This is a genomic window from uncultured Dietzia sp., from assembly GCF_937873725.1.
GTDB lineage: Bacteria > Actinomycetota > Actinomycetes > Mycobacteriales > Mycobacteriaceae > Dietzia.
Genome location: NZ_CALMYY010000105.1, coordinates 1 through 43,429 on the forward strand (window position 1 = coordinate 1; position 43,429 = coordinate 43,429).

Below are 43,429 nucleotides of genomic sequence, written 5' to 3' on the forward strand. Positions count from 1 at the left end.
CGGCCGGCATCATCATCGACGCCGTCCGCGCCGCCAAGATCGCCAAGGACCGCGGCATCGGCGGACCGATCCTGCCGGCGTCCGCTTACCTCATGAAGTCGCCGCCGGTCCAGATGGCCGACGACAAGGCCCGCGCCGAGCTCGAGGCCTTCATCATCGGGGCCTGAGCACCCGCGACAGGAGCAGGAACGCATGAACCACACCGCGACGCACCACCCGTCCTCCACCACGGGGCGTCGCCGTGTCCCGGCCGTCATCGCGATCGCGGTGGCGGCCGGGATGGCGCTCGCCGGATGTTCGGCGGACGGGGGGACCGACGCCACCCCGACGCCGACGACCGCGGTGACCACCTCGTCGTCGTCGACCCCCACCTCCCTCCCCGAGGTCACGGAGAGCACCACCCCCGTCCCGGTCGCCACCACCCCGAGCAGCACCGTCTCCGCGGCGCCGTCGACCCAGCTGCCGGCCAACGTGGTGGCGACGGGCGCGCCCTGCCACATGATCGGCGAACTGGCCCAGGGCCAGGACGGCTCCCCGCTGTTCTGCCTCGAGGACCCGGGAGGGGCCGGCCCCCTGTGGCTGCCCCAGCCCGCCGGGACGGGCCCCGACGGGACCGGCCCGGCGCTGCTCGGCCAGCCCTGCATGCAGGAGGACGCCGCCGTCACCGCCGCCGACGGCACCCTGCTCACTTGCCGGCTCACCGGCGGCGGCGACGTGCCGGGCGGGCTCTTCTGGCAGTTGTAGCGGCCGAGCGGTTGCAGGGGTCGGGGCCCGGGGCTTGACTGGGCGGCATCCGTGACGCCCCCCACCCGGAGGACCCATGACCCAGACCCGGTTCGGCCACATCGAGGTCGACGACGGCGTGTACGCGCCGCAGGACGACTCGTGGCTGCTCTGCGAGGCGCTCGACGGCGTCCCGGTGGCGGGCAGGCGGGTCCTCGACATCTGTACAGGGAGCGGGATCCTCGCGATCGAGGCCGCCCTCATGGGAGCGGCCGAGGTGATCGCCTACGACATCTCACCCCTCGCGGTGGCGTGCGCGAGCCGCAACGCCCGGCGCGCCGGGGTCCGGGTGGACGCCCGCGTGGGCACCCTCGACGACGCCCGCCGCGCCGGCCCCTTCGACGTGGTGGTGTCCAACCCGCCCTACGTCCCGTCCGACGCTCCGCTGCGGGGGACCGGTCCGAACCGGGCGTGGGACGCCGGGGCCGACGGACGGGTGGTGCTCGACCAGCTGTGCGACCTGGCGCCCGATCTCGTGGCCCCGGGCGGCTCCATGCTCATCGTGCACTCGGAGTTCTCCGACCCGCCGCAGACCATCCGCCGGCTCGAGCAGGCCGGGTTCGAGTCCCGGCAGGTGGCGGCCCGGGTGGTGGGGTTCGGCCCCGTCATGCACGCGTACGCCGACCGGCTCGAGGCCGCCGGCCTGCTCGAGCCCGGCCGGCGCACCGAGGAACTCGTGGTGATCCGTGTCGACCGCAGGTGAGCGCGAGGCCCGCGTGGTGCGGATCGTGCCCGGCGGGCCAATGCTGATCGAGGGCCCGGTGGACGTGGTGACCGCCGACGGTGCCCGGGTCTGCTCCGACCGCTTCATGGTGGCGGTGTGCATGTGCCGGCGCAGCCGGAACTACCCGCTGTGTGACACCAGCCACCGGCGCAAGGTGCGGCGCGGAGACTGACGCGCCCGGGGGGGGTCAGCCGAGCAGGGAGGACTCACCGCGGCGCCAGGCCGCGAGCATCCCGTCCGCCGCCAGCCCGTCGAGGTGGTCGAGCGCGCGCATCCCGAACACGACGTCGGCCGCCAGGTCCGGCTCCCGGCCCAGCAGGTCGCCCACCACGTCGTGGCGCATGACCTGCTCGTGGACCGCGTCGGCCTCCACGTGCTCGGCGTAGAAGTGCACGCACTCCTCCGGGGCCCCCAGCCTGCGCAGGCCCGCGACCAGGCGGGCGGACCCCGGGGACGAGGTGATCTCGATGGCGGCGAAGTGCCCGATCGCCGCGCCGCGCAGCGAGCGGTGCAGCCCGAACAGCGACATGAGGTTGACCGTGGACAGCGTCTCGGCGCTCACCGCGTCGATGTACCCCAGGTAGGACGCGTCCAGTCCGGCGGCGCCCATGAGGTCTTCCCACAGCCGCTGGTGCACGCGCTCGCCGCGGCCCCCGCCGAACTCGTCGAACTCCACGGCCACGAACGACGCCTTGGCCTGGCCCTGCAGGCGCGGGATGGTGAACGCGTGCGGATCGCCCTCCTTGAGGTGGTACAGCGACCGGTGCGCGAAGTACTCGCGCAGCTGATCCCAGGTGCCCTCCCCGGCGAAGTACCAGGACGGGCCGGTGCCGGACGTCGCCTCCACGGACAGCGCGTCCATCTCCGCGACGGGGTCGTCACCCGGCTCCACCGCGCGCCGCAGGTACCCGAGGAACACCCCCTCCAGGCCCCGCCGCAGCCGCAGGATGTCGGGGTCCCACTCCAGCTCGGCGTCGACGCCGGCGAAGCCGCGGTAGTGCAGCTCGTAGAGGGTGTACAGCGCCAGCTGCAGGTCGCGGCCCAGCGGGTCGGTGTCCGGCGGCACCCCGGGCAGCCCGTCGGTGCGCCCCGACGCCAGCGCCGCGACCACCGCATCCGACAGCGGCCCGCACGCGACGGGCAGCGGCGGGGCGGTCGGGGCCGGGGTGGTCGGGGGAAGAGTGGCAGTCATGCCCTCGTTCTACCCGCGTCGGCGCGGGACCTCCACCGGGCGCGACGACGACGACGCCCGCATCCCCGGGCCGACCCCACTCACCCGGTGGGCCGATCGGTCCGGGCGAACGCGTCGAGGATGTGGGCGCCGTGGGGCAGCGCCCGCTCGTCCAGCACGAAGCCGGGGTGGTGCAGGTCCGTCTCGCCGGACTCGCCGTCCCACACCCCCAGCCGCAGGTAGACGCCCGGGATCTCCTCGGTGTACCAGGCGAAGTCCTCGCCGCCGCTCGACTGCACGGCGGGGCCCACCCCGCCCGGTCCGAGCACGGAGGCCACGGCACGGGCGGCCAGCTCGGCGCACTCGTCGTCGTTCACCACCGGCGGCACCCCCTGTACGTACTCCACCTCGGTGCGGACCCCGTACAGGGCGCCCACCCGCTCGGCCGCCTCGCGGACGAGCGGCTCCACGGTGGCCCACACGTCCCGGTCGGCGCTGCGCAGGGTGCCCCACAGCTGCCCCGAGTCGGGGATGACGTTGGGCGCGGTGCCACCGGCCCTCACCGACGCCCAGGTCAGGACGGTGCCCGAGCGGGGATCGATCCTCCGGTCCACCGCGGCGGTCACCCCGGTGATGATCTGGGCGAGCGCGAACACCGTGTCCTGGGTCTCGTGGGGACGGGCGGTGTGCCCCCCGTCCGACCGGACGGTGATGCCGATCTTGGCGTTGGACGAGGTGATCGGCCCGGCGGTCACGCCGACCTCGCCGACCACGCGGTGGGGGTCGCAGTGCAGCGCGAGGATGCGGTCCACCCCCTCCACCACGCCCTCGGCGACGCACTCCTTCGCCCCGCCGGGCATGGTCTCCTCCGCCGGCTGGAAGATCAGCCTGACCGGGCGGGGCGGCGGGTCGGCCACCAGCAGTTCGGCGGCGCCCAGCAGCATCGCGGTGTGCCCGTCGTGGCCGCAGGAATGGCTGACCCCCTCGACGCGGGAGGCGAAGGGCTCGCCCGAGTCCTCGCTCATGGCCAGGGCGTCGATGTCCGCGCGCAGGGCCACCACGTCCGTGGCGGCCGCGCCGGCGGCCGCCGGGACGTCGCACCACAGGCCCGTGCCGAGCCGGAAGCGGGTCGGCTCGAGCCCCATGGCCCAGAGTTCGCCCTCGACGTAGTCGGTGGTCTCCCGCTCCTCGTAGGACAACTCCGGGTGGGCGTGGAGGTGACGCCTCCACGCCTTGAGCCGGTCCTCGAACCCCGCCGGGTCGCGGGGGGTCCTCTCATCCGATCCGACCATCGAACACCTCCTGACAGAACCGGACCACCCGATCGCCGAGCAGTCGCCGGTTGGCCAATTTCACGAAGTCGTGACCCTCGTCCTCGAACAACAGCACGTCCACCGGCACCCCGCGCTCCCGGAGCGCGTCGACCGCCTGCCCGGTCTCGGTGAGCGGCACGTTGGTGTCGTGGGCGCCGTGGATGTAGAGGACGGGGACGTCGATCCGGTCGAAATTCAGCAGCGGCGAGACCTCCATGAGCAGCTCGCGCTCCTGCAGGGGGTTGCCGTACTTGGGGTACGCGGCCGCGGCGATCCAGGGCTCCGTGGTGCGGTAGAAGGTCCGCAGGTCGCTCATCCCGCACGCCGCGATCCCCCCGCACCACCGGCCCGCGTGGCGGACCAGGGTGGCGTTGACCAGATAGCCGCCGTAGGAGCGGCCGGAGACCACGGCCCGGGCGGGGTCGGTGATGCCCGCGTCCACGAGGTGCAGCAGGGCGTCCTCGACGTCGTCGATCCCGGCGAAGCGCCCGTAGCGGTCGTCGGCATGGATGAAGAATCGCCCGAACCCGCTCGAGCCGCGCACGTTGGGCAGGAAATAGGTCACGCCGACGTCCAGGCAACGGCGGGCGAGGTCGTCGAACCCGGGCCTGGACTGGCCCTCCGGGCCGCCGTGGAGGTGGATGACCGTGGGACCCGGCTCGTCGGGGCCGTCGGGGTCGCCGGGCCGGTACAGCCACCCGCTCAGTTCCAGGCCGTCGCGCGCGGTGAACCGCACCAGCCGCGGGGCCGGCACGGGCTGTTCCGGCGGCCGTCCCGTCCACCGGCGGTTCTCCACGTCGTACATCACCACGCGGGGTGGCTGGTCGAGGCTCTGGACGGTGAGCGCGAGCAGCCTGCCGTCGGCGGTGAGCGTGGGTGCCGACGCCACGACCTCCGGCAACGGCGGTATGTGGACCAGCCGGGGACGGCCCGGGGTGAGGTCGAGGATCTCGATCTCGGACAGCCCGCCGCGCACGTTCCACAGCAGCACCGCGGTCGAGCCGTCCAGGCTCACCTCGACCCAGTCGAGGTCGGCGTCGTCGCGGAACGCCACGGGCCACGACTCGGTGCTGTCCTCGTCCGACTCCACCGCGAGCAGACCCATCCGGTCCGCCGAATGGTCGCTCCGGACGATCATCCGCATGGGCCGGCCGGCGCCCCCGGCGTCGAGGATCACCCCGGCCTCGGTCGTCGACCCGGTGTCGACGGGCAGCAGGGGCCACCACCTGCCGTCGGGCACGATGCGCAGCAGTTCACGATGCCCGCGGGCACCCACCCGGAACAGGGCGGCACCGTCCCGGGCGTGGACCAGCGCCCCGCCCATCCGGCGGTCCACCACCGTGGACTCCCCCGTCTCCGGGTCCACGAGCCGCCCCTCGGCCAGGCCCTCGGAGTCGAAGGCGGTCACCGCCAGCAGGTCGCCGTCCCAGCAGACAAACTGCACGGTGGCGTCGCTGAAGGTGTCCACCGGGTAGACCTCGTGGTCCTCCGGGTCGGTGGTCACCAGCCAGATCCGCTCCCGCTCACCGCCGTCCGGGGCGACCTCGCAGGCGAGCCACCTGCCGTTGGGCGAGTACGCCACGCGGCGGACGGGCCCGTTGACCGGGAGCACCACGTCGCGTTCCGGCCCGGCCCCGTCCAGGCCCCCCGGCCCCAGCGGCCGCTGGACGGCGCGCGGGTAGCCCGTGCGCTCGGTGACCACGCACGCCAGCATCGACCCGTCCGGGGAGAGGTCGGGCGAGGTGGTGTGGCGGATTCCGTCGGGGCCCCCGGCGGCGCTGTCAGGCACGGTGGATCCAGGTGTCCTTTCCACCGCCTCCACTCGAGGCGTTGACCACCATCGTGCCCGCCGGCGCCACCCGCGTCAGCGCGACGGGCGGGGCCGAGGCGAGAATCTCCCCCGCGCCACCGGTCCGCAGCAGGACGAACGCCCGCATGTCGACGTGCCGCCGCCGGAGATCGCCGCCGTCGAAGGTCGGCAGCGTGGACAGCGGTTGGACCTCCTGGGCGATGAACCGCTCGCCGTGGCGCCGCAGTTCCTCGCGGCGCTCGTCCAGCTCACGCGGCGAGCACTCCGGTCCCACGGTGATCTCCGAGCCGCCGTAGCCGTCGATCGGCTTGACCACCAGCTCCCCGATCCTGTCCATCACCTGCTGGAGTTGCGCGGGGTCGGAGCACAGCAGCGTGTCCACCTGACCGATGAGCGGCTTCTCGCCCAGGTAGAACTCGATGATCCCCGGCACGAGGGCGTAGATCGCCTTGTCGTCGGCCGCCCCGTTCCCGGGCGCGTTGACCACGGCGACACCGCCCTGCGCCATGGCGTCCAGCAGCCCGCTGCGCAGGACCGTGCCGTCCGCACCGGCGGAGGACAGGAGCGCCTCCTCGTCCATCCGGACGAACAGCACGTCCACGGGCTCGCCGCCGGAGCCGTCGGCCCGCCACAGCCGACCCCCGTCGCACCGCAGGTCGGCGGCCGTGACCAGCGTCCCGCCGAGGGCGGAGGTCACCTGGTTGAGGTCGAAGGACTCGCGCTCGTCCTCGGCGATCACCACCGCGATCGCGGGGTCGGCAACCCCCTCCGGCGCGGCCGCGCGCAGGGTGTCGGCCAGCATGTCCAGCGCGTCGCGGGGGTCGTACACCCCGGTCCGCGCGCCGAACTCGGGGTAGCCCTCGGCGATCCGGTCACGCAGACCGACCGCCAGCGCCATCCCCCCCGGCATCCGCAGGTTGTCCTCCAGCACGATCCACTCCCCCGGCGAGGTCGAGACCAGGTCCACCCCGCACACCGGGGCGTGCAGCGCGCCCTCCGGCACCGATCGCCCGGTGGGGCGGAATCCCGGCGCCCGCCGGAGGGCCTCCTCAGGCACCACCCCCGCCCGGAGGATCTCACCGGCCCCGTAGATGTCCCGCAGGAACATCTCCAACGCCCGGGCCCGCTGTTCGATGCCGGCGGTGATCCGCCCCCACTGGTCGGCCGGCACGATGCGCGGGACGGCGTCCAGCGGGAACACCTGCGGGCTGTCCCTGCCGTACACGTTCAGGGTCACGCCCAGGGACCGCAGGCTGTCGTCCACCCGGTTCTTGCGCTCCCCGAGGGCCTCGGGACCCAGGTCCGACACCGCCTTCAGCACGTGCGCGTACTCCGGGCGGGGCTCGCCGTCCTCGGTGATCGCCTCGTCGTGCACCGCGCCGTTCACCTCGTCGGTCATCTCCCCACGCTAGGCCAACCCCGGCCCGGCCGCACCCGCGCCGGAGACAGTGGCCGGCCTCGGGTTCAGCCCAGGATCCACGTGTCCTTTCCTCCGCCCCCGCGCGACGAGTTGACGATCATCGACCCGGCCGGGGCGACCCGGGTCAGCCCGGCCGGGACGGCGTGCGCTGTCGTCCTGCCGCCCTCACGCCGGACGTGGGCGAACGCGCGCAGGTCCACGTGTCGCCGCTGCATCCGCGTGCCGTCGAAGGTGGGCAGCGTGGACAGGGGGACCACCTCCTGGGCGATGAACCCCTCCGGCCGGGTGAGCAGGTCCTCGCGCCGGGCGGCGAGCTCGGCCTCGGAACACTCCGGCCCGATGGTGATCCCCAGGCCGCCGTACCCGTCGATGGGCTTGACCACCAGTTCGGCGAGACGGTCCAGCACCAGGTCCCGCTGGGTGCGGTCGGCGCACAGGTAGGTGGGCACCTGGTCGAGGATCGGCGTCTCACCGAGATAGAAGTCGATCATGGTGGGCACGCAGGCGTAGATCGCCTTGTCGTCCGCCACCCCGTTGCCGAACGCGTTGGCCACGGTCAGGCGTCCGGCGCCGATCGCCTCGAGCAGTCCGTCCCGGAGCGGGATGCCGTCGACCCCGGGGGAGCTCAGGAGCATGTCCTCGTCGATCCGGGCGTACACCACGTCCACCCGGTGCAGGTCCCGGCCGGCGCGGTGGTGCAGGACCCCGTCGCGGAAGGTGAGGAGATCGGGGGTGATCAGTGGCGCGCCGATGCGCTGGGCGATCAGCCGGTGTTCGAACCATGCCGAGTCCGTCGGCCCGGAGGACACCACCGCGATGCGCGGGTCGTCCCCGGACGCCGGAGGTGCGGCCGCCTCGAGCGTCCGCCGGATCATGGGGAACGCCTCCTCCGGCGAGCGCAGGTCGAACCCGCCGGTCAGGTCCCCGAACAGGGAGGTGGTCATCTGGCGCAGAGCGTGCGAGAAGGCGATCCCCGAGGGCACGCGGACGTTGTCCTCCAGGACGAACCACCGCCCGTCGTCCCCGCACACGAGGTCGATCCCGCAGATGTGCGCACGGGTCCGCCCCGGGGGCTGCACGCGGCCCGTGCTGCGGTGGCCCGGAGCGCGGTCCAACGCCTCCGGCGTGAGGTGGCCCGCGCGCACGAAGTCCCGCTCCCCGTAGATGTCGTCGAGGAAGGCGTCCAACGCGCGGGCGCGCTGTTCGATGCCCGCCGCAAGCGACCGCCACACCTCGGGCGTGAGGATGCGGGGCACGAAATCCATCGGGAACGCCTGCGGCCGCGTCTGCCCGGTGACCCGGAACGCCACCCCGGCCACCGAGGCCTCCTGTTCCGCCATCACCTGACGCGACCGCAACCGCACGGTGCCGATCCTGTCCAGGGCCGCGGTGACCGGCGCGTACACCCCGCGGGGCGCACCGCCCTCCTCGACCGCCTCGTCCCAGCTCGGGTCGGCGTCGAGCCCGGCCATCGGCTCGTAGACACCGAACAGCCGCGTGTACGCCTCGGGGACGGGTGACCTGGGCCCGCTCACACCGGCGGTCTCCGCCACCAGCAGGCCCACCACGTCGTGCGAGTGCCCGCGGCGGCGCAGCGTGCGGCGCTGGCGGAAGGCGCTGCTCCCGTTGTAGAGGGCGTTGTCGAGCAGGGTGCGCACCAGATCCAGGTCGCCGGAGCGGGTCAGCTCGTGGGCCAGGGACTCCGTCAGCTCGGAGACGACCTCGGCGGCGGGCCGGGGCAGGAAGGTGCCGGGGTCGACGAGGTCGCCCTCCAGGCCCGACCGGGCGGCGCGCCACAGGGCCGCCCGGAGCCTGGTCTCCGTCGTCGTCGGCTCCTCCGCGCCGCCGGCGACCGCGGCGGCCTCCCTGGCGACGAGCGCGCGGAGCAACGCGGCCGCCAGGACGGTGGCGTCGGCCGAGGGGCAGGCGTCGCACACCAGCAGCTCGACGGAGCGCCCCCCGGGTCCGGGTTGGATCCCGAAGCCCACCATCGACGCGTCCACGACTACTCCGCTGGCCACGAGGTCGTCCACCAACTCCGCGAACTCCGCCTCCGAGCCCACCCCGGCCACCGGGGCGGTCGTCGGCCACTGCGAGGCCGCCACGGACCGGCAACTCGCGTGCCCCGAATCCGATCCGTCCCGCAGGTACGGGGAGCTGGCCAGGAGCGCCAGGAAGACGGGGAGGTGCGGCGCGACGCGGCCCGCCACCCGGACCGCCTCGTCGCCGTCACGCGTCTCCACGCGGATGCGCACCCCGCAGTAGATCTGATCCCGGGCCAGGTATTCGTAGTCGGCGAGGAGCCGCCGGGTCCGCGGACTCTCGTCGACCAGGGCCGAGCCCGGTGGCACGAGCGGGACCGCGCCGGCGGCCACCACGGCCAGGCCGAGGTCGGCACCGGCCCGGTTGAGTCCGGCGCGATGACCCCGCACCGCCGACCGCAGCTCGGCGGCCGAGCGGACCGGGACGGTCGCCGCCCGGATCACGCAGTGGCGGATCTCCTCCACCGCCGCGTCGCCGTCCAGGCGTGAGACCAGGTCCGCCGCGCGCGGCGCCAGCTCGCGGCTCGCCGTGTCGACCACGTGGAGGTCTTCCTCGATGACCATCGCCCTGCCCGCTGCTTCCATGAAGGAAATGTAGGGCCGGGCGGCCGCGGCCACATCGGGTCGGGGGTGTGGGTTTGGTCTCAGCGTGCCTTCCACACCGGCGCGCGCTTCTCCGCGAACGCCGTCGGCCCCTCCATCGCGTCCTCGGAGGTCATCACGGTGATCATCTCGGTGTCGCTGACACGCCACCTCTCGACCTCCGACGGTCGCTCCCCGTCGCTGATGCCGAGCGCGACCCGCTTGCTGCCCTGCACGGCCAGCGGTGCGTTCGCGGCGATCACCGAGGCCAACTCGACGGCGGCGTCCATCAGCCCCGCGGCCGGCACGACCCGGTTCACCAGGTGCAGGTCCAGCGCGCGCGCCGCCGAGATCGGCTCACCGGTGAGGATCATCTCCATCGCGACCCGGTGCGGGACCTGCGCCGGCAGGCGGAACGCACCCCCGGCGGCGGCGATGAGTCCGCGCCGGACCTCCGGCAGCCCGAAGATCGCGTGCTCGGCGGCCACCACGAGGTCGCAGGCCAGGGCGATCTCGCAGCCCCCGCCCAGGGCCGTGCCGTTGACGGCGGCGATCACCGGGACCGACACGTGATGCTGCATCATCCCCGCGAAGCCCCACTCACGGTTCTCCGCCGGGAAGATGTCCTCACCGCGGGAGATGGCCTTGAGGTCGGCGCCCGCGCAGAACGCCTTCTCGCCGGCGCCGGTGAGCACCACCACGCGGATCTCGGGATCGGTGTCGGCCTCGTGCAGCGCTCGCCCCAGCAGGGTGCTCATCTCGCCGTTGACGGCGTTGCGGGCCTCGGGGCGGTCGAGGGTCACGAGCAGGACGTGCCCGCGGCGCTCGGTGCGGACGGCGGGGCGGTTCGGGGTGTCGGTCATGCGTCCCAGTCTCGCCGCACACCGCCCGCCGCGCAGTGGCTCTCGCGGATCCGGTCAATCCGCCAGCGCGACCCTGCGCGGTCACCCTGCCCGCTCAGAGCCCCTCCGACATGTGCTGGCCGAATGCACGCGATTTGCGGGCTCGCGCTGGCTGGATGGACCGTTCCTGCAGCGCAAGTCAGGGAGGCAGCGCAAGCCGGAGTCGCTGCGGGTCAGGGAGGCAGCGCAAGCCGGAGGCGCTGCGGGTCAGGGGGGCGGCCCTTCCCGCCGACCGGCCCGCCCCCCGACCTCAGCTCTGCAGCGGCGTGATCGGCGGGACGAACTCGCAGCCCACGGGCCGCGGGTTCCGGGGATCGAGCGCGTTGAGCGTCAGGTCGCGGGCCACCGGGTCGGTGACGATCGAGACGTGGTCGGAGAAGTCCTGCGCGCAGAAGTCCTGCACCACGTGGTTCTGCGCGTTCGGCCCCTCGACGTACCCGCTGTCGAACGGGGTCACGATCTCGTCGTACCGCGTGAGGATGTTCGTGTACCGCACGTCCGGGTGGTACGGGGTGCCGTCGCGCCACAGGTGACGGAAGAAGTCGCTGCCGGCGATCACCTGGTTGCACGCCCCACACCCGACGGTCCGGATGAAGCCCTGCACGTCGTCGCGGATGCCCACCCGACCGAACGCGTCGAAGAGGGTCGAGAGGAAGAACGCGGTGCTCCCCCGCCACACCGAGCCCAGGCCCACGTAGTTCCGGACGTACCGGTGCCCGCCCAGCTCGTTGACGTAGACCGCGGGCATGATCGTGCCCTGCGAGTGCCCCACCAGGTCGACCGTGTCCGCGCCCGTCGCCTCGCGCACGCGGTCCACGAACAGCGCCAACTCCCCCGCACCCTCCTCCATCGTCCGCATGCCCCCGAGCGCGCTGAGCGGCCACGGCGCATCCGGGTGTGCGGCGTAGGTCAGCGCGTACACGCAGTACCCCTCGTTGGCGAGCGACGGGGCGAGATACGCCCAGTTGTCCTGCCTGTTGAGGAACGTGCCGTGCACGAGGATCACCGGCCGCGGGTGTGCCTCGGTGAGCTCGCAGTCCCAGTCGTTGGTGGCCGGGTGTTCCCCGAGCGGGTTCTGGACCTCCGCGCGGAGTCCGTCGACGAACGACGCCGGGACGGGGTGCGGTCCGCCGGCCGTGGGCGGGGGTTGCGCGCCGGCGTGGGCGGGGACGACGACGAGGGCGGCCATCGCCAGGGCGAGGGCGGTCGCTGCGGTCTTCACGGGGACTCCTTATTGCGGCGCCGCCCACCCCCTGGCAGACGGAGGCGGCCCGAGCGGATATATTTGATTTCGATTATCGGTCGACGGCACCCTCCGCGGGTGCTCCTTCTTGGGAAACGAGGTGGCGGACGTGGCCCCCACACGACTCGCGCAGCGTCCGCAGCTCTCCGAGGAGGTGGCCGACCACGTCCGGACCCGGATCATGAGCGGCGAGGTGCGTCCCGGCGACTTCATCCGCCTGGACGAGACCGCGGCCGCCCTGGGGGTCAGCGTCACGCCCGTCCGCGAGGCGCTGCTCACGCTGCGCGGCGAGGGCCTGGTGGACCTGGTGCCCCGGCGCGGGTACCTGGTCTCGCCGATGAGCCGGCAGGACGTCGAGGACATCTTCTGGCTGCAGGCGGAGCTGTCCAAGAGGATCGTCGACCGCGCCATCACCCTCTTCGACGCCGACGCCCTGGACAACCACGCCCGGCTGGTCGGGGAGTTCGAGTCGGCCGCCGCGATGGGCGACGCGGACGGGGTGGTGAGCGCCCAGTACGCCATCCACCGGTCCATCAATCGCGCGTCCCGGTCCGACAAGCTGTCCCGGTTCCTGTCCAACGCGGCGCGCTACATGCCGTACCGGCTCTACGCGGAGGACCACGACTGGCGTTCCGCCGCGCTCCAGGACAACCGGCGGATGCTCGACGCGCTGCGCACCGGGGACGTCGAGACCGCCCACGCGGTGATCGACGCGGAGTTCTCCAACGGGGCCAGGCTGCTCGTGGAGCATCTCGAGCGCGCCGGGGTGTGGGACGAGTCCCGCGGGCCGGAGGACCCCGCCGGCGACTGAGCACGTGGCCCCCTCCCGGCGGCCGGGCACGCGCGTACCGTCGTGGTCATGACCGAGCACCAGCCGTACGAGGTGGTCCGCCGCTACCCGGGGTTCGAGCTGCGGCGCTATCCCTCCCACGCGGTGGCGGAGGTGTCCGTTGACGGGTCCTTCGAGAGCGCCGGCAACCAGGCGTTCCGGGCGCTCTTTCCGGTACATCACCGGCCACAACGAGTCGGCCGGGACCGTCGCGATGACGGCACCGGTCGTCCAGGAGCCGCGCGGCGGCGGGACGATCGCCATGACCGCGCCCGTGGTCCAGACCCGCGCGGCCGACGACCAGCACGTCGGCGCCTTCGTCCGGCCCGCCCCGCTCACCGCCTCGACCGCGCCGGTGCCCTCCGACCCGCGCGTGCGCCTCAGGCAGGTGCCCGGTCGTGTCGCGGCCGCGGTGCGGTACTCGGGACGGTGGAGCGAGTCGGGCTACCGGCGCCACCTGGCCGACCTCGAGGCCGGGATCGCCGGTGCCGGGTTGGTCGCCACGGGCCCTCCGAGGTTCGCCCGGTTCGACCCGCCCATCACCCCCTGGTTCCTCCGGCGCAACGAGGTCGTGCAGGACGTGGTGTGGGACGACGGCGACTGAGCGGGCCGCACCGCGCTCACATCAGCGGACGGCCGCTGCGCAGTCGCCACCTGAGGTCGAGCAGCAGCACCCGGTACGTGATCGTGCGCAAGGCGGTCGGCAGCAGCCGGTTGAGCCCGGCGGTGGCGGTGAGGAAGGTCTCGAACCGCCGCTGGTCCCTCGGGGTCCACGGCAGCCCGAGCTCGTCGCGGAACTCGCGGTGCAGGAACCCCGTGGTGATCCACTTGTTGACGCGGCCGAACACCGCCGTGGCCGGCTGCGGCAGCATGCGGAGCTCGGTCAGGCCCACGAGGTGCCGGCGGACCGGTTCGTCGAAGCGGATCCGGGCCACCCCCTCGCGCCAGTAGTCGTCGAACTCCGCGCGGGTCGCCGGCCACTGCTCAGGTCGCACCTGGAGCGTGGTGCCCAGGGACGGCGCGGACCGGTAGAACGCCTCGCGGTCGGGGTCGGTCATCGGCCCGTGCAACCACTCGTAGACGTCCTCGAACCCCACGTACAGGCACGCCGCCACCCACATCTGCAGCTTCGGGTCGAGCGCGCTGTACCTCACACGACTCTCCGGGGTCGAGTGCACCAGGCGGTGGATGCGGGTGACCTCCTCCCGGTAGACGCGCTTGTCGTCGTCGCTCCCCAGGGTCGCCACGGCGAGGTACTGGAAGGTCGTCCGCGCCCGCTTGAGCGGGCGCCGGTACACGTTGCCGGTCTCGACGCGGCTCTCCCGGACGCCCCATCCCACCTCGGGCCACGAGAGCTGCATGATGACGTTGGCCACGCCGCTCGCGGCGCCGAGGGAGTCGACGGCGTCGGTGATCGCCGGCGGGACCGGGCGGGCGACGGCGGGTGCGGGGTTGCGGTGCAGTTCGGTGATCACTGGTCGTTCTCCTCGTGCGTCGGGGGGTGCGATGGTCGGGGGTCAGGCGAGCTCGGCGGCGTCCAGGAGCCACCCGTCGCCGCCGCGGACGAGGGTCACCACCATCCGGCTGGAGTCCATCCGGCCGTCCGGGACGGTGACGTTGGTGACCTCCTGGTCCAGGAACACCAGGACCACCGCGCGGTCGTCGTCGACGCTCTGCGCGGCGGCGTGGGAGACGGTCCCCGTCGAGGTGCCCTGCCCGCTGGTGAGCAGTTCCCGCAACCCCTCCGACACCTCGCGGTACCGGTCGGCGAACCCGGGCGTGGCCTCGGCCACCACGGCGTCGAGGTTGGCGTCCACGTCCTGGTGGTCGTAGGTGGCGAGCTGCACGACCAGCCGGGACGCGTCCTCGGTCGCGCTGCGCCGCAGTTCGTCCAGGTGCCGGCCCTGCCAGACGAGGTACCCGAGGTACCCGCACGCCACCAGCAGCGCCACCACGACCAGGGTGGTCACCACGCGACCGGCGCCCGCCCGCCGGGGCGCCTCCGCCGCGGCCGCCGTCTCCGCCACCGTCTTCTCATCCGCCATTACGCAGTCCCTCCATCATGGTCATCCAGTACGCGGCGATCTCCGTGCCCGTGGGGACCAGGAGCGGGTCCCGCGCCATGTCCGGGCCGACCCGCGTCCCCGGTTCGGTGGCGTTCGCCAGTCCCTCGGCGTTCGGCCGCGGTGCCGCGCGCGAGCCGCGCTGCTCCAGGTCCTCGCCCGGCGGGCAGTACAGCCGGAGGTTCGGCTCGCGCGGGGAGTGGTCCAGCATGTCGCGGGGCTCGAACGGGTACACGCACACCGGTCCCTGGGTGGCGACCAGCGAGAAGTCGGCGCGACCGTCACGCACCGTCCCCGCCAGCGCGCGCAGCCCCCGCTCGCCCTGGGTGAGCCCGGCCTCCCAGGCGGGTCCCCGATCGCGGAACACGGGTGTGACGACGAGGGCGTTGCCGAGCAACCCGGCCGCGCCGTCCCGGTTGGCGTCGAGCAGCTCCTGCGCGCGGACCATGGCGTCGGGCGAGCGGTCGAGGAGGTACACCAGGGTGTCCTCCCGGCGGGCCAGTTGCCCGGTGACGTCGCGGGCCACCCGGGCCGACCCGGTGACGGGATCCTCGCGCTCCGCGAGCGCGCGCACCGTCACGAGGCCGTCGCCCACGAGGCCACGGAACGTCGGGGCCCGCTCTCCCAGCACGGCGGCGAGCCGCGCGGTGTCCTCGAGGATCGCGCCCAGGCGCGGCCCGTTCCCCTCGAGCGCGGTGGCCACGCTGTCCCCGAAGGACGCCAGGGACGCGGGGTCCACGGCCCGCAGCGAGGTGTCGATCTCGGCGATGAGATCCTCCAGCGCCGCGGGCTGCTCGTCCTCGGGAACCAGCAGCTCGCCGCCGTCGGCCAGGTAGGGCCCCGCCCCGCTGCGCGGCCGCACGTCGAGCCGGGTGTCCCCCAGCGCCGTACTGGTCACCACCCGGGCGTGGGCGTCCACGGGGATGAGGGTGCCGTCGAGGATCCGCAGGTGCAGCCGGACCCCGCCGTCCCCGTCGAGGACCGCCTCCTGCACCTCGCCCACGTCGACGCCGCGGTAGGTCACGCGGATCCCCGGGCCCACGCCGCGGGCGTCCTCGACGCCCGCCACCACGCGGAAGCCCCGGGCGACGTCGGCGTCCTCCCTGATGTAGGCGATGCCGTAGCCGATCGCGACCACGGAGATCAGGGCGAAGAGCACCACCTGCGCGACGATGTGGCGGTTCACGGCGCGCCTCCCACGGGCGGCTGGGCGTCCGGCGGGCCGGTCGCGCCGGGCGGGAGCGGGCGGCCCGCCCGCGCCTCGCCGCCGGTGCCCAGCGCATCGAGCGATCCGGGGAGGTCGAGCGCGCCGTCGAACATCATGTGGTCCCCGCGGATGGCCTCGTCGAACCTGTCGACGAACCCCCGCAGCGCCTCCAGGGTGGGGGCGACCTCGTTGCCGAAGCCCTCCATGTCCTCGAGGAGGACGGTGAGGGTCCGCAGCGACGGGGTGAGCCGCCCGTCCGTGGCCGAGGTGAAGCGCTCGACCTGGATGGTCAGCGCCGTGGTGGTGTCCATGAGCGCGGAGATGGTCTCGCGGTTGCGCGCCGCCTCGGACACGAGGTCCGCGGAGACCGTCATGCCGCGGTCGATGAGGTCGCGGCGGGCGGCGAGCGCGGCGTTCACCCGGTCGAGGGCGAGCACCGCGGCGTCGATGTGGTCCCGGTTGGCCTCGTACAGCTCGAGGGCACGCTCTCCGCGGTCGCGGATCCGCCCGATCTCGTCGCCGCGACCGTCCAGCGCCACGGTGAGCTCCTCCATCACCGAGCCGAGCTGGGCGATCCCGCTGCCGTTGAGCAGCAGCCCCAGCGAGGCGAGGCTGGACTCGAGGTCGGGTCCGACGCCCGTGCGCTCCCGCGGGACCAGCCGCGTGTCCTCGAGGAGCAGGTCGCCGGGCGGGGTCGTGCCGGGCGGGGTGAGCGCGACGAACGGGCTGCCCAGCGCGGTGGGCAGCCTGATCTCGGCGAACACGCCGGCGGGCACGCCGGAGCCGCCCTCGAGCCGGACACCGATCACGGCGTCGGTGCCGTCGGTGTCCACCGCGCGGACCCGGCCCACCAGCCGCTCGCCGTACCGGACCTCCGCGCCGGGGGCGAGCCGATCCGCACGCTCGAAGCGCAGCTCCACGTCCGCCGACCCCTCGCCGGTGTCCATCCCGAGAGGCACCGACTGGAGCGCGAGCTGCGGGGTGTTCAGGGCGACCAGCGCCGCCACCCCGAGCAGGACCACCCCGAGCACGGTCACGAGTCCGCGGATCATCAGCGGCGTCCTCCGCGTCTCACGCATCGCTCACCCACCCCCCGCCACCCGGTCGAGGGCGCCGACGAGCCCGAGTGGGTCGCCCTGCTCCACCGGGAACATGAGCGGGTTGGTCAGGCCGGCGCCGGTGCACAGCGGCAGCGGCTCCCGGGCGCAGAGTTCGCGCCCGCGGGCGAAATGCGTGATGTTGGAGGAGACGTTGAGACGGATCCGGGCCCGGCCGTCGGGCCCGATCCCCTCGGCGAGGTTGTCCATCATCACCGGGTACAGGTCCAGGAACTCGGCGAAGTCGGCGCGGTGACGGGCGTAGAGCGCGGTGACCTCGCGGGTCGCGTCGGTGGCGCCGGTGATGTCGTCCCCGCGCGCGGCGATGATCGCGTCCAGCTCGTCGAGGATCACCCGCAGGTCCTCGGCCGGGCCGGCCACGTCGACCCCGTCGTCGCGCAGCTGGCGGCCGAGCTCGTCCAGCCCCAGCACGAGATCCCGCATGGTCTGGTCCCGTCCGCCCGCGGCCTCCATGAGCACCGCCAGCTCGGTGACGATCGCGCCGAGGTCCGCCGCCCGGTCGCCCCCCACGGCGGAGACCGTGGACAGGTTCCTGATGGCCCGGCCCAGGGCCTCGCCCCGCCCGTCGAGCGCCTGCGCCCCCCGGTCCAGCCCCCCTCCGATCTCCTCCGCGCCGGGCGAGAACACCGAGCTCAGGGTGTCGAGGCTCGAGACGAACTCGTCGAAGTCCAGCGGGGCCCGGGTGCGCTCCGGGGGGATGACCCCGCCGTCGGGGAACTCCGGCCCGCCCGTGTACGCGGGCGTGAGCTCCACGAACCGGTCCGCGATCACCGCCGGGTTCATCACCACCGCGCCGACGTCGGCGGGCAGCCGCGTCCCGGGGTCGAGCGAGAGGCGGACCCTGGCGACCGCTCCGGCGGGCTCGATCCCCTCGACGACGCCCACCTCGACCCCCACGATCCGCACCTGCGAGCCGACGTACACCCCGTCGGCGGAGGCGAACTCGGCGGTGACGACCCGGCGGGCGTCGCCGTCGCGCCCGTCCGACAGGAGGTAGGCCAGGACCACGACCGCGGCGAGGGCGGTGGCGAGGATCGCGACGATCCTCGCCCGGCCCGGGTGCGCGGGGCTCAGTTGCATCCGTCCATCACCCCCAGGGCGCACAGGGCGGAATCGGGGATCGGTCCGGTCGGCGTCGCGACATCGGTCCACGGGCCGTTTCCGGTCGCGTCCGTGACCGCGCGGAGCCCCGGCGGCATCCGGGTGAGCACCTCGTCCATCACCCCGATGTTGCGCCGGTAGGTCTCGCTGATCTCGCGCATGTTCCCCAGCAGCCGGTCCACGTCCTCCGCCTCCTCGTCGAGCAGCACCCGGACCGTGGCCGCGAGGTCCTCGAGCGAGGCCACGAGCGCGGTGAGCGCCTCGCGGCGCTGCGTGAGCACCGTGACCACGATGAGCGACTGGTCGGTCAGCGCGCGGATGCCCGCCTCCTGGGAGACCAGGACCCCGGTGAGCTCGCGGGTGGTGGTGACGACCCCGGAGATCCGCGCGTCCTCTCGCGCGAGCACCCCGAGGGCCGCCGAGACGTCGTCGATGGCCTCCCCCGTCGCCCCGGCGTCCTGCGGGAGGATGCTGTCCAGGCTGTCGATCATGGCGCCCACCGCCGCGGTGTCGAGCCCGTCGGCGAGGTCGGTCACCGCGCCGCCGATGTCGTCGATCATGTACGGCGAGGTGGTTCGCTCCACGCCGATCCGCCGGTCGGGCCCCAGGTCCCCGACGCCCGACGGGGTCACGTCGAGGAAGCGGTTCCCGAGGATCGACTTGAGACCGACGGTCGCTGTGCTCGCCTCCCCGAGCGACTGGCCGCGGTCGAGACGGAAGCCCACCACCGCGAGTCCGTCCTCGACCGAGAGCGAGTCCACGCGGCCGCTCGGCACGCCGGAGACCAGCACGGGGTCCCCGGACCGGAGCCCCCCGGCGTTGGCGAACGCCGCCGAGTAGTGGTGGGTGCGCAGCACGTACCAGAGCCCCGGGAGCGCGATGCTGGCCGCGAAGAGGGCCACCACGAGCAGGATCGACGCGACGCCCACCAGGACCGTGTTCCCGCGGCGGGTGTGCCTCGGGTCCCGGACGAGGTCGGCCAGACTCTCGCGCACCACGGTCACCGGCCTCATCGGCAGGCCCCCGAGTTGCGGTACCCGAACAGGCTCGTCTCCCAGTGGTCCCACTTCACCGTGAAGTTACACATGTAGAGCGCCAGGAAGCCGCCCTTCTGCGCCTGGGCGTTGACCTTCCGCGCGAACACCGGCGCCCTGCCCAGGGCGGTCTCGAACGCCGGGGTGTTGGGGATCCACCCGTCGGTGGCGGTCCGGGCGGAGTCGACGCTCGCCCGCAGGTCGGGTTCGGTCTCGCGGAGCATCGAGGCGAGGGTGGCCGTGGAGGCGTCGCCGCGCTCGATGAGCAGGGCGAGCTCGCCGCCGTCGCCCTCCGCGAGCGCACCCGAGACCTCGTCGAGGCCCCGGACGAGCTCGTGGAGGTCCGCCCCCCGCCCGGTGAGGGTGGTGTTGAGCGCGGTGATGTTGTCCGCGAGGCGGCTGTACACGTCCTGGCGGTCCACCACGTCCCGGCTGAGCAGGGCCAGTCGGGCGAGGAGGGTGTCCATGGCACCCGGCTCCCCCTGGAAGGCCGCGACCACGGTGGCGGACAGCGCGTTGACCTCCTCCGGGCGCACCGCCTCGAACAGGGGCTTGAACCCGTTGACCAGCGCGGTGAGGTCCACGGGGTCGGTGGTGGACTCCAGCGGGATCCGCGCGCCCTCGGGGAGCCGGGGGGTGCCGCCGACCGCGGGCCGGCCGTCCTCGGTGGGGTCCAGGGAGAGGTACCGGATGCCGAGCATGTCGCCGTAGCGGACCGATGCCCGCGCGCCGCCGGTGACCGGGCGCGCGCGGTCGACCTCGAAGTCGACGACGGCGAGGACCTCGCCGTCCGGTCCGACCTCGCGGTGGACGCCGAGCACCCGGCCCACCCGGACACCCGCGACCGTGACCTCCGAGCCGGGTCCGAGCCCGCCGACATCGGTGAACACCGCGCTGTACTCCCGGGCGCCCCAGCCGATCGGCACCCGCAGCGTGTTGACCACGAGGACCGTGCACAACACCCCGAGCAGGCAGTAGGCGAAGAGCGCGAGGGCCGGCCGCAGGCCACGACGACTGGTCATCGGATCGTCACCTCGGTACCGCGCACGAGCGGGCCGAGCATGGTCCAGGCCGCGGTGTCGGGCCCGGCCGCGGGGTCGGCGGGCGGCGGCACCGGTGACCCGGGTTCCCCCGCGGCGGCGGCCTGGAGTTGCAGGATCACCTCCCGCTCGGACGCGGCGGCGACGGTGAGCCCGGCGTCGCGGTCGGGGGCGGGGGCGCCCGAGCAGGTGGACCCCGCCAGATCGGGGTAACGGGGGCAGTCCTGCGGGCCGTAGGGCATCGGGTCGGCGAACGAGGGCACCGCGGTGATGGCGAACCGCCCGGTGGAGAAGGCCGCCGCCCCGGCCTCGCCCATGGGGCGCATGGCGTAGAGGGTCCGGATGACCCCGTGGGGGTTCCGGGCGGTGCGGTCGAACACCACCCCCGTGTCGTGGACCACCCGGATCGCCCCGTCGACGGTGCGGTCGGCCATGACCGCCCCGGACCCGGTCACCGCCAGCCCCGCGTCCAGGAGCCGGCCGAGCGAGTCCGGCCGGTCGAGGACGATCTGCGACAGCCGCGTGGCCTCCTGCAGGGTCTCGAGGATCTCCGGGGTCGCCTCGGCGAGGTCCGCGGCGAGGTAGGCGATGCCGGCGGAGGCGTCGGCGGTGTCCTCGAGCGCGGGCGAGAGGTGCCGGCCCGCCCGGTCCGCGTCCTCGATCACCCGGCCCAGCGTCCCGCCCCGGCCGTCGAGGGCGCGATCCAGCGCGGTGAGCGTGACCTGCAGCCGATCGGGTTCGATCGACACGAGCAGGTCGCTGGCGCGGGTGAACACGTCGTAGAGCAACACGGCCTCCTCGGAGCGGTCGGCCTGCACCAGGTCCCCGTCGGCGAGCCGGGCCGAACCGTGGCCGCCGCGGCTCACCAGGTCCAGGCGGACGTCGCCGAACAGCGTCCGCGGGACGGCCCGGACCACGACGCCCGAGGGGATGCGCGAGGCGTGCTCCGGGTCGATGAGCATCTCGATCCGGGTGCCCGGCTCGTCGTCGTCGCCCGACACGCCCGACACCGACGACCGCACCTCCCCCACCTTGAGGCCGAGGTGGTGGACGGGGGCGTGGACGGGGACCCGACCCGCCTGGGCGGGCAGCACCGCGGTCACCGTGGCCCCCGCGTCGAGCAGACCCGCGCCCCGGGCGACGAGGACCACCGCCACAACCACGGCCACGAGCGCGGCCACCGCGCCCCGGACCGCCAGGGTCCGCTCGGGGGTGGGACCCGCCACCCGCCGCCTCACGTGATCCCCAGCGCCGGCACCTCGGGCACCAGGCCCCAGAGCGCGAAGGTGAGCACGATGTCGATGAACCCGATCAGGAGGATGCTGGTGCGCAGCGCGCGGCCGGCCGCACGCCCGACGCCCTCCGGGCCGCCGGTGGCGTGGTAGCCGTAGCTGCAGTGGACCAGCACGATCACCAGGGCGAACACCACCGCCTTGATCAGCGAGTAGAGGACGTCCTCCGGCCCCAGGGTGATGTGGAAGAAGTGGTCGTACGTCCCCGCGGACCCGCCGTTGACGTGCACCACCACCACGCGGGTGGCGATGTACGTCGCCACCAGCCCGACCGCGTACAGCGGCACGATGCAGATCATCGTGGCGATCACCCGGGTGCCCGCCAGGTAGGGGACGGTCGGGACGGACATCGCGTCCAGGGCGTCGATCTCGTCGGAGATCCGCATCGACCCCAGGCGCGCGGTGAAGCCGGTGCCCACCTTGGCCGCCAGGGCGATGGACGCGACGACCGGGGCGAGCTCGCGGGTGTTGGCCATGGCGGAGAGCATCCCGGACAGGGTCGTCATGCCGATGAGGTCGAGACCGCGGTAGGTCTCGACGCCCACCATGATCGCCGCGACCGCCGACATCGCCAGGACGATCCCGATGGTGCCGCCGCCGGCGATGAGGGAGGTGGAGCCGAAGCCCACGTCGACGACCTCCTTGACCACCTGCCTGCGGTAGCGCACCAGCGCGGTGGGCAGCGTCGCCAGCACCCTGCCCGCGAACGTCACGTGGCGTCCGACCTCCGCCAGACCGGTGGTCGCCCGGAGAGAGGTCTCCCGGAGCGAGATCACCTCAGAACTTCCCGACCGAGGGCACGACCAGCCCGTAGACCGCCGACAGCGCGGTGTTGATCACGAACACGGTGACGAACGCCAGGACGACCGTCTCGTTGACCGCGTCCGCCACGCCGCTCGACCCGCCGCTGGCGTGCAGGCCCTTGAACGTGGCGATCAGCGCGGAGACCACGGCGAACGCGACCGACTTGAGCATCGCCATCCACAGGTCCGACGGCCGGCCGTAGGCGCTGAGGGTGGACAGGAACGCGCCGGCCGACTCCCCCTGCCCGTACACCTGATAGAGCAGGCAGGCCGCGACGCCCATCGCCGTGACCAGCGCGCACATCACCAGGGAGACGAGCACCGTGGCGATCACGCGGGGCACCACGAGCCGCTCGATCACGTCGAGCCCCATGACCTCCATGGCCTCGACCTCCTCGCGGATCGTGCGGGAGCCCAGGTCGGCGCAGATGGCCGACCCGCCCACCCCGGCCAGCATCAGGGCGCAGACCAGCGCGGACGCCTGCCCCACCACGACGAACGCCACCACCGCGCCCGCGTAGCCGGCGGCGCCCAGCCGGCCCGCCAACTCCCCGACGGACACCGCGACGAGCACCCCGACCGGCAGCATGAGCAGCAGCGCCGGAATCGAGCACACCCGGGCCACGAAGAGGGCCTGGTCGCGGGTCTCCGCGAGCGAGAGCCTGCCCGTGACCACGGTCCGCACGCAGCTCACGAGGGTGAACACCGAGTAGCCGACCAGCGAGCCGACCTGGCCCGCCAGGTCGACGACCGGGCCGCGGCCCGCGGGGAGATGGAAGACCATCGGGCCTCCGGTCAGACGCCCGTCGAGCCGTGTTCCGAGCGGAGCGCGCCCTTGACCACCTTGCCGCTGGCGTTGCGCGGCAACTCCTCCACGTGCACCAGGTGCTTGGGCAGCTTGAAGCCGGCAAGCTTGTCGCGCAGCCACCCGCTGAGCTCGTCGAGGGAGAGGTCGGCGACCCCCTCCTCCTCGTGCTGGGCGACCACCGCGACGGGAACCTCGCCCCACTGCTCGTCCCGGCGACCGATCACGGCGACCTCGCGGATCCGCGGGTGCCCGGCGATCACGTTCTCCACCTCGGCGCAGTAGATGTTCTCGCCGCCGGAGATGATCATGTCCTTCTTGCGGTCCACCACGTACACGAAGCCCTCGTCGTCCATCCGGACCAGGTCGCCGGAGTGGAACCAGCCGCCCTCGAACGCCTCCGCGGTCTCGGCGGGCTTGTTCCAGTACCCGGACATGGTGGTGGGGCCGCGGTAGACGATCTCGCCGACCTCGCCCGGCCCGACCGGCTCGCCGAAGGCATCGATCACGCGGGCCTGGAGGGTGGGGATGACCCGGCCGACCGAGCCGAGCTTGCGAACCGCGTCGTCGCCGTCGAGCGCGCAGGTGATGGGGCTCATCTCGGTCTGGCCGAACACCGCGCAGTTCAGGGCGTCAGGGAAGGTCTCCGACATGGCGCGCAGGATCGTGTCCGTGGACGGGGCCGCACCCCAGGAGATGTTGCGCAGGACCAGGTTCCGCGGGCGGGCCTGCTGCTCCGCGCAGACGGCCTGCCACTGCACGGGGACCAGGAAGACGCTGGTGATCTTCTCCGCCTCGAGGGTGTCGAGCACGGCCGCGGGATCGAAGGCCTGCAGCGGGTGGACCACGGTCACGCCGCCGAGCTGCAGGCTCGGGGCGATCGAGCCGAGCGCCGCGATGTGGAACATCGGGGCGGCGCACAGGGCGCGCCCCTCCTCGTCGAACAGGCGGAAGACCCGGATGCAGGTCAGGGACTGGGCGGTGAGGTTCTCGTAGGAGAGCATCGCGCCCTTGGGGCGGCCCGTGGTGCCCGAGGTGTACATGATCAGCGCGGTGGAATCCTCGGGGACGTCGACCGGCTCGTGCGGCGCGCCCTCCTCGGCGAGCGCGTCGGCGTAGGTCGTCTGGCCCTCCGTCCCGCTCTCGCCGCCGATCACGATGTGCTCGCCCGGCTCCTCGCCCTGGGCCCGGATGGCGCCGACGAGCGGGGCGAGCATCGCGTCGGTGACGACGACCTTGGGCGTGCAGTCGCTCACGAGGTAGGCCAGCTCGCCCGGGGTGAGCCGGAAGTTCACCGGCACCGCGATCGCGCCGAGCCGGTTGATGCCCAGCACCGCCTCGATGAACTCGGCGTTGTTGAGCGTGATGAGCATGACCCGGTCACCCGTGCCGACCCCGCGACGGGCGAGCGCGTCGGCGAAGCGCCCGCTGCGTTCGTGGAGCTGGGACCAGCTGGTCGACCGGCCGAGGTACCGCAGCGCCTCGCCGTCGGGGTTCATCTCGGCGTGGGTGGCCACCCACGTGTTCCAGTGGTTGCGCCGGGCGGCGTGGAGGTCGGCGATGGGATCGTGGGTGGCGGTGGTCATGACTGGCCTTTCGTCGGGGCGGTCAGGAGAAGTTGGGGCGGCGCTTCTCGAGGATCGAGGAGACGCCTTCGGCGAAATCGGGGGAGACCAACAGCTCGCACTGCCCCTCGTGCTCGCGGGCGAGCGCGGCGTCGAGCTCGGCGAGGGTGGCACCGGTGACGGCTCGCTTGGTCAACTCCAGCGCCCGGCGGGGCCCGCGGGCGAGCCTGCGGGCGAGCTTGGCGGCCGCGGCGCGGAGCTCCGAGGGGGGCAGGACCTCGAGGACCAGCCCGACGTCCAGGGCCTCCGCCGCCGACACGGCGTCCCCGCGCAGCAGCATCCGGGAGGCGATCGATCGTCCCACCGACGCCGGCAGCAGCACGCTGGCGCCGCCGTCGGGCATGAGCCCGATGTTGGTGAAGGCGAACAGCAGGTAGGCGTCCTCCGCCATGAGCACGAGGTCCGAGGCCAGCGCCAGCGAGACGCCGACCCCGGCCGCCGGCCCGTTGACCGCGGCGATCACCGGCACCGGCGCGGTGAGCACCGATCGGACGAGCGCGGCGGCGTTGTCCATGGTGACGTCGGGGCTGGGGGCGTCGCCGCCCGACTCCCCGATGGCCTGCAGGTCCGCACCGGTGGTGAAGGCGCCGCCCTCGCCGGCGAGCACGATGACCCGCGTCGCGGGGTCGCCGCCGTGCTCGGTGATGAGCTCGGTCAGCGCCGTCACGGTCGCATGGTCGAGCGCGTTCATCCGCTCGGGCCGGTTGATGCTGATCGTGGCCACGCCCAGGTCGTCGCGCTCGACCCTGACGGCGTCCCGCCCGGAGGCGGTCACCGGACCGACTCCGCGGCCGCGACCATCCCGGCGAGCCGGTCGGTGATGATCGCCTCCGCCTCGGACATCATGCGGTCGATCAGCTCGGCCACCGTGGGGACGTCGTCGATCAGCCCCTGGCACTGGCCGGCGGACCAGATTCCCGCGTCGAGGTCGCCGTCCTCGAAGACCTTTCGGCCCCGCGCGCCGGCGACGAGGTGCTGGATGTCCGAGAACTCGGCACCCTCGGCCTCCTTGGCCACCACCTCCGCCGAGATCGCGTTGGCGGCGACCCGGGCGGTGTTGTGGAGCGTGCGGAAGATGAGCGTGGTGTCGAGCTCGGAGTTCGCCACGATCTGCTGCTTGACCGCCTCCGCGACCGGTGACTCCGCCGTGCACATGAACCGGGTCCCCATGTTGGCCCCGTCCGCCCCCAGTGCCAGCGCGGCCACCAGGCCGCGGGCGTCGGCGATCCCGCCGGACGCCAAGATCGGGATCGTCAGCCGCGCGGCCGCGGCGGGGATCAGCACCAGCCCCGGGACGTCGTCCTCCCCCGGATGACCCGCGCACTCGAAGCCGTCGATGGACACGGCGTCCACGCCCAGCTGCTCGGCCTTGAGCGCGTGCCGCACCGAGGTGCACTTGTGGATCACCTTGATGCCCGCGGCGTGGAACACCGGGAGGTGGTCCTTGGGGTTGGACCCCGCGGTCTCGACGATCTTCACGCCCGACTCCACGATCGCCTGGCGGTACTCCGCGTAGGGCGGCGGGGTGATGGACGGCAGGATCGTGAGGTTGACCCCGAACGGCTGGTCGGTGAGCTCCCGGCAGCGGGCGATCTCGGCGACCAGGTCCTCGGGCGTCGGCTGGGTGAGCCCGGTGATGATGCCCAGCGCCCCGGTCTCGGACACGGCCGCGGCGAGCTCGGCCCGGCCGACCCACATCATGCCGCCCTGAACGATCGGGTGCCGGACCCCGAACTCCTCGGTGAACCTGGTCCGGATCACGGCTGGACCTCCTCGTAGGTGCCGCCCGACGCGGCCTTCTCGCGCAGCGAGGCCGGCGGGGTGAAGCGCTCGCCGTACGTCGCCGCGAGCTCGTCGGCGCGGGCCACGAACCCGGGCAGACCGCCGGGGTACTGGTCCATGTAGCGGGCGACGCCGCCCGTCCAGCCGGGGAAGCCGATGCCGAGGATCGAGCCGACGTTGGCGTCGGTCGTGGTCTCCAGCACGCCCTCGTCCAGGCATTTGACGGTCTCGAGCGCCTCGGCGAAGAGCATCCGGTCGATCGCGTCCTGCAGCGGGATCTCGGTGGCGGGGCCGAACGCGTCGGCGAGCCCCGGCCACAGCCGGGTCCGCTTGCCCGTCTCGGCGTCGTACTCGTAGAACCCGGCGCCGGTCGAGCGGCCCTTGCGGTCGTACTCGTCGATCATGCGGTCGAGCACGGCGTTGCCCGGGTGGTCGGGAAGGTCGCGGCCCTCGGCCCTGGCGGCCTCGCGCGTCTCGTCCCGGATCTTCCGCGGCAGGGTGAGCGTGAGCTCGTCCATGAGCGCGAGCACCGACGCCGGGTAGCCCGCCTGCGCCGAGGCCTGCTCGACGGTCGAGGCGGGGACGCCCTCCGCGAGCATGGCCATGCCCTCGCTGGTGAACGTGCCGATCACGCGGGAGGTGAAGAACCCGCGGGAGTCGTTGACGACGATGGGGGTCTTGCCGATCCGCGAGACCAGCGCCAAGGCGCGCCCCAGGGCGTCCTCCGAGGTCTTGCCACCCTTGATGATCTCCACCAGCGGCATCTTGTCTACGGGTGAGAAGAAGTGCAGCCCGATGAAGTCGGCCGGCCGGTCCACGCCGCCTGCGAGCATGGTGATGGGCAGGGTGGAGGTGTTGGAACACAGCAGGGCGTCGGGGGCGATGTGCGGCGCGATCTCCGCGAACACGGCCTCCTTGACCTTCGGGTCCTCGAACACGGCCTCGATCACGGCCTGCGCCCCCGCGGCGGCCGCGGGGTCGGTGGTCGGGGTGATCCGGGCCAGCAGCGCATCGCCCTTGGACTGCGCGGCGTCCCGGGCCTCACCCTCGGCGGCCCGCGCGACGGTCTTGGCCACGAGCTTCTCGGAGTACCCCTTGCCCCGCTCGGCGGCGGCCTGGTCGATGTCCTTGAGGACCACCTCCATGCCGGACTTGGCGCACACGAAGGCGATCGCCGCGCCCATCATGCCGGCGCCCAGGACCACGACCTTGGTGATCGGCTCGCGGTCGGCGGACCCGTGGGCCTTGGCCAGCCCGTTGGCCGTCTGGAGGTCGAAGAAGAAGGCGCGGATCATGTTCTTGGCGGTCTGGCCCGTGGCGAGCCCGGCGAAGTAGCGGGCCTCGATCTTCTCGGCCGCGGCGAAGTCGACCCCCGCACCCTCGACGGCCGCCGACATGATCGCCACCGGCGCGGGGTACGGGGCGCCCTTGAGCTGCTTGCGCAGCATGGCGGGGAACGCCGGGAGGTTGGCGCCGAGCGACGGGCTCGACGGGGTGCCTCCGGGCATGCGGTAACCCTTGCGGTCCCACGGCTGCGCGGCCTCGGGATTGGCGGCGATCCACGCCTTGGCCGCCGGCAGCAGCTCGTCGGGGCTCGAGACCAACTCGTCGATCAGGCCCATCTCCAACGCGGCCGCCGGGCGCATGCGCTTGCCCTCGAGCAGGACACCCATGAGCGCGGTGGCCACGCCGAGCATGCGCACGGTGCGGACGATCCCGCCACCGCCGGGCAGCAGACCGAGGCTCACCTCGGGCAGGCCCAGCTGAACGGCCGGCGAGTCCACCACCACGCGGTGGTGGGTGGCCAGGGCGATCTCGAGTCCGCCGCCGAGCGCGGCGCCGGCGATCGCGGCGACGACCGGCTTGCCCAGGGTCTCGAGCCGCCGCAGCGGCCCCTTGACGCGCTCGACGGTCTCCACGGCCAGGTCCGCGCCGTCCGAGGGGATGGACAGGATGTCGCCGAGGTCCCCGCCGGCGAAGAAGGTCTTCTTGGCGGAGGTGAGGACGACGCCGGTGATCTCTCCGGACTCGGACTCGAGCCGGTCGACCGCCGCCTCCATCGAGTGGAGGTAGTCGGCGTTCATGGTGTTGGCGCTCTGGTTGGGGTCGTCCATCGTGAGGACAACCACGCCGTCGGCATCGCGCTCGTAGTGGATGGTGTTGGTGAATTCGCTGCTCATAGGAGGTCTTCTCGTCCTTGAAGGGGGTCCGGCCGGGCGCGTGACTAGAGGCGTTCGATGATGGTGGCGATGCCCATTCCGGCACCCACGCAGAGGGTGGCCAGGGCGTAGCGGGCGTCGCGGCGTTCCAACTCGTCCAGGGCGGTGCCCAGGATCATCGCGCCGGTGGCGCCGAGCGGGTGTCCCATGGCGATCGAGCCACCGTTGACGTTGATCTTCTCCATCGGCACCTCGAGGTCCTTGGCGAACTTCATGGGCACCGCGGCGAACGCCTCGTTGACCTCGAACAGGTCGATGTCCTCAATCGTGAGGCCGGCCTTGGCGAGAGCCTTCCGCGCGGCCGGGGTCGGTCCGGTGAGCATGATCGTGGGCTCGGACCCCACGACGGCGGCGGAGACGATGCGGGCGCGTGGCGTGAGCCCGTTGCGCTCCCCGGCCGCGGCGTTGCCGATGAGCATCGCGGTGGCGCCGTCGACGATCCCGGAGGAGTTCCCGGCGTGGTGGACGTGCTCGATCCTCTCCACCCAGTGGTATTTCTGCAGGGCCACGGCGTCGAACCCGGCCTGCTCGCCGAGCGCGGCGAACGAGGGCCGGAGGGCGGCGAGGTCGTCGGCGGTCGTGCCGCGGCGGATGTGCTCGTCGTGGTCGAGGACGACGCGTCCGGCGAGGTCCACCACCGGGACCACCGAGCGCGCGAAGCGCCCGTCGTCCCAGGCCGCGGAGGCGAGCTCCTGCGACCGCGCGGCGAACTCGTCCACGTCCCGCCGGGAGAAGCCCTCCATCGTGGCGATGAGGTCGGCGCCGATGCCCTGGGGCACGAACGAGGTCTCGTAGTTCACCCGCGGGTTCTGCGCCCACGCGCCGCCGTCGGACCCCATCGGGACGCGCGACATGGACTCCACGCCGCCCGCCACGACCAGGTCCTCCCAGCCGGCGCGAACCTTCTGCGCGGCGAGGTTGACGGCCTCCAGGCCCGAGGCGCAGAACCGGTTCTCCTGCACGCCGGCCACCGTCTCGGGCAGACCGGCGGCGATCGCCGCGATCCGGGGCAGGACCGCGCCCTGCTCCCCGACCGGACCGACGATGCCCATCACCACGTCCTCGATCTGCGCGGGATCGAGGCCGCTGTTGCGCTCGACGATCGACCGGAGGACGCCGACGGCGAGGTCGATCGGGGCGACGCTGTACAGCGAGCCGCTGGACTTCCCCCGTCCGCGGGGCGTGCGCACCGCGTCGTAGATGTAGGCCTCGGGCACTGACATGGGTGGGTGTTCCCTTCCGCCCCACGCCGGGGTGCTCGACCGCCGGCCTGCGACATTCACGTGGATTCGATCACATATATCTGTGAATTCAGGTTTACTATCGCCACTGTATCCGCTGTTGTCAAGATCACACCCCGATCCGCCGCTCCCGAGAGCAGAAACCCCGTGCCCTCCCCTCCCGCACCACCCGCGCCGCGCCCGGAGGCCCCCCCTCCGGGGTCCCGACGTGCGGAGATCGCGCTCATCGCCGCCGAGGAGTTCACCCGCCGGGGCTATCACGCGACGCGCGTCGAGCACATCGCCGAGCGCCTCGCGGTGACGCCCGGGGCGCTCTACCGCCACGTCCCCGGCAAGTACGAGATCTTCCGCGACGCCGTCGCGATCCTCATGTCGGACCTCGACTCCGCCGCCGCGGGCCCCGTCGACCTGGACCGCCTGGTCGACTCGATCACCAGGACCACGCTCGCGCACCGCTCCCGCGCGGCGCTCTACCGGTGGCAGGTCCGGTACCTCACCGCGGAGGATCGCGCCGCGGTGGTCGCCGCGGACACCCGCGTGCGCCGCCGGCTCGCCGAGGCCGTCCGGGGACGACGACGAGGTGGTCCCGACGCGGGCGCCGAGTCCGCCGCGGGCGCGATCCTGTCGTGCATCGCCTCCCTCGGCTACCACCGGATCGAGATCTCCGCGGACGACGCCGTGTCGCTGATGACGTCGATCGCGGCCGACCTCGCGACGTCCACCCCGGAGACGCAGGGAGCCGCGGGGGCGACCAACCTCGCGCCGCCGGTGATCCCGGCCCGGGCCCCGCGCCTGCGCGGGGGTGCCGCCACCCGCGAGGGCGCGATCGAGGCGGCCATCGCGCGGATCCACACCTCCGGGTACGACGACGTGACGATGGAGGCGATCGGCGCCGACGTGGGCGTGGCGGCGTCCGCGCTCTACCGCCACTTCCCGGGCAAGTCCGCGCTGCTCACCGCCGCGGTGGATCGCACGGCCACCCTGGTCGAGGAGCTGTTGGACCGGCACGCCGCGCTGCACAGCCCCGGCTCCGATCCGGCCGAGGCGCTGGTCGACCTGCTCGACCAGTACGTCGAGATCGCGTTCTCGCACGGCCCCGAACTCATGCTGTACCACTCCGAACTCGGCACCCTGGACGCCGACGACCGTCGACGACTCCGGCGGGCGCAGCGCGGCCAGCTCGACCGGTGGGCGGGGCTGGTCCTCGAGGCCGCCCGGGCGCGGGGCGGCCCGGAGCCCGACGAGGCCACCGCCCGCCTCCGTGTCCACGCGGCACTGGCGGTGGTGCTCGACGGCGGGCAGGGCACGGGGTTCCACCCCGCCGCCGCTGCCAGGTTCGCCCGACTCGCGCGGATCCCGCTCCTGCCCGGCTGACGGCCGGGCCGGAGGTTCAGGCCACCGGTTCGGGCCCCTGGCCGGCGCGGTCGCGGGGCTGGATGGGACACGCGCCCAGGTCCGCGGGGCGATAGCCGGTCGGATACCCGGGGTAGGTCCGGTTCTCCGTCCCCCGCGTCCCCACCTCCCGGCGACGCACCGGGAGCCACCGCACCACGGCGGACCGGGCCCGCAGCGCCGCATACGCGGCCCGACGCCGGGACGGCGGCTGCCACGGGAACCCGAATGCGCGGGACATGTCCTGGTCGACGAGCGACAGGACCGCCCGGCGTACGGCCGGCCGCAGCGCCCGGGGGTACCAGGAACACATGAGGTCCAGGGTGTACGTCCCGATGAGCTCGTTGTTCCGGTCGTAGCGGAACGTCCGGGCCTCGTAGTCGTCCCGCCACCGCCGGAACTCGCCCATGTCCTCGGGGATCTCCGCGATCTTCATCCGTTGGCCCACCGCGCGGTAGAAGGTGAACGCCGCCAGGCGCTCGTGGGGGTGCAGCCGCCGCCAGCCCACCGCGTCGACCCACTCGAGCGGCTCGAAGATGAACGTCGACAGCACGTACAGCATGTCGTCGTTGGTGATGTCATAGCGGGCGTGCTGGCGGTTGATGACCCGCAGCGCCTCCTTGCCGCGCGGCGAGTCGTAACCGTGCTCCACCAGTTCCACCATGAGCAGCGCGGTGTCGTCGTAGCGCTTCTGCGGGTGATCGCGGAACTGGCCGGCCTGCTCCAGCACCGCCGAGACCGACGGGACGCAGTACGTCCGGTACAGCGCCAGCTCCAGCGACCGCTGGTAGTCCCAGGGGAACTCGTAGGCGGAGGTGATGCGGTGGATCTCGGCCGCGTCGGCCACCGGGTCCAGACTCGCGATGAGGTCGCGCCAGTACCAGCGTCCGGGCTTGAGCGGGACATCGGCGGTGAGCGGGTGCTCCGTGTCGGCGTCGACGACGAGGTCGGACGGGATCGGTCCGAACACCCCGGGCAGGGTCCGCCGCCCGGCATCGGCCGGCCTCGTCGTCGTCGTGTCCCGGGTCGTCCCGGGAGCGGTCGCGGTCATCTCACCTCACATCCTCGCCTGGACGTTGGCGAGCATCCACTTGACGATCCTCACGTCGCGCGGCTTGCGGGTCATGGTCATGAGGTTGAGCGGGGCCGTGAACTTCTGCGCGGTGATGGCCTTGGGCCGGGCGAACTCGCGGAGCCCGTCCGCGCCGTGGATCCGGCCGAAGCCCGAGTCTCCCGACCCCCCGAACGGCAGGGCGGGGATGCCGGCGAAGGCGAGGAACGCGTTGACCGACACCATGCCCACGTCGAGCTTCTCCGCCAGGGCCAGGCCGCGCTTGCGGTTGCCGGTGAAGATGGCGCCGCCGAGGCCGTAGCTGCTGGCGTTGGCCTTCTCGACGGCCTCCTCCAGATCGACGACCGAGTTGATCACGACGGTCGGGCCGAACGTCTCCTCGGTGATCGCCGCGGAGTCCTCGGGGACGTCGACCAGGACGATCGGCTCGACCACGCTGTCCCCGACCGACTCCTCGCCACCGACGACCGCCTTCCCGCCCCGGGCGAGCGCGTCCTTGACGTGGCGTCGGACCACGTCGACCTGCGTGGGCAGGGTCATGGGCCCGTAGCTGGAGGTGATCGAGGTGCCGGGCCGCAGCGCCTTGACCTTGGCGGTGAACTTGTGGACGAACGCGTCCCGGACGTCCTGGTGAACGTAGATCCGCTCGACGCCCGCGCAGGTCTGGCCGGCGTTGCCCATCGCGCCGAACACGGCCTGGTCGGCGGCCGCGTCCAGGTTCGCGTCCTTGTCGACGAGCAGTGCGTCCTTGCCGCCGCCCTCGATCACGACCGGGGTCAGCGTCTCGGCGCAGGCGGCCATGACCTTGCGGCCCGTCGCGGCCGAGCCGGTGAACGCGAGCTTGTCCACGTCGGCCCTGCACAGGGCGTTGCCCGTCGACCCGTCACCGGTGATGGTCTGGATGAGCGGCTGCGAGGCGCCGAGCGAGTCCCAGACCTCCGCGAGCCAGACGCCGACCCCGGGCGTGAGCTCACTGGGCTTGAACACGACCGCGTTGCCGGCCGCCATCGCGTAGGACAGCGTGCCCATCGGCGTGAAGACGGGGTAGTTCCACGGCCCGATCGCCCCGACCACGCCGTAGGGCTGGTACTCGACGTAGGCGGCCTGGTTGCTCATGAGCAACCCGGCGGACACCGCGCGGCGCCGCAGCACCTTGTCGGCGTTCTTGGCCGCCCATTCCAGGTGGCCCACGGCGAGCATGACCTCGAGCGTCGCGTCCTCGTCCGGCTTCCCGGTCTCGGCCGAGATGAGCGCGGCCAGTTCCTCGGCGCGGGAGGAGATGGCGCGCTTGTACTCGAGCAGCCACTCCCTCCGCCCGCGCGGGCCCTGGGTCGCCCACCAGCGGGCGGCGGCGCGGGCCCGCTCCACGGCGAGCGCCACCTCCTCCGGTCCGGCGATCGGGTACTCCGCCAGGACGGTTCCGTCGCGGGGGTCCAGACTGGCGAAGGTGGGTCCGGTCTTGCTCGGCCCCGTGGTCCCCGGCTCTGTGGTGGTCATCTGACGTCCTCTCGTTTCAGATCACATATATCTGATGTAACGTAACGTGATACGGGCCACACTAGTCCACTTCCCACGGTACCGATACCCCGTGGTCCCCACACCCCGACAGAAACACGAGGCCAGAAGTGTTCGACATCCTCACCGACGAGCAGCGCGACTTCGCCCGGTCCATCGACGACTTCTGCGCGCGCGAGGTCGGCAGCGTAGAGAAGCGGCGCGAGCTCACCACCGAGGGCGGCACGCATTCGCCGGCGGTCTACGCCAAGATGGCCGAGCTCGGCTGGCTCGGACTGACCGTCCCGGAGGAGTACGGCGGTTCCGACGCCGGAGCGGTCGAACTCTGCCTGCTGCTCGAACACTCCCTGCGCGGCCTCGCTCCCATCGGCGGGATCGGCCCCACCCTCATCACGGCCGCGGCGTACCAGAAGTTCGGCTCGGAGGAACAGCGCCGGCGCGCCCTCGAGCTGGTCGTCAACGGGGGGACGCTCTCCATCTCCATGTCCGAGCCCGGCGCGGGATCGGACGTCGCGGCCCTGCGCTGCAAGGCCGAGCGCGACGGCGACGACTGGGTGATCACCGGGCAGAAGACCTGGTGCTCCAACGCGCACTTCGCCGACCGCATCCTCCTGGTGGCGCGGACCGACTCCTCGGGCGCCAAGCACGAGGGCATCACCATGTTCGACGTCCCCGCCGACGTCGCCGGCCTGCAGATCACCGGCATCGAGACCATGGGCGGGAAGGAGGTCAACGACCTCTACTTCACCGACGTCCGCCTGCCCGCGGACTCCGTGATCGGCGAGGTGGGCGGCGGCTGGAAGCAGCTCATGACCGGCCTCAACACGGAGCGGCTCATCCTGGCCGCCATGCAACTCGGCGTGGCCCAGCGCGCCTTCGACGACTGCCTGAAGTTCGTCCGCGAGCGCGAGCAGTTCGGCCGGCCCATCGGCTCCTTCCAGGTCATCCGCCACCGCATGGCCGACCTGGCCACCGAGATCGAGGCCACCCGCCTGCTCGTCTACGCGGTGGCGAAGAAGGTCGACGACTCCGACCCCACGGCCCTGTTCCCGCGGGAGGCCTCCATGGCCAAGCTCAAGGCGACCGAGCTGAGCAAGCGTGTGACGCTCGAGTGCATGCAGTCCATGGGCGGATACGGGTACGCCACCGAGTACGGCATGGAGCGGCTGGTCCGCCAGGCGGTCGTGTCCACCATCTACGGCGGCACCAACGAGGTCCAGCGGGACATCATCGGGAAGACCTACGGGCTGTGAGCGCCTCCACCGCCGCGGAGGAACTGGCAGCGATCCGGTCCCTCGACGCGGTGCCGTCGGAGCGGGTGTCGACGCTGTGGGACTCGCTCGAACCCGCCCGCGTCGGCGACATCGCCGGCAGCCGCTGGCGGGGCACCGGGCTGGACACCGGTCATCCCATGTTCGGCATGCTGGGCGGGATGCGCTGGTGGGGCAAGGATTTCCGCGATCCCCGCAAGGTGGACCCGATCCTCGTCACCGACGACTCCGGCGAGGTCGTGCCGGACACCTCGGCGACCGGCGGGGGCGGGGCGTCCCTGTGGGAGGTCTCGTTCCGCGGTCGCCCGTGTGCGTCGATGGTGTACGACCGGTTGCCGGTGATCGACCACTTCGCCGTCGTCGACTCCGGCGCGGACGGTCGGCCGGTCACCCTCCTGGCCGTGATGAACGGCCGCGGCACCGTGCGCGACGGCGAGCATTTCTGGTTCCTCCTCGAGCGCGACGACCCCCGCTGACCCCCCTCCCGTTTGGTCGACATCTCGCAGGAGATTCGAGGGAAATCCCTGCGAGATGTCGACCTAACCCGGGGCCCGAGGGGGTGCGCGGGCAGGCGCCAGGCCCCACAATGGGGAGATGACGTCGACTCCCGCGCGCCCGGTCCGGATCGCAGTCCAGCTCCAACCCCAGCACTCCCCCGACTACAGCCTCCTGCGCGATGCCGTGCGGCGCTCCGAGGACGCGGGCGTGGACGTGGTCTTCAACTGGGACCACTTCTTCCCGCTCTACGGCGATCCCGACGGCGCCCATTTCGAGTGCTGGACCATGCTCGCCGCCTGGGCCGAGCAGACCGAGCGCGTGGAGATCGGCGCCCTGGTCACGTGCAACACCTACCGCAACCCCGACCTGCTCGCCGACATGGCCCGGACCGTCGACCACATCTCCGGCGGGCGCCTCATCCTCGGGCTCGGGAGCGGCTGGTACGAGCGGGACTACACCGAATACGGGTACGACTTCGGCACCGCGGGTTCCCGGCTCGACGACCTCGGGGACTCACTCGAGCGCATCGGTCAGCGCCTGGCCCGCCTGAACCCCGCCCCGACGCGGGACATCCCGGTCCTGCTCGGGGGCGGCGGTGAGCGTAAGACGCTCCGGCACGTCGCCCGGCACGCCGACATCTGGCACTCGTTCATGGACGTGGAGACCTACCGGCACAAGTCCGGGGTGCTCGCCCGGCACTGCGCGGACCTGGGCCGCGACCCCGGCGAGATCGAGCGCTCCACCGATCTCGGCGGTTCCGGCTCCGCCGACGAGGCGCGGCGGAGGGCGGACGCCCTGCTGGCCGAGGGCGTCACGCTGTTCACCGTGGGCCTGAACGGTCCCGACTACCCCCTGGAGCTGGTGGAGTCGCTGGTGGCCTGGCGCGACGGCCGCTGACGCCCGACCCGCCCGCCCCCCGACCCGCCGCCGACCCGCCGCCGACCCGCCCCCGAAATCCGCTACTCCGCTGCACGGTTCGCTATCCGCTTGCCGGCAGCGAACCGTGCAGCGGAGTAGCGGATTTCGAAGGGGGCGGGGTAGCGGATTCCGGAGGGGCGGGGTTGCGGGCTTTGGAGGGATCAGCCCCGGCGCACCGCGCGATCGGCCCGCCGCCACGCGCGGAAGGTGTACCAGGACGCCGCCATCATCAGCAGCAGCAATAACGAGGCGAGCATCGACGGCCGGCCCACCGCGATCAGGCCGACGGCGTTGACCAGCGCGAGCACGGTGAAGAACCCGACGAACCCCCCGAGCACCTCCAGCCGCTGCCGGGTGCCCAGCGCGTCGCCACCGCTGCGTGCCACGGCGGATCAGCTCTTGAGGCCGCCGGCGGTGAGGCCGGAGACGATGCGGCGCTGGAAGATCAGCACCATGACCACCAGCGGCACCGTCACGAGCGCGCCCGCCGCCATGATCGCCGCGTACGGCGGGGTGTAGGGATTGACGCCGGCGAAGCGGGCGATGGCCACGGTGACCGGCTCGGTCGCGGAGGTGGACAGCTGCTGCGAGAGCAGGAACTCGTTCCACGTGATGATGAACGCCAGGATGGCCGTGGTGAACAGCGCCGGCGCGGCGAGCGGCAGGATGATCTTGATGAACGCCTGCCCGCGGGAGGCGCCGTCGACCCGCGCGGCCTCCTCCAGCTCCCACGGCAGGTCGTTGAAGAACGAGGTGAGCGTGTAGATCGTCAGCGGCAGCGCGAACGAGATGTTGGGGATGATGAGCGCCTGGTAGGTGCCGATCCAGCCGATGTCGGTGAAGAGCTGGAACAGCGGGGTCACCAGCGCGACACCGGGGAACATCGACGCCGCCAGGATGATGCCCGTGACCAGGAACTTGCCGCGGAAGTCCACGCGGGCGAGCGCGTAGGCGGTGAACACCCCGAACAGCAACGCGACGGCCGTGGTGACCGCGCCGATGATGAGCGAGTTGATGATCGCGCCCAGGAAGTCGTTGCCCGTTGACGTGGACAGCGCCTCCCCGAAGTTGTCCAGGGTGACGTGGGACGGCAGCGGGTTGGCGGAGAACGCGAACCTGTTGTCGCGGAACGCCGTGACGAGCATCCAGTAGAACGGCGCCAGCCCCCAGACCAGGATCACCACGGCCCCGAGGTAGGTGCCGATCGTGCGGCCGAGGGGCTTGCGGGGCGGGCGGAGGTCGTCGTTGTCCGTGGTCGCGGCGGCGGGACGGGACGACGACGACGAGGTGGTCCCCGGCCGGATGGACGAGGTGGTCGGTTCAGGCGCTCGGTGACTCACCGGATCTCCTCCTTCTTGCCGGTGCGATCCTCGACGACGTTGGCGCCGAGGAACTTCACCATGATGAACGCGACGGCGAAGATCAGTAGGAACACCAGCGTCGAGATCGCGGAGGCGCTGTTGAAGTTGCCCATCCGCATCTCGTTGACCACGAGCATCGACACGGTGGCCGTGGGCGAGTTCGAGTTGGCGGACACGAGGATCACGGGCAGGTCGTACATGCGCAGCGCGTCCAGGGTGCGGAACAGGATCGCCACCATGAGCGCCGGCCGGACCAGCGGGAGGGTGATCCTGGTGAACTGCTGCCAGCGGGACGCCCCGTCGACCCGGGCCGCCTCGTAGACGTCGCCCGGGATCATCTGCAGGCCGGCGAGGATGAGCAGGGCCATGAACGGCGCGGTCTTCCACGTGTCCGCGATGATGATCGCGATACGGGCGTAGAAGGGGTCGGTGGTCCAGGCGATGTCGGCTCCGAGGAGCTTGTTGGCGATCCCCTGGTCGGCGAAGATGAACGCCCACAGCTTGGCGGTGACCGCGGTCGGGATCGCCCACGGGACCAGCACGGCGGCCCGCAGGAGCGAGCGGCCCCAGATGCTCTTGCCCATGACCACGGCCATGGCGAAGCCGAGGACGGTCTCGAGCGAGACGGTGGTGACGGTGAAGAGCATGGTGTTGCCCATGGCCGGCCAGAAGTCGGTCGCCGAGACGCCCGGCGGGCAGGTGACCGTGCCGTCACCGCCGGGCGCGGGGCACGACTGGGTGAGCCAGTAGAGGTAGTGCTGGATGCCGGCGAAGCCCCCGGCGGAGAACATCCCCGTGGCCGGGTCAAGCCCCCGGTCCGCCATGAGGGACAGGTAGAGGGCCCGCACGATCGGGTAGCCGATCACCACCGCCAGGATGGCGAGCGCGGGGCCGACCATCCACACCGGTCGCCAGTCGAACCTCTTCCCGACCAGTGGCGCCGGGGACTTCTCGGTCGTCGTCATCTCTGCAGCTCCTCGCCGGATCTCGCCCGCCCTCACCACCGGCGCCGATGGGCCCCGGGAATGTTACCCGGGGCCCATCGGCGCCATGTCGGAAACCTGGTGTCCCCGACCTAGTGTGACCGCCCCCTGCTTACTGGGCCTGCTGGATCGCGGCGCTCATGTCCGTGAGCGCCTGCTCGACGGTCTTCTGGTCCTTCAGCGCGGCGAACGTGTTGTCCTGGATGGCCTTGGAGACCGCCGGGTAGAACGGGGTGACCGGGCGCGGCTGCGCGTTCTCGAGCGCCGCCTTGAGCGCCGTCATGTACGGGAACTCCTGCTGGAGCGCCTCGTCGTCGTAGATCGAGGCCAGCACCGGCGGGAAGGACTCCTGCGCGAAGCCCATCTGCACGTCCTCGGAGATGATGAACTCGAGGAACGCCTTGACCGTCGCCTTGTTCTCGGAGAACACGTTGATCGCGTTGTTGTATCCGCCGAGGGTCGACCTGCCCGCGCCGTCCGGGCCGAGGATCGGGGCCACGTTGAACTTGCCCTGCACCTGCGAGGTGGGATCGGTCTGGCCCGACTCGTACATGTACGGCCAGTTGTAGGCGTAGAGGCTGCGACCGCCGAGGAACGCCTGCGCGGTCTCCTCCTCCGTGAAGCCGTCCGACTTCATGGAGATGATGTCGCTCTTGTAGCCGTCGACCAGCGCGGTCATGCCGGCCTTGGCCTCCGGCGTGTCGAGCTCCGGGGTCTTGCCGTCGGAGCCGACGACCTGACCGCCCCAGCTGTGGATGAACTGGGTGGCGGCCACCGTGAGCCCCTCGTACTGCTTGAGCTGCAGGTTGAGGCAGTCGATCGCGGCCTCGGCCGCGACCTTGCAGGAGTCGACCAGGGCGCCCCAGTTGGCGGGGGCCTCCGGCTGGAGGTCCGTGCGGTAGTAGAGGAGCTGCGCGTTGGTGTTCTGCGGCACGGCGTAGAGGGTGCCGTTGTAGGTGGCGGAGTCGACGGCGGCCTCGATCAGCCCGCTCGTGTCGACCTCGGTGTCGCCCTGGATCGGCTGCAGCCAGCCGTTGGCCGCGAAGTACGCGGTGTCGGTGACGTCGAGCGCGAACGCGTCGTACTCACCGCTCTGGGTCTGGAGGGACTGGACCAGCGTGTCGCGCTGGGCGTCGGCCTCACCGGCGAGCTCGTGGAGGGTCACCACCTGGTCGGGGTGCTCCGCATTCCACTGCTCGATGACGGGGCGGAGCTTGTCCGTGTCGTTCTTGCCCATCGCGAAGGTGATCGGGCCGACGCCGGAGGTGCCGGCGTCCGCCTGCTCGCCGTCCTCCCCGCCGCCCGAGGAACAACCCGCGGCTACCACCGCGATGATGGACGCGGCCGCCGCCGCCTTGAGGAACCTGCCGTGAACGGCCATGCGCTCTCTCCTACTGTTGTGTCTCGCCGTGATGTCTCTGCTCCCGCCGGCGTCCGCCGACGACCAGTGATCCCGTGACCGCTGTGACGCGGGTCTCACTGAGGGCCTGCTGAGCGTAACCCACCCGGGGGCCGTGGTGCCGGACCATGTGCGGTCCGTCCGCCGGATCCCCGTCGCCCCCGCGCCACTACGGGCACCGAGAGCAAGGTCACACAGGGCACTCTAGCAACAACAGATGTTGTAGCCGCGCCGCCACGCCCGTCACCGCAGGCGCAGCCCCGAGTCCACGTCGAAGAACCGCACCTCGCCGTCGAGCGCCGCGAGGTTCATGGTCTCGCCCTTCCTCGGGTGGTCGGCGGACTCCGCGCGGTAGACAACCGGGTGCCCGTCCCCCGTGGAGCAGTGCAGGTAGCTGTCCGCGCCCAGCTCCTCGACCAGGTCGACGGTGACCCGCAGTCCGTCCCCGTCCGTGGCGAGCCGAAGGTGTTCGGGCCTCACCCCCACGGTGACCCTCGATCCCGCACCGGACGGCACGATCTCCCCGAACCCCTCGAGGTCGACCCTGCCGTCGGCGACGGGCGCGTCGAAGAGGTTCATGGAGGGCGATCCGATGAATCCGGCGACGAACGCGTTGACCGGGTTGTGGTAGAGCTCGCGGGGCGTGTCGACCTGCTGGAGGATCCCGTCCTTGAGGACCGCGACCCGGTCACCCATGGTCATGGCCTCCACCTGGTCGTGGGTCACGTAGATCATGGTGGTGTGCAGGTCACGCTGCAGCTTGGCGATCTGGGCGCGGGTCGCCACGCGGAGCTTGGCGTCCAGGTTGGACAGCGGCTCGTCCATGAGGAAGACCTGCGGGTTCCGCACGATCGCGCGCCCCATGGCCACGCGCTGCCGCTGGCCACCGGAGAGCTCCTTGGGCTTGCGGTCGAGGAAGTCCGAGAGATCGAGCATCTCCGCCGCCCGGTCCACCCGTTCGGCGATCTCCTTCTTGGAGGCCTTGGCCAGCTTGAGCGCGAAGCCCATGTTCTCCCGCACCGTGTAGTGCGGGTACAGCGCGTAGTTCTGGAACACCATCGCGATGTCCCGGTCCTTGGGCTCGGAGCCGGTGACGTCCTTGTCGCCGATGAGGATGCGCCCGGCCGCCACGTCCTCCAGTCCGGCCAGGGCGCGGAGGGTCGTGGACTTGCCGCAGCCGGACGGCCCGACCAGGACCAGGAACTCGCCGTCGGCGATCTCCAGGTCGAGCCTATCCACGCTGCGCCGCGCGGCGCCCGGGTAGATGATGGACACGTTCTCGAAGGTCACCGAAGCCATGCGAGATCCTTCCCTTCACCGGCAGGAACGTGCCGGACGATCCGAGATAGAGGGTTGACACGACGACTGTAGCGCCAGCCGCCCGGGTTCACCGGTGCGGCGCCGACAGTCGCTCCGCGTACGCCGACCCGCGGTCGGCGCACGCCGCGATGGACGCGGCCACCCCGTCCGGGTCGTCGGACATCGGCACGTGGCCGTCGGCCGTGATCTCCACCTGCGCCTGCGGGAACAGTCGGGAGGCGAGCCCGGCCTGCCCCACGGGGAGGACGAGGTCGAACCGTCCCCAGCGGATGGTGACGGGCAGCTGCTCGTCCACCGGCGCGGAGAAGACGAACGCGGCGCGGTCGGCCCGGTCGAGGACCGTGTTGTTCACGATCGCCTCGCCGTCGATCGCCGCCGCCTCCGCCGGGTACCGCCACGGCCTGGCGCAGAACACGCCCATCATCACCGCTCGGCCCACCGCCCTCTCCGAGACCGCCGGGAGATGGCGGCCGAGAGTCCCGGCCGCGCGACGAAGGCCGTGGAACACCGACACGGTGTACCGCCAGTCGGCGTGGGAGCGGAAGAACCCGGCGGGCGAGAGCGCCGTGACGCTGCTCGCCAGACCGCGGGCCCCCAGCTCCAGCGCGAGGAAGCCCCCGAGGGAGTTGCCGGCGAGGTGCGGCCGCTCCCCCTCGGGCACCACCGCGTCGATGAGCTCGGCGACACGGCCCACCATGTACTCGAGCACGTCCCCGGCGTCGGGGAGATCCGCCGACTCCCCGTGCCCGGGAAGGTCCACCACCACCACCCGGAAACGGTCCGTCAGCAGCGGGACCACGGCATCCCAGGCGTGGGAGCGGTGACACACCCCGTGGATCAGCACGACGGTGGGACCGGAGCCCGATATGCGGTGATGCAGAACCATGGCCCCAGTGTGTACCAGGATCCGGCCGCCGGGAACCGGGAGAGCGCCCCACTCCCGTTGAAGAATGTGCTTACACTTGTCCCACGCGACTGTGGGGGACGCGTGCACCAAGGGGGGAACACCATGAATGTGAACACGGCAGACATTTCGGCGACCGAGAGGCAGCAGGGCCTGGAGACGGAGTTCCGACCCATCCTTCTCCGGCTCGATCTGCTGGTCCGGCGGCAGAACACGCAGTACGCCTTGAGCCGAGCTCAGACGTCCATGCTCTACACGCTGGCCCGCTACGGCCGGCTCCGCATGACCGACCTGGCCCGGTTGGAGAACGTCCGGGTTCCCACGACCAGCAACTCGGTGACCGTCATCGAGGCCATGGGATACGTCGAGCGCGTGCCGGCCGAGTCGGACCGCCGGGGAGTGTGCGTGAGCCTGACGGACCTGGGCCGCGCCCGGATCAACCAGGTCCTCGACGCCCGCGACCGGGACTTCGCCGAGCACCTGTCCCGGCTGTCCCCGGAGCACCGGGACACCCTCTCGGCGGCGGTGCCGGCGCTCAACGCGCTCCTGGACGCCTTCGACGAGCACGACCTGCCGAGCTGAGCCGGTCCGGGCCGGGGGCCGCCCACCGTGACCCGCTAGCCTGACCCGCCATGAGCACCGTTCTC

40 protein-coding genes and 1 pseudogene are annotated in these 43,429 nt (G+C 72.4%); 11 read left to right on the plus strand and 30 right to left on the minus strand.

Annotated elements, in window-relative coordinates:
* From Q0444_RS11495 to Q0444_RS11510, 4 genes and pseudogenes are all read left to right on the plus strand, one after another.
* Positions 1-167: pseudogene (locus Q0444_RS11495) on the plus strand (inositol-3-phosphate synthase); the annotation flags it as partial.
* Between the two features lie 25 nt (positions 168-192).
* Positions 193-744, plus strand: a complete 552-nt coding sequence (locus Q0444_RS11500) for a hypothetical protein (RefSeq protein ID WP_299023286.1) — start codon at positions 193-195, stop codon at positions 742-744.
* 76 nt (positions 745-820) lie between these two features.
* Entirely contained in the window at positions 821-1,486 is a 666-nt protein-coding gene (locus Q0444_RS11505) for a HemK2/MTQ2 family protein methyltransferase (protein WP_299023287.1), read from the plus strand.
* Positions 1,470-1,679 (plus strand): CDGSH iron-sulfur domain-containing protein, encoded by a 210-nt coding sequence (locus Q0444_RS11510; RefSeq protein ID WP_299023288.1) that lies wholly within the window; start codon positions 1,470-1,472, stop codon positions 1,677-1,679. Before Q0444_RS11505 ends, Q0444_RS11510 begins: the two co-directional genes overlap by 17 nt.
* 15 nt (positions 1,680-1,694) lie before the next feature.
* Here the strand turns inward: Q0444_RS11510 and Q0444_RS11515 are convergent, their stop codons facing one another.
* The 7 genes from Q0444_RS11515 to Q0444_RS11545 all read right to left on the minus strand — a co-directional run bounded on the left by Q0444_RS11515 (position 1,695) and on the right by Q0444_RS11545 (position 11,969).
* On the minus strand, positions 1,695-2,699 hold the full coding sequence (locus Q0444_RS11515; RefSeq protein WP_291083258.1) for an iron-containing redox enzyme family protein: 1,005 nt from the start codon (positions 2,697-2,699) through the stop codon (positions 1,695-1,697).
* An 80-nt stretch (positions 2,700-2,779) separates the two neighbouring features.
* On the minus strand, positions 2,780-3,970 hold the full coding sequence (locus Q0444_RS11520; RefSeq protein ID WP_291083255.1) for an amidohydrolase: 1,191 nt from the start codon (positions 3,968-3,970) through the stop codon (positions 2,780-2,782).
* A complete protein-coding gene (locus Q0444_RS11525; RefSeq protein ID WP_291083292.1) occupies positions 3,954-5,705 on the minus strand; it encodes a prolyl oligopeptidase family serine peptidase in 1,752 nt (583 codons plus the stop codon). The genes Q0444_RS11520 and Q0444_RS11525 overlap by 17 nt, the downstream gene beginning before the upstream one ends.
* Positions 5,706-5,772: 67 nt before the next feature.
* Positions 5,773-7,200, minus strand: a complete 1,428-nt coding sequence (locus Q0444_RS11530) for a circularly permuted type 2 ATP-grasp protein (protein WP_291083252.1) — start codon at positions 7,198-7,200, stop codon at positions 5,773-5,775.
* A gap of 65 nt (positions 7,201-7,265) precedes the next feature.
* Complete coding sequence (locus tag Q0444_RS11535; protein WP_299023289.1) at positions 7,266-9,848, minus strand: carboxylate--amine ligase/circularly permuted type 2 ATP-grasp protein; 2,583 nt, start codon at positions 9,846-9,848, stop codon at positions 7,266-7,268.
* Between the two features lie 59 nt (positions 9,849-9,907).
* Complete coding sequence (locus Q0444_RS11540) at positions 9,908-10,708, minus strand: crotonase/enoyl-CoA hydratase family protein (protein WP_291083245.1); 801 nt, start codon at positions 10,706-10,708, stop codon at positions 9,908-9,910.
* Positions 10,709-10,997: 289 nt separating this feature from the next.
* Positions 10,998-11,969, minus strand: a complete 972-nt coding sequence (locus Q0444_RS11545) for a triacylglycerol lipase (RefSeq protein WP_299023290.1) — start codon at positions 11,967-11,969, stop codon at positions 10,998-11,000.
* A gap of 130 nt (positions 11,970-12,099) precedes the next feature.
* Between Q0444_RS11545 and Q0444_RS11550 the strand changes: the two genes are divergently transcribed.
* Both Q0444_RS11550 and Q0444_RS11555 read left to right on the plus strand, forming a co-directional pair.
* Positions 12,100-12,801: a GntR family transcriptional regulator gene (locus Q0444_RS11550; RefSeq protein WP_349679621.1), complete on the plus strand. Its 702-nt coding sequence runs from the start codon at positions 12,100-12,102 to the stop codon at positions 12,799-12,801.
* 139 nt (positions 12,802-12,940) lie between these two features.
* Positions 12,941-13,423, plus strand: a complete 483-nt coding sequence (locus Q0444_RS11555; RefSeq protein WP_299023291.1) for a heme-binding protein — start codon at positions 12,941-12,943, stop codon at positions 13,421-13,423.
* Positions 13,424-13,439: 16 nt separating this feature from the next.
* On the opposite strand, the gene Q0444_RS11560 is transcribed toward Q0444_RS11555, so the two are convergent.
* From Q0444_RS11560 to Q0444_RS11630, 15 genes are read right to left on the minus strand one after another with little or no spacing between them, the layout of a single operon-like run.
* Positions 13,440-14,294 (minus strand): oxygenase MpaB family protein, encoded by an 855-nt coding sequence (locus Q0444_RS11560; protein ID WP_291083237.1) that lies wholly within the window; start codon positions 14,292-14,294, stop codon positions 13,440-13,442.
* Between the two features lie 42 nt (positions 14,295-14,336).
* On the minus strand, positions 14,337-14,864 hold the full coding sequence (locus Q0444_RS11565; protein WP_291083235.1) for a hypothetical protein: 528 nt from the start codon (positions 14,862-14,864) through the stop codon (positions 14,337-14,339).
* A complete protein-coding gene (locus Q0444_RS11570) occupies positions 14,854-16,068 on the minus strand; it encodes an MlaD family protein (RefSeq protein WP_299023292.1) in 1,215 nt (404 codons plus the stop codon). The genes Q0444_RS11565 and Q0444_RS11570 overlap by 11 nt, the downstream gene beginning before the upstream one ends.
* The gene (locus Q0444_RS11575; RefSeq protein WP_291082543.1) at positions 16,065-17,141 is read right to left on the minus strand and encodes an MlaD family protein; all 1,077 of its coding nucleotides are present in this window, start codon (positions 17,139-17,141) and stop codon (positions 16,065-16,067) included. The genes Q0444_RS11570 and Q0444_RS11575 overlap by 4 nt, the downstream gene beginning before the upstream one ends.
* A 30-nt stretch (positions 17,142-17,171) precedes the next feature.
* Positions 17,172-18,287, minus strand: a complete 1,116-nt coding sequence (locus tag Q0444_RS11580; protein WP_299023293.1) for an MCE family protein — start codon at positions 18,285-18,287, stop codon at positions 17,172-17,174.
* Positions 18,278-19,321 (minus strand): MCE family protein, encoded by a 1,044-nt coding sequence (locus Q0444_RS11585; protein ID WP_299023294.1) that lies wholly within the window; start codon positions 19,319-19,321, stop codon positions 18,278-18,280. Before Q0444_RS11585 ends, Q0444_RS11580 begins: the two co-directional genes overlap by 10 nt.
* Complete coding sequence (locus Q0444_RS11590) at positions 19,318-20,364, minus strand: MlaD family protein (protein ID WP_299023295.1); 1,047 nt, start codon at positions 20,362-20,364, stop codon at positions 19,318-19,320. The genes Q0444_RS11585 and Q0444_RS11590 overlap by 4 nt, the downstream gene beginning before the upstream one ends.
* The gene (locus Q0444_RS11595; RefSeq protein ID WP_299023296.1) at positions 20,361-21,608 is read right to left on the minus strand and encodes an MCE family protein; all 1,248 of its coding nucleotides are present in this window, start codon (positions 21,606-21,608) and stop codon (positions 20,361-20,363) included. The genes Q0444_RS11590 and Q0444_RS11595 overlap by 4 nt, the downstream gene beginning before the upstream one ends.
* Before the next feature lie 8 nt (positions 21,609-21,616).
* Positions 21,617-22,450, minus strand: a complete 834-nt coding sequence (locus tag Q0444_RS11600; RefSeq protein ID WP_291079503.1) for an ABC transporter permease — start codon at positions 22,448-22,450, stop codon at positions 21,617-21,619.
* Between the two features lies 1 nt (position 22,451).
* The gene (locus Q0444_RS11605; RefSeq protein WP_291079502.1) at positions 22,452-23,261 is read right to left on the minus strand and encodes an ABC transporter permease; all 810 of its coding nucleotides are present in this window, start codon (positions 23,259-23,261) and stop codon (positions 22,452-22,454) included.
* Positions 23,262-23,272: 11 nt separating this feature from the next.
* Complete coding sequence (fadD5, locus tag Q0444_RS11610) at positions 23,273-24,868, minus strand: fatty-acid--CoA ligase FadD5 (RefSeq protein WP_291079501.1); 1,596 nt, start codon at positions 24,866-24,868, stop codon at positions 23,273-23,275.
* A gap of 22 nt (positions 24,869-24,890) precedes the next feature.
* Positions 24,891-25,682, minus strand: coding sequence for an enoyl-CoA hydratase (locus Q0444_RS11615; RefSeq protein ID WP_291079500.1), 792 nt, complete (start codon positions 25,680-25,682; stop codon positions 24,891-24,893).
* On the minus strand, positions 25,679-26,665 hold the full coding sequence (locus tag Q0444_RS11620; RefSeq protein ID WP_291079507.1) for a nitronate monooxygenase family protein: 987 nt from the start codon (positions 26,663-26,665) through the stop codon (positions 25,679-25,681). Before Q0444_RS11620 ends, Q0444_RS11615 begins: the two co-directional genes overlap by 4 nt.
* The gene (locus Q0444_RS11625) at positions 26,665-28,869 is read right to left on the minus strand and encodes a 3-hydroxyacyl-CoA dehydrogenase NAD-binding domain-containing protein (RefSeq protein WP_291079499.1); all 2,205 of its coding nucleotides are present in this window, start codon (positions 28,867-28,869) and stop codon (positions 26,665-26,667) included. The genes Q0444_RS11620 and Q0444_RS11625 overlap by 1 nt, the downstream gene beginning before the upstream one ends.
* 44 nt (positions 28,870-28,913) lie before the next feature.
* Complete coding sequence (locus tag Q0444_RS11630; RefSeq protein ID WP_291079498.1) at positions 28,914-30,131, minus strand: acetyl-CoA C-acetyltransferase; 1,218 nt, start codon at positions 30,129-30,131, stop codon at positions 28,914-28,916.
* Positions 30,132-30,296: 165 nt separating this feature from the next.
* Between Q0444_RS11630 and Q0444_RS11635 the strand changes: the two genes are divergently transcribed.
* Entirely contained in the window at positions 30,297-31,523 is a 1,227-nt protein-coding gene (locus Q0444_RS11635; protein ID WP_299023297.1) for a TetR/AcrR family transcriptional regulator, read from the plus strand.
* 16 nt (positions 31,524-31,539) lie between these two features.
* Here the strand turns inward: Q0444_RS11635 and Q0444_RS11640 are convergent, their stop codons facing one another.
* Both Q0444_RS11640 and Q0444_RS11645 read right to left on the minus strand, forming a co-directional pair.
* A complete protein-coding gene (locus Q0444_RS11640) occupies positions 31,540-32,592 on the minus strand; it encodes an oxygenase MpaB family protein (RefSeq protein WP_291079496.1) in 1,053 nt (350 codons plus the stop codon).
* Positions 32,593-32,598: 6 nt separating this feature from the next.
* Positions 32,599-34,110 carry an aldehyde dehydrogenase family protein gene (locus Q0444_RS11645; protein WP_299023298.1) on the minus strand — a complete coding sequence of 504 codons (1,512 nt, stop codon included), beginning with the start codon at positions 34,108-34,110 and terminating at the stop codon, positions 32,599-32,601.
* A gap of 128 nt (positions 34,111-34,238) precedes the next feature.
* Between Q0444_RS11645 and Q0444_RS11650 the strand changes: the two genes are divergently transcribed.
* The 3 genes from Q0444_RS11650 (at position 34,239) to Q0444_RS11660 (ending at position 36,794) form a co-directional block, all read left to right on the plus strand.
* On the plus strand, positions 34,239-35,381 hold the full coding sequence (locus Q0444_RS11650; protein WP_291083224.1) for an acyl-CoA dehydrogenase family protein: 1,143 nt from the start codon (positions 34,239-34,241) through the stop codon (positions 35,379-35,381).
* The gene (locus Q0444_RS11655; RefSeq protein ID WP_291083227.1) at positions 35,378-35,875 is read left to right on the plus strand and encodes a GXWXG domain-containing protein; all 498 of its coding nucleotides are present in this window, start codon (positions 35,378-35,380) and stop codon (positions 35,873-35,875) included. Before Q0444_RS11650 ends, Q0444_RS11655 begins: the two co-directional genes overlap by 4 nt.
* A gap of 118 nt (positions 35,876-35,993) precedes the next feature.
* Entirely contained in the window at positions 35,994-36,794 is an 801-nt protein-coding gene (locus Q0444_RS11660; protein WP_299023299.1) for an LLM class F420-dependent oxidoreductase, read from the plus strand.
* A gap of 182 nt (positions 36,795-36,976) precedes the next feature.
* On the opposite strand, the gene Q0444_RS11665 is transcribed toward Q0444_RS11660, so the two are convergent.
* From Q0444_RS11665 to Q0444_RS11690, 6 genes are all read right to left on the minus strand, one after another.
* Positions 36,977-37,201: a hypothetical protein gene (locus Q0444_RS11665; RefSeq protein ID WP_299023300.1), complete on the minus strand. Its 225-nt coding sequence runs from the start codon at positions 37,199-37,201 to the stop codon at positions 36,977-36,979.
* A gap of 6 nt (positions 37,202-37,207) precedes the next feature.
* Positions 37,208-38,020 carry a carbohydrate ABC transporter permease gene (locus Q0444_RS11670; protein WP_299023304.1) on the minus strand — a complete coding sequence of 271 codons (813 nt, stop codon included), beginning with the start codon at positions 38,018-38,020 and terminating at the stop codon, positions 37,208-37,210.
* Between the two features lie 131 nt (positions 38,021-38,151).
* Positions 38,152-39,141: a carbohydrate ABC transporter permease gene (locus tag Q0444_RS11675; RefSeq protein ID WP_299023301.1), complete on the minus strand. Its 990-nt coding sequence runs from the start codon at positions 39,139-39,141 to the stop codon at positions 38,152-38,154.
* Positions 39,142-39,271: 130 nt separating this feature from the next.
* On the minus strand, positions 39,272-40,540 hold the full coding sequence (locus Q0444_RS11680; protein WP_299023302.1) for an ABC transporter substrate-binding protein: 1,269 nt from the start codon (positions 40,538-40,540) through the stop codon (positions 39,272-39,274).
* Positions 40,541-40,801: 261 nt separating this feature from the next.
* The gene (locus Q0444_RS11685; protein ID WP_299023303.1) at positions 40,802-41,857 is read right to left on the minus strand and encodes an ABC transporter ATP-binding protein; all 1,056 of its coding nucleotides are present in this window, start codon (positions 41,855-41,857) and stop codon (positions 40,802-40,804) included.
* A gap of 88 nt (positions 41,858-41,945) precedes the next feature.
* Positions 41,946-42,764 (minus strand): alpha/beta fold hydrolase, encoded by an 819-nt coding sequence (locus Q0444_RS11690; RefSeq protein ID WP_291085093.1) that lies wholly within the window; start codon positions 42,762-42,764, stop codon positions 41,946-41,948.
* 123 nt (positions 42,765-42,887) lie between these two features.
* On the opposite strand from Q0444_RS11690, the gene Q0444_RS11695 reads away from it, so the two are divergent.
* The gene (locus tag Q0444_RS11695) at positions 42,888-43,364 is read left to right on the plus strand and encodes a MarR family winged helix-turn-helix transcriptional regulator (RefSeq protein WP_291085096.1); all 477 of its coding nucleotides are present in this window, start codon (positions 42,888-42,890) and stop codon (positions 43,362-43,364) included.
* Positions 43,365-43,429 lie beyond the last annotated feature (65 nt).

Coding starts and splice junctions, on each gene's coding strand:
- Q0444_RS11500 (WP_299023286.1), top strand. CDS start 193: ATGAACCACACCGCGACGCACCACCCGTCCTCCACCACGGGGCGTCGC.
- Q0444_RS11505 (WP_299023287.1), top strand. CDS start 821: ATGACCCAGACCCGGTTCGGCCACATCGAGGTCGACGACGGCGTGTAC.
- Q0444_RS11515 (WP_291083258.1), bottom strand. CDS start 2,699: ATGACTGCCACTCTTCCCCCGACCACCCCGGCCCCGACCGCCCCGCCG.
- Q0444_RS11520 (WP_291083255.1), bottom strand. CDS start 3,970: ATGGTCGGATCGGATGAGAGGACCCCCCGCGACCCGGCGGGGTTCGAG.
- Q0444_RS11525 (WP_291083292.1), bottom strand. CDS start 5,705: ATGCTGGCGTGCGTGGTCACCGAGCGCACGGGCTACCCGCGCGCCGTC.
- Q0444_RS11530 (WP_291083252.1), bottom strand. CDS start 7,200: ATGACCGACGAGGTGAACGGCGCGGTGCACGACGAGGCGATCACCGAG.
- Q0444_RS11535 (WP_299023289.1), bottom strand. CDS start 9,848: ATGGAAGCAGCGGGCAGGGCGATGGTCATCGAGGAAGACCTCCACGTG.
- Q0444_RS11540 (WP_291083245.1), bottom strand. CDS start 10,708: ATGACCGACACCCCGAACCGCCCCGCCGTCCGCACCGAGCGCCGCGGG.
- Q0444_RS11565 (WP_291083235.1), bottom strand. CDS start 14,864: ATGGCGGATGAGAAGACGGTGGCGGAGACGGCGGCCGCGGCGGAGGCG.
- Q0444_RS11575 (WP_291082543.1), bottom strand. CDS start 17,141: ATGATCCGCGGACTCGTGACCGTGCTCGGGGTGGTCCTGCTCGGGGTG.
- Q0444_RS11580 (WP_299023293.1), bottom strand. CDS start 18,287: ATGCAACTGAGCCCCGCGCACCCGGGCCGGGCGAGGATCGTCGCGATC.
- Q0444_RS11585 (WP_299023294.1), bottom strand. CDS start 19,321: ATGAGGCCGGTGACCGTGGTGCGCGAGAGTCTGGCCGACCTCGTCCGG.
- Q0444_RS11590 (WP_299023295.1), bottom strand. CDS start 20,364: ATGACCAGTCGTCGTGGCCTGCGGCCGGCCCTCGCGCTCTTCGCCTAC.
- Q0444_RS11605 (WP_291079502.1), bottom strand. CDS start 23,261: ATGGTCTTCCATCTCCCCGCGGGCCGCGGCCCGGTCGTCGACCTGGCG.
- fadD5 (WP_291079501.1), bottom strand. CDS start 24,868: ATGACCACCGCCACCCACGATCCCATCGCCGACCTCCACGCCGCCCGG.
- Q0444_RS11625 (WP_291079499.1), bottom strand. CDS start 28,869: ATGAGCAGCGAATTCACCAACACCATCCACTACGAGCGCGATGCCGAC.
- Q0444_RS11630 (WP_291079498.1), bottom strand. CDS start 30,131: ATGTCAGTGCCCGAGGCCTACATCTACGACGCGGTGCGCACGCCCCGC.
- Q0444_RS11640 (WP_291079496.1), bottom strand. CDS start 32,592: ATGACCGCGACCGCTCCCGGGACGACCCGGGACACGACGACGACGAGG.
- Q0444_RS11645 (WP_299023298.1), bottom strand. CDS start 34,110: ATGACCACCACAGAGCCGGGGACCACGGGGCCGAGCAAGACCGGACCC.
- Q0444_RS11660 (WP_299023299.1), top strand. CDS start 35,994: ATGACGTCGACTCCCGCGCGCCCGGTCCGGATCGCAGTCCAGCTCCAA.
- Q0444_RS11675 (WP_299023301.1), bottom strand. CDS start 39,141: ATGACGACGACCGAGAAGTCCCCGGCGCCACTGGTCGGGAAGAGGTTC.
- Q0444_RS11680 (WP_299023302.1), bottom strand. CDS start 40,540: ATGGCCGTTCACGGCAGGTTCCTCAAGGCGGCGGCGGCCGCGTCCATC.
- Q0444_RS11685 (WP_299023303.1), bottom strand. CDS start 41,857: ATGGCTTCGGTGACCTTCGAGAACGTGTCCATCATCTACCCGGGCGCC.
- Q0444_RS11690 (WP_291085093.1), bottom strand. CDS start 42,764: ATGGTTCTGCATCACCGCATATCGGGCTCCGGTCCCACCGTCGTGCTG.
- Q0444_RS11695 (WP_291085096.1), top strand. CDS start 42,888: ATGAATGTGAACACGGCAGACATTTCGGCGACCGAGAGGCAGCAGGGC.